Below are 55419 nucleotides of genomic sequence, written 5' to 3'. Positions count from 1 at the left end.
AGGAGTACGGGCTCGACGCCCGCGCCTTCGCCGGGATCAAGGTCGCGGCGGTGGGCGAGCAGACCGCCGCGGCGCTGGTCGACTTCGGTGTGAAGCCCGACCTGGTGCCCAGCGGGGAACAGTCCGCCGCCGGACTCCTGGAGGACTGGCCGCCGTACGACCCGGTCTTCGACCCGATCGACCGCGTCTTCCTGCCGCGGGCCGACATCGCGACGGAGACGCTGGTCGCGGGCCTGATCGAGCTCGGCTGGGAGGTCGACGACGTCACCGCCTACCGGACCGTACGGGCGTCGCCGCCGCCGGCGGACACGCGCGAGGCCATCAAGGGCGGCGGCTTCGACGCCGTGCTCTTCACGTCCTCGTCGACGGTGCGGAACCTGGTCGGCATCGCCGGCAAGCCGCACAACGTGACCGTCATCGCGTGCATCGGTCCCGCCACGGCGAAGACCGCCGAGGAGCACGGGCTGCGGGTGGACGTGCTGTCGCCCGAGCCGTCCGTGCACAAGCTGGCGGAGGCGCTCGCGGACTTCGGCACGCGCCGGCGGGAGGCCGCCCTGGAGGCGGGCGATCCCGTGACGCGGCCGAGCGAGCGGCGGCCGGGCGCGCGCCGGCGCCGCACGACGTAGCGGTTCGGTCTCTTCTCGCGCGGGGCGCGGGCCCGTCTTCGCGGACGGGGCCGCGCCCCGCGCGCGTCGTGGGCGCCTCTGGCGCCGGCGGGGCGCTGGTCCGTTGTGCCCACCCGTTCCGCCCCTTGCGGAACGCCTGCCCACAACGGGCGGGGCCCAGGCCCCCAACGGGGTGGGGCGCGGGCCCACAGCGGGGCGAGGAGCGGGCGCCCGTGTCGGGCCGGGGGTGGGGCGCATGCCCACAACGTGTCTGTAAGGGCATCGCGCACGCGGGCGTAGCCTCACCTTATGAACTCGTACGGATCCTTTCCCGGGGCGCGGCCGCGGCGGCTGCGGACGACGCCCGCCATGCGGCGGATGGTGGCCGAGACGCGGCTTCATCCCGCCGATCTGATCCTCCCCGCGTTCGTGCGCGAGGGGATCACCGAGCCCGTGCCGATCCAGGCCATGCCCGGCGTCGTCCAGCACACGCGGGACACCCTGCGGAAGGCCGCGGTCGAGGCGGTGGAGGCCGGCGTCTCCGGGATCATGCTGTTCGGCGTGCCCGCGGACGAGAAGAAGGACGCGGCGGGAACGGCCGGCACCGACCCGGACGGCATCCTCCAGGTCGCCATCCGTGACGTGCGGGCCGAGGTCGGCGACGAGCTCATCGTCATGTCGGACCTGTGCCTCGACGAGTTCACCGACCACGGCCACTGCGGTGTCCTCGACGCCGACGGCCGCGTCGACAACGACGCCACCCTGGAGCGCTACGCCGAGATGGCCCAGGTCCAGGCCGACGCCGGCGTCCACGTCGTCGGCCCCTCCGGGATGATGGACGGCCAGGTCGGCGTCGTCCGGGACGCCCTGGACACCATCGGCAAGGAGGACGTGTCGATCCTCGCGTACACCGTGAAGTACTCCTCCGCCTTCTACGGGCCCTTCCGCGAGGCCGTCGGATCCTCCCTCAAGGGCGACCGCAAGACCTACCAGCAGGACCCCGCCAACGTCCGCGAGTCGATGCGCGAGCTCGCGCTCGACCTGGAGGAGGGCGCCGACATGGTGATGGTCAAGCCCGCGGGGCCCTACCTCGACGTGCTCGCCAAGGTCGCCGAGGCCGTCGACGTGCCCGTCGCCGCCTACCAGATCAGCGGTGAGTACGCGATGGTCGAGGCCGCCGCCGAGAAGGGCTGGATCGACCGCGACCGGGCGATCATGGAGACCCTCACCGGCATCCGCCGGGCCGGCGCCCACATGATCCTCACCTACTGGGCCACCGAGGTCGCCCAGAACCTGTCCCGCTCGCGCGGCTAGCGCCCGCCGGTGCCCGGTCGGCGGGCCGGGACACCCCACGAGGGACGGCCTAGTCCCACCAGAACGTCCAGACGGGGCTGTCCAGCAGTGCTTCGCGGGCGTAGTCGCGCAGGTTCGTGTGACTGCCCTGCTGGATGGTGTCCGGGCAGAACGCGAAGTGCTCCGCCGCCACCGCCTCGGCGTCCTCCCGCGTCACCGGCGGCGCCGCCACCGAGACCACGAGCTGGTCGAAGGTCAGCGCCACGACCCGGGCCCCGAAGCGGTCCTCCCAGGACCTCAGCACCGCGCACAGCCGGGCCACGTCGTTCTCGTGGTTCAGCGGTCCCGTCCAGCCGATGACCGCCGGGACGTCCGCGCTGCGCCGGGCCGGCACCAGGGCCGGACGGGCGTCCTCCAACCAGAAACCCGGCTCCGTCAGCAGCTCCGCCACGGCGGCGGCCGCCTCGTCGGGGTCCGCCTCGCAGCGCTGCGCCGGCGCGGAGCCGGGCCAGCCCGCGCTCCCCGGTATCTCGTCGGCCGCGTTGGCGTCCCAGAAGCCGGCCAGGACCTCCTCGGCGTCGTGGTCGGCCGGATCGCTCATCCGCTCCGGCATCAGCTCCCACCGGTCCAGCCCCCAGCGGCCGCCCAGCAGCACCGGCAAAAGCCCGGCCGTACGGGCCGCCGGGCGCAGCGCGCTCCAGGCGGCGGGGCCCGCCGGACCGTCTCCCGACCAGAGGTACGGGGCCTCCGCGGGGCCGGTGAGCGCGCCGGGCGGCAGGTCGAGACCGAGGGAACGGCCGGTCGGTTCGGCCGCGAGCCGGGGCAGCTGGTTCGGGATCATCGCCATGCGGAGAACGTACGGGGCACCACTGACATCCCCCGACGGCGGAGCGAGTGGTGAGGCGGCACGCGGCGGCGCACCCTGGAGAGGTAGCCGACAGGTACCTCGCTGGAGGTGGTCCTCATGATGCACACGCTTGTCGGATGGCATGTCGAGATGGAGTTCCAGGAGGAGGGCGACCGGACGCGGGCCGCGGCGATGGTGCGGCTCTCCGACGGAACCGAGTTCCGGGCCCACGGCACGGCGAACCGGCACCCCTCCGACCCGGACCAGCTCCGGGTGGGCGAGGAGATCGCCGGCGCACGCGCGCTGATGGACCTCGCCTCCCAGCTGCTCCAGAAGGCCCACACGGAGATCGACGAGGTCTCGGGCCGCACCTCGCACACGCTCCGCTGACGACGGGGCCCCCGGCACGGTGATCCGTACCGGGGGCCCCGTGACCGGATGCCGTTCCGGGTGCCGTCAGAGGCGCTCGGGCGTCCGGATGCCCAGCAGCGCCATGCCCTGGTGCAGGGTGCGGGCGGTCAGGTCGGAGAGGAAGAGGCGGTTCTCCGCGACGTCCTGCGCCGGCGCCGGCTTGATGACCGGGCACTCCGAGTAGAACGTCGTGAACAGCGAGGCCAGCTGGTACAGGTACGCGGCCAGCTTGTGCGGTGCGTGCTCCTCGGCCGCCTCGGCGATGACCTCGCCGAACTGGTCCAGGTGCAGGCCGAGCGCGCGCTCCGCCGGAGCCAGCTCCAGCTCCGGGTGGGCGAGCGGGGTACGGTCGCCGGCCTTCCCGAAGATCGACCTGACCCGCGCGTACGCGTACTGCAGGTAGACCGACGTGTCGCCGTTCAGCGAGACCATCTGGTCCAGGTCGAACTTGTAGTCGCGCGCGGCCGACGTCGACAGGTCGGCGTACTTCACGGCGCCGATGCCCACGTACCGGCCGTTCTCGACGATCTCCGCGTCGGTGAGGAGCGTCTCGCCGGTCTTCGCGACGTACTCGTCCGCCTTGTCGCGCACGACCGACGTCGCCCGGTCCACCGCCTCGTCCAGCAGGTCCACCAGCCGCACCGTCTCGCCCTCACGGGTCTTGAACGGCTTGCCGTCCTTGCCGAGGACCGTACCGAAGGCCAGCTGGACGGCCTTCACGTCCTCGTTCAGCCAGCCCGCCCGGCGGGCCGTCTCGAAGACCATCTTGAAGTGCAGGGACTGCCGGGCGTCCACCACGTACAGCAGGGTCGTCGCCTTCAGGTTCCGCACACGGTCGCGGATGGCCGACAGGTCGGTCGCCGCGTAGCCGAAGCCGCCGTCGGACTTCTGGACGATCAGCGGGGTCGGGTTGCCGTCCGGGCCCTTCACGTCGTCGAAGAACACGCACAGCGCGCCCTCGGAGCGGACGGCGACGCCCGACTCCTCCAGGATCCGGCAGGTCTCCGCCAGCATGTCGTTGTAGCCGGACTCGCCGATCACGTCGGCGTCCCGGATGTCCATGTCGAGCTTGTCGAAGACCGAGTAGAAGTAGATCTTCGACTCGTCGACGAACCGCTGCCAGAGCGCGAGCGTCTCCTCGTCACCGGCCTGCAGGTCCACCACGCGCGCCCGGGCCCGCGTCTTGAACGCCTCGTCGGTGTCGAAGAGGGCGCGCGAGGCCTTGTACAGCCGGTTCAGGTTCGACATGGCCTCCTCACCGGAGACCTCGGAGCCGCCCTCGGCCTTGTGGTCCAGCTCGTGCGGGTGCTCGATCAGGTACTGGATGAGCATGCCGAACTGGGTGCCCCAGTCCCCGATGTGGTGCCTGCGGACCACCGTCTCGCCGGTGAACTCCAGGATCTCGACCATCGCGGCGCCGATCACGGCCGAGCGCAGGTGCCCGACGTGCATCTCCTTCGCCACGTTCGGCTGCGCGTAGTCGATGACCGTCGTACCGGCCGACTCGTTGAACGGCACGCCGAGCCGGGCGTCGGCGGCGCGGGCCGCGAGGGTCCGCACGATCGCCGCGTCGCTGACCGTGATGTTCAGGAAGCCGGGGCCCGACACCTCGATCTCCCGCAGGACGTCGTTCTCCGGGATCGCGGCGACGACCCTGGTCGCCAGCTCACGCGGGTTGCCCTTGAGCTGCTTGGCGAGCGCCAGGATGCCGTTGGCCTGGAAGTCGGCCCGGTCGCTTCGTCGCAGCAGCGGGTCGGCGGACGCGGCGTCCGGCAGGGCTGCCGAGAGGCCGTCCGCGAGACGCTGCTGCACGGTCGAAGCGAGGGAAGGGACCGAGGCCATGAGCTTCCGTTCCTGTTGAGTCCGGTGAGTTCTCTGCGTCTGAAACGCTTGTCAAGTGTCCCACGGCGGCGCAACGTGATTTCCCCGCCTGTGGACGACCGAGGGGCCCACGCCATGTCGGCCTGTGGACAACCTCGGAGAGCCTTCTTCCGTCTGGGAGAATGGCTCACGCAGGACCCCTCAGGCAGAACCCACCCGGAAGAAGGACGTACCGACCGTGGCTCAGAGCAGCACCGAGACCGACTGGGTCTCCCGTTTCGCGGACGAGGTCATCGCCGAGTCGGAGCGACGTGCGCCTGGCAAACCGGTCGTCGTCGCCTCCGGACTCTCCCCGTCCGGCCCCATCCACCTGGGCAACCTCCGCGAGGTCATGACCCCGCACCTGGTCGCCGACGAGATCCGCCGCCGCGGGCACCAGGTCAGGCACCTGATCTCGTGGGACGACTACGACCGCTACCGCAAGGTGCCGAACGGCATCGAGGGCATCGACGAGTCCTGGGCCGAGCACATCGGCAAGCCGCTGACCTCGGTCCCCGCCCCCGCCGGCTCGCCCCACCCCAACTGGGCCGAGCACTTCAAGGCCGCCATGGTCGAGTCCCTGGCCGAGCTGGGCGTCGAGTACGACCCGATCAGCCAGACCGAGCAGTACACCGCCGGCGCCTACCGCGAACAGATCCTGCACGCCATGAGGCACCGCGGCGACATCGACGCCATCCTCGACCAGTACCGGACGAAGAAGGCGCCGAAGAAGCAGTCGCAGAAGCCGGTCGACGAGGCCGAGCTGGAGGCCGAGGAGGGCTCCGGCGCCGCCGCCGAGGACGACGGCTCCGGCGGCACCTCGGGCTACTTCCCGTACAAGCCGTACTGCGGGCAGTGCGAGAAGGACCTCACCACGGTCACCTCGTACGACGACGACACCACCGAGCTCGCCTACACCTGCGCGAACTGCGGCTTCTCCGAGACCGTGAAGCTCAGCGAGTTCAACCGCGGCAAGCTCGTCTGGAAGGTCGACTGGCCCATGCGCTGGGCCTACGAGGGCGTCGTCTTCGAGCCCTCCGGCGTCGACCACTCCTCGCCCGGCTCGTCCTTCGTCGTCGGCGGCCAGATCGTCCGCGAGATCTTCGACGGCGTCCAGCCCATCGGCCCCATGTACGCCTTCGTCGGCATCAGCGGCATGGCCAAGATGTCCTCCTCGCGCGGGGGCGTCCCGACCGCCGCCGACGCACTGAAGATCATGGAAGCGCCGCTGCTCCGCTGGCTGTACGCGCGCCGCCGCCCCAACCAGTCCTTCAAGATCGCCTTCGACCAGGAGATCCAGCGGCTCTACGACGAGTGGGACAAGCTGGAGGCCAAGGTCGCCGACGGCACCGTGCTCCCCGCCGACGCCGCCGCCCACACCCGCGCCGCCCGCACGGCCGCCGGAGAGCTCCCGCGCACCCCGCGCCCCCTCCCGTACCGCACGCTCGCCTCGGTCATGGACGTCACCGCCGGCCACGACGAGCAGACCCTGCGGATCCTGACCGAACTCGACCCCGAGAACCCGGTCACGTCCCTCGACGAGGTCCGCCCGCGCCTCGACCGCGCCGAGAACTGGATCACCAGCCACGTCCCGGCCGACCAGCGCACCATCGTCCGCGAGACGCCCGACACCGAACTCCTGGGCTCCCTCGACGACGAGGGCCGCGAGTCGCTCCGCCTGCTCCTGGAAGGCCTCGACAGCCACTGGTCGCTCGACGGACTCACCACCCTCGTCTACGGCGTCCCGAAGGTCATGGCCGGTCTCGACCCCGAGGCCAAGCCGACGCCCGAACTGAAGCTCGCCCAGCGCGCCTTCTTCGCCCTGCTCTACAAGCTCCTCGTCAGCCGCGAGACCGGCCCGCGCCTGCCCACGCTGCTGCTCGCCGTGGGCGCGGACCGGGTGAGGACGCTGCTCGGCGCGTGACCGACCGGCCCGGACCGTCCCCCTCAGACCGAGACGGACGGCCCGGACCGTCACCCCCAGACCGAGACGGACGGCCCGGACCGCCCCCCCCTCGACCTGACCGAGCACGAGAAGGGGCCGCCACCCGGACACCGGGCGGCGGCCCTTCCCCGTACCCCCCGACAGATCAGGGAGTGCGGTACTCCTGCATGTCCCGCTGAATCTGCTGCTGGACCTCCGGAATCATCCGGTGCAGCAACTCGGGGTTGCGGAGCTGGTCAAGGCCGTAGTGATCGGCCACCATCCGCTCCAGCTCCCCGGTCTCCGGGAAGGCGTCGTTCTCCACCGCGTACGCCCAGGTCTGCTTGTAGACGACCTCGCGGAACTCCTCGACCTCCTGCGGCTCCGGCTGCTCCTCGACGTACTCGGGGTACTCGACGAACTCCTCCGGCCCCGACGGCGGCACGTCCTCGGGACCCAGCGGAACGGGCACCGGGATCGGCTCCAGACCGTCGACGATCTGCGGATTGTACGAGCCCTGGTAACCGTCCGGCCGCGCCTGCCCGGCGAACCACGGGCTGCCCTCGGCCTCCTCCGGCCCCTCGGGGCGCGGCTGCGGACCCGGCGCCGGCTGCACTCCCTGCGGCTGCGGCGCCACCTGAAGCGGCTGGGGCAGCTGCGGCGGCTGAGGCAACAGCGGCGACACACCCTGCGGCTGCGGGGGCAGCACGGCCGGCTCGATGCCCGCCGCCGCGAGACCCGCCGGCGCCGTCTCCGCCAGCGGCACCCCGTACCGCGCCAGACGCAGCGGCATCAGCGCCTCCACCGGCGCCTTCCGACGCCAGCTCCGGCCGAAACGAGCCTGCAGACGCGCCTGGTAGATCAGCCGCTCCTGCTCCAGCTTGATCACCTGCTCGTAGGAGCGGAGCTCCCACAGCTTCATCCGGCGCCACAGCCGGAACGTCGGCACCGGCGAGAGCAGCCAACGGGTGATCCGGACGCCCTCCATGTGCTTGTCCGCGGTGATGTCGGCGATCCGCCCCACCGCGTGCCGGGCGGCCTCGACGGCCACCACGAACAGGATCGGGATCACCGCGTGCATCCCGACGCCCAGCGGATCCGGCCACGCGGCCGCGCCGTTGAACGCGATCGTCGCCGCGGTCAGCACCCACGCGGTCTGCCGCAGCAACGGGAACGGGATCCGCAGCCACGTCAGCAGCAGATCCAGCGCGAGCAGCACACAGATGCCCGCGTCGATGCCGATCGGGAAGAAGTAGGAGAAGGTGCCGAAGCCCTTCTGCACCGCCAGTTCGCGCACGGCGGCGTACGAACCCGCGAAACCGATCCCCGCGATGATCAGCGCACCGGCGATGACGAGGCCGATGAGTATTCGGTGTGTGCGTGTCAGCTGCATCGCGGCCACCCGCGATCCCCTCCCGTCAATCGACATCTCGCGCGCACAGACTGGCACATGTGCGCGAAGCCCGGCCCCCAGGGGAGGGACGGGCTCCGCATCGACGTGTCGCTCTGCGCCGGTTCGCTACGAGTTGTCGAGATTCACTCGCGTCTACTTGTTGGCGGCGGCGACCGCGGCCACGGCCTCCTTCGCCGCCTTCACCGCACCGCTCATCACCGTCTTGTCCGACGGAGTGGGCGCCCCCGCGTAACCGGCGCCGTTGTACGAGAGCAGCACCAGGACGTTACCGGTGCGCGCCACGATCGAGCCGTAGACGAAGTCCTCGTCGGTCTTGCGCAGCTCGTACGCGACGGACTTCGCCTCGTCGCCGATCCCCGTCGCCACGCTGGTGCGCAGCTTCTTCGCACCCGGGGTCTGCTCGATCTTGGCGAGCTCCTTCGCCAGGTTCTCCCGCGCACGCTCCTCGCCGCTGCCCAGCGCCGCGTCCGACTCGTACCGGTAGAAGGAGACGTCCAGCCAGCGGTACTGCGAACCCTTCACGCCCTTGTCGTCCAGGCCGTTCCACGAGCAGCCGCTGCGGCTGCCGAGGTCGCTGGAGACGGCCGGCGTGCCGTTCTTGGTCTTCGCCTTCGGCACGAGCGAGGCCGTCGTCTTGGCGACGACCGCCTTGCAGGCCTCCGGCAGCTTCGCGAACCTCGCCGGCTCGACCGTCTTCGTCGTCTGCGAGGGCGACGGGGTCGCGGAGGCCGACGAGGACCCCTTGTCCTTCGATCCCGCCGCGCCGGAACCGCCGTCGGAGTCCGAGGAGCAGCCGGCGACGACGAGCATCACCGGGACGGCGGCGCAGGCGAGTATGCGGGTGAGTCGCGGAGCTGTTCGCTGCATGGTTCCTTCAGTCGCTTGTCGTACGGTCCGGCCGGTACGCCGACACGTTACGTGGTGTCCGTCCGCTCACGGAGCGGAGCCGAGCGGCTACTCCTCCAGGCGTTCGGCGAGCAGCCGGGCCAGGTTCCGGGCCTTTTCCTGCAGCTCCATGCTGTCCGGGGCCTCGGCGGAACCGGTCGTCTGCTCCCGGTAGGAGACGGTCACGATGACGTTGGATGTGCGGAACACCACGCTCACGGCGCGCTGGTGGCCGTTCGCGCCGACCGTCGTCAGGGCGTCGTCGAGGAAGGCGACGTTCCCGAGGCCTTCGAGGACGCGGGGTTCGAGGCCGGTGGGCGACGGGTCGGACGGGGTGGCGCCGGAGGGGGCCGCGGTGGTCCCGGCCGGCGGCTTGCCCGAGGGAGTGCCGGCGGCCCCGGCCGTGGCCTTCGCCGCGTCCGCGCCCCGGGCCCCGTCCGCGGGGCGGCCGCTCGCCGAGGGGGTGGCCGGGGGCGTCGCCGTGCCCGAGGGCGGGGTGGTCGACGGCGGTGCGGTGCTCGGCGGCGCCGTCGGGGGCAGCGGGATGCCCGCCGCGAGCTGCTTGCGGGCGTACACCTCCTGCGCCCGGTCGTCGTCGCTGACGGCCGAGTCGTACGAGACCACCCGCTCGACGTCGAGCGCGAGCCGGTGCGACACGTCCGGGGTGTCGGCCCGCCAGGTGCAGCCGACCCGGCGGTCGGTGTCGTAGGTCACGGCGGTGGTGCCGCGGTACGCCTTGTCGCGTTCGGCGTCGGCGAGGGCGGCGGCGCCGGGGAGCAGGTCCTTGAGGGTGGCCTGGGGGACGGCGCCGCAGGGCTCGAAGAGCGTGCGGTAACGGCCCGGAGGCGCCACGGGCACGGCGGGGCCGGCCTTGGCGTCCACCGTGACGTCGTCGGCGGGGGTGCCGCCCGAGCAGCCGGTGAGGCCGATTCCGAGGCCGAGGCCGAGTGCGAGGACGACGGCGCCGCGAGCCGTGGACCCGGTGCGGCCGGGGCTGTACCTCTTACGGTGCACGCTCCCAGGCTCCCTTCTCCCGAGGTCATTCCCGAAAAACTGTTTGCCGCGCGAACCCGGCCGATGGACACAATGTCTATCGCACACGCAGCTGTTGATGCCGGTCCGCTGTCACCTGTACGGGCTTTGGCGCCGGTTTTTGCGTTATCAGACTTTTCGGGGGAATCGAGGGAGTATGTCGTACGTAGAGGTACCGGGGGCGAACGTACCCATTCGCATGTGGGCCGACCCCGCCGCGGTGGAGGGCGGTGCCATGCAGCAGCTGCGGAACGTGGCGACGCTGCCGTGGATCAAGGGCCTCGCCGTGATGCCCGACGTGCACTACGGCAAGGGTGCGACGGTCGGTTCGGTGATCGCGATGCAGGGCGCGGTCTGTCCCGCGGCGGTCGGAGTGGACATCGGCTGCGGGATGTCGGCGGTCAAGTCCTCGCTGACGGCGAACGACCTGCCGGGCGACCTGTCGAGGCTCCGGTCGAAGATCGAGCAGGCGATCCCGGTGGGCCGGGGCCTGCACCGGTCGGAGGTGGACCCGGGGCGGCTCTACCAGTTCCCGACCTCGGGCTGGGACGACTTCTGGTCGCGGTTCGACGGGGTGGCGGATGCGGTGAAGTTCCGCCGAGAACGTGCCGCTTTGCAGATGGGAACACTTGGAGCCGGGAATCATTTTGTAGAGCTCTGTGTCGATATGTCCGGTTCGGTGTGGCTCATGCTGCACTCCGGCTCCCGCAATATCGGCAAGGAGCTCGCAGAGTTTCACATAGGCGAAGCCCGGAAGTTGCCCCACAATCAGGGTCTCGTCGATCGTGACCTGGCGGTGTTCGTCGCGGACACGCCGCAGATGGCGGCCTACCGGCACGACCTCTTCTGGGCGCAGGAGTACGCGAAGTACAACCGCGCGATCATGATGGCGCTGTTCCAGGAGGTCGTCCGCAAGGAGTTCCGCAAGGCCCGGGTGAGCTTCGACCAGGTCATCTCCTGCCACCACAACTACGTGGCGGAGGAGCGGTACGAGGGCATGGACCTGCTGGTCACGCGGAAGGGCGCGATCCGGGCCGGGTCCGGGGAGTTCGGGATCATCCCGGGCTCGATGGGCACGGGTTCGTACATCGTGAAGGGCCTGGGGAACGCGTCGTCGTTCAACTCCGCCTCGCACGGGGCGGGCCGGAAGATGAGCCGGAGCGCGGCGAAGCGGCGCTTCTCGACGCAGGACCTGGAAGAGCAGACGCGAGGGGTGGAGTGCCGTAAGGACTCCGGCGTCGTGGACGAGATCCCGGGTGCGTACAAGCCGATCGAGAAGGTCATCGAGCAGCAGCGTGACCTGGTGGAGGTCGTCGCCAAGCTGAAGCAGGTCATCTGTGTGAAGGGCTGAAGGCTTCGGATGGACGGGGAGGGGCGGCGCGTGAGCGCCGCCCCTCCCCGCGTCCGGCTAGCGAATGGGCGACGCCGTCTGGCCGGTACGGATCCGCCACAGGCGCATCGAGCAGCTCTGTTCGGTTCGGTCGAGTGCGATGGCTGCGGCGGCGGGGTCGTTGAGCCGTAGCAGTTCTCGATCGTCGGCCTCTGTCCAGCGCCGGCGAGGCGGTGCGCACCTCATGTCTGCCGGGCGCACCCAGGTCTGGATCGATGCCGCGTTGGCCTTCTTGTGGTCAAGGGCGAGACAGCCGGGGTAGTAGAGGTGCTCGGCGAGCTGTTGGGCGTGTTCCTTGTAGTACGTGATGACGTAGACCTGGTCACGGACGTTGCGGCGGGCGATCCGCTCGGCGCCCGTGAGCTTCTTCGCGTAGTGGCACAGGTACGCGGCCAGGGCTGTGCTGGCCGATGTGAAGGAGAGGAATGGAAGACCCTCGGCGGTCCAGCCGAGCGATCCGTCAGCATCGATGACGCCGCGGAGATAGTCCGGGCGGGAGAACTCGAAGCGGGGAGGCCGGATGATCCGTGACTTCTTGCCGTAGGGGATTCCGAGCCTGTTGATGACGGTCCTGGCCTCCAGTGCGCACAGAGTCCACATGGCCGAGTGGTGCTGCTTGGCGAAGTTGGTGGCGCGGACCCGTTCCGTGACGGAGCTGTAGTACGGGGTCAAGCGCTTGAACTCGTGGAGGATGTGGATGTCCCGCGCGTTGATCTCGACCCGGAGACGGCCTTTCTGGCCGGCTCCATGAGCCAGGTGCCCGTCGGCTTGCAGGAAGCCGAACATGTAGGCGTACTCGGGGGTGCGGAGGTCCATGAACGTCGGTGCGAGGGCGCCGATGTCGAAGAGGGCGGGCGCGCTAGGGTCCTGTTCAGCCATGGGAAGGTGCTTCTTCCTTCTGGTGAGGCCCTCGGCCGGGAGTGCAATCCCCGCCGAGGGCCGTTCTGTATGGAGTTGTCCTTGACGCTAGGGCGCGCGTGCGGCTGTCGTTCGGGAGATCCAGGTTGTTCACCCGAACGTGGCGGGTGGTGTCAGAGCTCGCGGTGGACCTTGGTGTTGGAGGCCTGGGCTCGGGGGCGGACGACCAGGAGGTCGATGTTGACGTGCGGGGGGCGGGTGCAGGCCCAGGTGATGGTGTCGGCCACGTCGTCCGCGGTGAGGGGCTCGGCCACGCCGGCGTAGACCTTGGCGGCCTTCTCGGTGTCGCCGCGGAAGCGGGTGGTGGCGAACTCGTCGGTCCTGACCATGCCGGGAGCGACCTCGATGACGCGGACCGGGGTGCCGACGATCTCCAGGCGGAGGGTCTCGGCGAGCACGCGGGCGCCGTTCTTCGCGGCGACGTAGCCCGCGCCGCCCTCGTAGGTGGAGTGGCCGGCGGTGGAGGAGAGGACGACGACCGTGCCGTCGCCGCTCTCGGTGAGGGCCGGGAGCAGGGCCTGGGTCATGTTCAGCGTGCCGATGACGTTGACCTCGTACATCTGGCGCCAGTCGGCGGGGTCGCCGGTGGCGACGGGGTCGGCGCCGAGGGCGCCGCCGGCGTTGTTGACGAGGACGGCGAGGGTCTTGAAGGCGGTGGCGAACTCGTCGACGGCGGTGCGGTCGGTGACGTCGAGGGCGTAGGCGGTGGCCTGGTGGCCGGCCTCGTTGATCTCGGCGGCGAGGTCCTCGATGCGGTCCTTGCGGCGGGCGGTGAGGACCACGCGGTAGCCGGCGGCGGCGAGCTGCCTGGCCGTGGCGGCGCCGATTCCGCTGCTCGCTCCGGTGACGACGGCGATGGGGGTACCGGGGGCAGTCATGACGTCGTGCTCCTCGCGCAGGTGGTCGATTATGTCGATCGCCCGGCCAGGATAGGCGGCGCGGATCCCGGAGGGCGCGGTGAGCGGGTGGGGTGTGGGGTGGGGTGGGGACACGCAGGCTGATGAATGGTCAGTAGATCAGATGATCTGTGATTTCTTGGGGTCTATGCGTGGATTGCGGAATGGTGTGCTCGGGGTCGCCCTCGCGGCCGCGGTGGTGACGGGTGCCGGCGCGCGGGCCGGTGCGGTGGAGCCGGTGGCCGGGCCCGAGGCGGATCTGGCCCATCACGGCCATGTCTCCCTCTGGGACGGGCGGGTCGGGGTCTGGCTGGTCAGTGAGAACTTCGGCCCCACGGATCTCGCCCAGGCGACGGTCCGGCTCGCGTTCTCCGTGCCGATGGCCGGTGGACGGGAGCTGCCGGACGCCTGTCTGTGGAGCAGCGACCGGGTGGTCTCCTGCCGGACGGGGGAGCTGCCGGCCGCGGGGGGCGTCGGCGAGCTGATGCTGGACCTGCGGACCGCCGGGGCGCCGGACGAGCTGACCGTGGACATCACCACCGCCTGGCGGGACGGCGTGGCCGACCGGAATCCGCGGAACGACCGGCACCGGGTCCTGGTGCTCGCCACCGGCGACCCCTACGTCTTCTGACGGCACCTCCGGTGCCGGTCAGCGGCTCGTCCAGTGGACGTACCCGTCGGGGCGGACCAGGACCGCGGTCCTGCGCGCCGGGTCCGTCCAGGTGGCGCGTATGAGGCGCTCGGGGGAGACGGGGGCGCTCCCGGGCAGCGCGGGGGCGCCGCCCTCCGGGGCGATCAGGACGAACTCGCCCGCCCGCAGCAGCTCGTAGAGGCGGCCTTCGCGCAGCCGCGCGTCGGGCGCGCGGCGGCCCGCGGGGCGGCGGGAGCCCGCGGGGGGCGCGTACGCGATGCCGAGTCCGCTGATCATGCCCATGGCGCGGGCGGAGGCGGGCCGCAGGGTGCCCACCACTCGGGCGACCAGGGAGCGGGCGGCGCGGGTGAGCGGGGTGTGGGCCATCGCGAGGCGCACGAGCGTGCCGCTGCTGCGGAGCACGGCGGCGCCGACCGGGTGGCGCTCGGACTGGTAGCTGTCGAGGAGGGCCTCGGGGTCGGGTGCGTCGCCGCGCAGGACCGCCGCAAGCTTCCAGGAGAGGTTGGCGGCGTCCTGGAGGCCGGTGTTCATGCCCTGGCCGCCGGCGGGGGAGTGGACGTGGGCGGCGTCGCCGGCGAGGAAGACCCGGCCGACGCGGTACGACGGGGCCTGGCGCTCGTCGCTGTGGAAGCGGGAGATCCAGCGAGGGTCGTGCATGCCGAGGTCGGTGCCGAGGGCGCGCCGGGTGATCTCGCGGAGCTCGTCCAGGTCGACGGGCTCGCTGTCGGGGACCTGGCGGGTGCGGTTCCATCCCATCACCCGGTACCAGCCGTCGCCGAAGGGGGCGATGAAGGCGAAGGTGTCCCCCGAGCCGCTGACGCTGAAGGAGTCGGCGGGCTCCTCGGTGAGGCGGACGTCGGCGAGGACGAGGGACCGGATCACGGAACCGCCGGGGAAGGGCAGGCCCAGGGTGGTGCGGACGGCGCTGCGGACCCCGTCCGTGCCGACCAGGTGGCGGGCGGTGAGGGTGAGCGGGGCCCCGTCGGGGTCGGTGAACTCCGCCGTCACGGTGTCGGCGTCCTGGTGGAGTCCGCGCAGCTCAGTGCCGTGGCGGAAGGTGACGCCGGCGGCCCTGGCGCGGCGCTCCAGGAGGCGCTCCATCTCGTACTGCGGGGTGACGAGGAGGTGGTTGAAGCGGCTGGGCAGCCGGGTCAGGTCGAGGTCGAGGCGGCCGAAGAGCCTGGCGCTGCCGAGGGTCGTGCCGGTGGCGACGAGCTCGTCCGCGAGGCCGCGGGCGTCGAGCTGCTCCAGGGTGCGGGCGTGGACGCCGAAGGCGCGGGTCATGTTGGCGAAGCCGGGGCGGCGGCGCTCGACGAGGGTCACGTCGAGGCCGGCGGCTGCGAGGTCGCCGGCGAGGAGCAGGCCCGTGGGGCCGGCGCCGATGACGAGGACCTGGGTGTCCGTGGGTCCGCTGTGTGTGGTGCGTGTGCCGTTCGTGGCGGTCGTCGTGCGCTGCGTGCTCTCAGGTGTCTCCGTGGTGCTCATGGCTGCCTCCGGGGGTGCCCACGACCGTTGGCCAACGGCTGTTGGTCAACGCTTGTTGGCAACTGTAGAGGTGCCTTCGATGGAGTGTCAACGCCTGTTGGCCTACAGTTGTTGGTATGACGACCGCCCGCCGCTCCGACACCACCAGAGCCGCCATCCTGGAGGCCGCCCGCGAGCGCTTCGCCTCCGACGGGTACGAGCGCGCCACGATCCGGGCCATCGCCCGGGACGCCGGGATCGATCCGTCGATGGTCATGCGCTACTACGGCAACAAGGAGGGGCTGTTCGCCGCCGCCTCGGAGATCGAGCTGCACCTTCCCGAGCTGGGCGGCCTGCCGGCGCGGCACGTCGGGGCCGTCCTCGTCACCCACTTCCTGGAGCGCTGGGAGCGGGACGACGTGCTCACCGGCCTCCTGCGGGTGGGGGTCACCAACGCGGCCGGGGCGGAGCGGATGCGGGCGATCTTCGCCGAGCAGCTCGGCCCCGTCGCCCGGGGCGTCTGTCCCGACCCGGCGGAGGCGCCGCGGCGGGCTGCGCTCGTCGCCTCCCAGATCCTCGGCATGGCGCTCACCCGCTACGTGCTGCGGCTGCCGCCGCTCGTCGACATGCCGCCCGAGGAGGTCGTCGCCTGGCTGGCGCCGACCGTGCAGCGCTATCTGACCGCGGACGCGCCCTGACGGCGGCCCCGGAGCCGGCGGCCGCGACCGCCCGCGGGTGTCTGGTTCGTACAATCTCTGCATGACGCAGAAGAGTTCAGGCCGGCGCGAGGCGCTGATGACCGAGCTGTACGGGGAGGCCCGCCGCTACATGGCGGCGTACGCCCTGTTCAACCAGGCCGTCGCCGACCATCTGGGGCTCCACCCGACCGACGTCCAGTGCCTGAACCTGCTCAGCCTGGAGGAGGGCCCGGTGACCACCGGGCGGGTCGCCGAGCTGACCGGGCTCACCACGGGATCCGCGACCAGGCTCGTCGACCGTCTGGAGCGCTCCGGATACGTCACGCGCGAACGGGACACCGAGGACCGGCGCCGCGTGCTGGTGGCCCTCGTGCCCGAGCGGATCGCCGAGCTCGGCGCCCTGTGGCGCAAGCTCAACAGCACCTGGGGCACGATGTTCGACGTCTACAGCGACGCCGAGGTCGCCCTGCTCATCGCCCACATGCGGCGCACCGTGGAGGTCAGCGCCGCCCAGATCGAGCGGCTGCGCGGCGGCGGTCTGGACTGATCCGGGAGGGGGCGCCCCTCGCCGGAAGGCCGCCCGAGCGCCCGTCGGGAAGCCCGCCCGAGCGGTTGCCCGCGGTGTCAGCCCGCCGTCGCGCCGCCGAACTCGCGCACCGCGTCGGAGACGATCGCCTCCAGCCGCGCGTGGTGGGCGCCGCGCCAGTAGACCCGGCCGCACTCCACGCACTCGGCGAACACGTCGTACGACTTCTCGGTGCCCTGCTCCAGGCGCTCGCGGACCGTGTCCTTGTCCGCCTCGCTCAGTCCTCCGTTGCACGCGGTGCACCGCGTCCAGGGGGCGAGCCGCGGCGCGAAGCGCTCCAGGACGTCCCGGAGCTGGTCGTCGGGGCGGTCGCTGTAGACGTACGCCCCCGCCCACAGCTCGCGGCGGCGCAGCAGACCGCGGTCGCGCGAGAGCATGACGCGCCGCTCGCGCGCGGACAGCGCGGCCAGGGCGGGGTCGCCGATGTCCTCGCTCTCGTACGCCGCGTCCACCCCGAGCAGCCGCAGGCGCCGGGCCAGCGTGCCGAGGTGCACGTCGAGCAGGAACCGGAGGGGGGCGCCCGGCCGGACCGGCTGGGGGCGGACGACCGCCTCGACCTCGACGCTCTCTCCCGCCGCCGGGACGTACGAGGTGTCGACGGGGCGTCCGTCGACCAGCAGCCGGCCGGCCTCGGTGAGCGGCACGCCGAGCGACTCGACGACGTGGCCGAGCGAGGAGGCGCCGTCGGTGGTCACGGTCGTCCGGCCCGCGCGGCGGTCGGCCGGGACGAAGAGCCCCAGGTCGGGGGCGAAGCTGATGTGGATCTCCGGTCCGTTCACGGGGACAGGATCGCACCGGGGCGGGACGGGCTGCCAGGGAATTCGCGGCCGTCAGGGGCGGAAGGCCCGCTCGTGGTCGGCGGCCCAGGCGGCGAAGGCGCGGGCCGGGTGGCCGGTCAGCTCCTCCACCGTGCGGGTCAGCGGTGCCGGCCGCCCGTCGTGCGCGGTCCAGTGGGCGAGCAGGGCGTCGGCGAAGGGCTCCGGCAGGAAGTCGGCGACCGACTCCCTCCACTCCGCGGGGGTGACGACGGTGTGCGGGGCGGGCCGGCCCGTCACCTCGGCGAGCACCGCGAGCTGCTCGACGAAGGTCAGCGACTCGGGACCCGTCAGGTGGTGCGAGGTGCCGCGCAGCCGGGGCTCGGTGAGGACGGCGAAGGCCGCCTCGGCGACGTCGCGCTCATGGATCGGATCGGCGTACGCGTGGGGCACGGGCAGGGCGGGCCCCCGGCCGTCCCGGAGCCCCCGCGCCCACTGCAGGGCGTTGGTGGCGAAGGCGCCCGGCCGGAGGTGTGTGGCCTCGAAGGCCCCGGCGTCCGCGGCGGCGGAGAGGGCGCGCTCGGCCGCGAGGTGGGAGGCGGCGATCGGGTTCGCGGCGGCGTCCGGGGCCAGGACCGCGCTGGAGGAGAGCAGCACGACGTGCTCGACGCCCGCGGCGCGGGCCCGGTCGGCGAAGGCCCCGGCATGGGTCGCCTCGGCGTACAGGAAGACGGCGTCGACGCCGGTCAGGGCCGTGTCGAAGGTCGCCGGGTCGGCGAGATCGCAGCGCACGGTGGCGATGCCGGCCGGTGGGGAGAGGTCCGCGGGGTTCCTGGAGGCGGCTTTCGCCTTGATGCCGGCGGCGTCGAGGAGCCCGAGCAGCGTGGAGGCGACCCGGCCGCGGCTGCCGGTGACGAGAACGGTCATGAGGAGTCCTTCCGGAAACGGGCATCATTGTCCTGCGTGGCGCATCATCTGCGTCACGCAGATAAATATCCAGGGGTGGCCGCCGCTCGTCAACCCCGCCCGGACGCCGGTGTACCGTCCCGCCATGAAGATCATCGACCTCGAGCCCGGCGACCCCCGGCTGGAGAACGACCTCCTGCCCGTCCTCGCCGAGCTCCGGCCCCACCTCACCGCGGAGCTCTTCCGCGAGGTCTACGGCACCGGGTACGCCCAGGGCCTCCGCTTCAGCGCCGCCTACGCCGGGGACGGCCGCTGCGTCGGCGCGGCCGGCTGGCGGATCGTCGTCAACACCAGCACCCTGCGACAGCTCTACGTCGACGACCTCGTGACCGCCTCGGCCAGCCGCTCCACCGGCGTCGGCCACGCGCTCCTGGCCCACCTGGACGCCCGCGCCCGCGCGGAGGGCTGCCACACGCTCGACCTGGACTCCGGCACCCACCGCACCGGAGCCCACCGCTTCTACCTGCGCGAGCGCCTGGACATCGTGGCCTTCCACTTCAGCCGGTCGCTCACCGCGCCCGAGGACGCCTCCTAGGAGGCCAGGTCGAGCCGCCAGTCGTTGCAGACCATCGGGCGGCCCGGCGGGTACTCGAAGTCCCGCTCGCCGAGCAGCTCGAACCCCGCCTTGCGGCACACCGCGTTCGACGCGGCGTTCTCCGTCGACGGGTACGCGTGCAGGAAGCGGTGCAGGCCCGCGGCCCGGGCCTCCGCCGCCACCGCGCGCGTGGCGGCCGTCGCCACGCCCCGGCCCTGGAAGCCCGGCAGCACGGCCCACCCGGTCTCGTACACCGGCGCGCCGTCACCCGTCCGCACCCAGAAGCCGATGCTGCCGACCACGGCCTCCTCCGGCAGCAGCACGATCCGGTACATGCGCCCCGGGGCCGGGGCGGCGGCGCTCAGGGCCACGTAGCGCGCGTGGCGGCGGACGAGTCGCTCCTCCGTCTCGGGGCCGCCGAGGTGACCCGTCAGCTCCGGTGCGTTCAGGGCGCGCAGCAGGCCGGCGTCGGCCTCGGACCAGGGTTCGAGCCGTACGGGCGAGGAAGCGGGGAAGTCCATCCCCGTACGGTAGGTCAGGGCGCCGACAGTCCCCGGGCGTAGGCCGTCGGCGACGCCCCGATCGTCGCGGTGAAGTCCCGTACGAGATGGGCCTGGTCGCTGTAGCCCAGCTCCGCCGCCAGGGCCGCCCAGTCCGGGCCGCCCGCTTCGCCCGCCGCCTCGGCCCGCTCCAGGGCCTCGTGGATGCGGTAGCGCAGGATCACCCACTTGGGGGCCACGCCGACGTGGGTCCCGAAGAGACGCTGGAGCGAGCGCGCCGACAGGCCCGCGGCCGCGACCAGGTGGGACACCTTGGACAGGCCGCGGTCCCCGCGGATCAGGTCCACCAGCTCCATGGCCCGGTCCGCGGCCGGATCGGGGGCGGGGCCGTGGGCGAGCAGGAAGGCGTCGAGCGCCGCCACGCGCGCGTGGTCGGCCTCGGGGGAGAGGACGGCGTCGAGGAGAGCGGCGTCCGTGTCCGGGCCCGGCTCGGTCCCCGCGTCCCCGTCCGCCCCGATGTCCGGGGCCGTGCCCGAGGACGGCTCCGTGGCCGGGCCCCGCGCCGGGGCCGTGTCCGGGAAGACCTCCGCCAGGGGAACCCGGCGGCCCGTCCAGGCCGACACCGGCCACGCGGGCGCGAAGGGGCGGAAGCCGCCCGGGCGGAACTGGATCCCGCAGACCCGGCCCCGCTCCGTCAGCTTCCGGGTGAACAGGCCGAGCCCGATCCCGGCGACCTCGGCGGACGCGCGCGCGTGCGCCGCCGGGGCGTCGAGCGCCCCGTACCGCTGGAAGACGATGTTCACCGACGGGTGCGGGACGACGTGGGTCGCGTACGGCTCCGGCAGGTCCCAGTCGATCAGCCAGTAGTGCTCCAGATAGGGCCGCAGCTCCGGCGCCGGGGTGTGCCGGCGGAAGCGGACCCGGGAGAGCAGCTCGGCCGGGTCGACGATGCCCCGGGTGTCCCTGCGGGGAGCGGAGTCGGACATGCCCCGATGCTAGGTGCGTCCCGTCCTGAACGCGCCGCCTGGCGTGTTTCTTCAAGACGGGGCGCGCCGCGGCTCCTAGCGTCGGTTCCATGACGAACGAGGAACCGCTCAGCCCCGGTGCGCCGACCCGCATCGGTGACCTGCTCCGCAGCGCCGCCGCACGTGCCGTGCCCGTGGTCGCCGGCATCGGCGACGCCTCGCTCGGCGCGCCCACGCCCTGCGCCGCGTACGACGTCCGCGCCCTGCTGAACCACCTCTACGGCGTCGTCGTGCACTTCCAGGCGCTCGCCGCCAAGCAGCCCGCCGAGCTGTCCACCACCACCGACTGGCTCGCCGCCCCCGAGTGGCGGGACGGCTTCGGGACCGAGACGGACAAGCTCGTCGCGGCCTGGTCGGCGCCCGGCGCCGAGGAGGGCACCACCGGGGGCATGGGGCTGCCGGCGAGGACCGTCGGGTCCATGGTGCTGCTCGACCTCACTGTGCACGCCTGGGACCTGGCCCGGGCCACCGGGCGGGACTTCACGCCGGACCCGGCCGTGGTCGACGGGCTCGTCGGGGAGGTGGAGGCGATGGCGCCCATGGCCCGCAAGGCGGGCGTCTTCGAGGAGGCCGTCGCCCTGCCCGGCGACGCGACGCCCTTCGAGCGGCTGCTCGCGACGACGGGCCGCGACCCGTACGCGCCCCTGGTCTGAGCTCCGGTGCGCCGGTCCGGGCCGACGGAACCGGCGGTTCAGCGCAGGCGGCCCGGTGAGCCCTGGGAGAGGCGGGAGACGACCTGGCCGAAGGCGTGCTCCTCGGCGGGCGTCAGGACGATCGACTCCTGCGGGTGCCAGACCCGCTCCAGGGGCCTGCGCGCCCGGTCGCGGGCGCGGGCGCGCAGGCCGAGCGACAGCCACACCACCGTCGAGACGGCGAGCAGGCCGAAGAGCGTGATCACACGGGGGTCGGAGAACTGGCCGGGCAAGGACATGACTCACTCCAGGGCGTGAGGGCCGCCGAGCGCCGCACGCCCCGGCAGGTGGCGCGCGGGCACGAAGGCCCGACGATTCCTACTGCTTCCTCCCGACCTGTTCAGTTAACACCAACCCGGGGGACTTTCGGCAGGGGGTCCGGGACCTTGGTCCCGGACCCGGCGCGGCCCCGCGCAGGTCACCGGGGCCCCGGCCGCCCCAGCGTCGCGTCCTGACCGCAGGCCCTCTTGTGCGGGCCGGGGAAGCGCTCCAAGGTGCTCGGGGAGAGGCGCATTTCAGGCCGGGAGGGAGCAGCCGCATGTCCGGGACGCAGGCGTGGGGATTCACGGACGACAGAGGGGCGGAGCCGGGTGCGGCCCGGGTACCGCGGCGGGTGGTCGCGTACGTGCGGGCCGGGGCCGCGCTGTGCGACCTGGGCGTGACGCCGGTCGCCGTGTACGGGTCGGGGCACGACGGGGACACCTTGGATCCGGCGAAGGAGGGCGGGCTGGGCGCGGCCGCGGTGACGTACCTCGGGCCGGGCCGGGTCCTCGACGAGGAGCGGCTGCGGGAGCTGCGGCCGGACGTGCTGGTCGACGTGACGTATGACGGGAAGAGCCCCTACGCGCTGGACGAGGCCGTCGCCGAACGGCTCGGGGTGCCGCTGGTCGCGCTCTCCGTCGGCAACGAGCTCAGCCTGCCGGCCATCCTCGACCGGTTCGGCGCGCTGGCGGTGAGCCTGGGGGCGCCGGCGGACGGGGGCGCGGCCGGCGAGGGCTCCGCGGCCGATCTCCAGGCCGCCGAGGACGAGCTGCGGGAGGCGGCCGCGCGGACCGGGCTCGGGGTGCTCGCGCTCTCCGGTGCCGGGCCCGAGCAGGTGCACCTGGCCCGGCCGCTCGCCTGGCCGGAGCTCGCGAGGCTCGCCGAGCTGGGCGTCCGGCTCGTCGACCCGGGCCCGGGTCCCGGCGCGAACTGGCTCACCGGCGACTGGGGCCGGGCCGTCGAGCTCCGGCCCGACCTGGTCCTCTTCGACAGCCGGGCGCACGCCACCGCGCCGGACGCGGCCCTGCCCGCCGTCCGCCGCACGCCGTGGAACCCGGAGACACCGCCGAGCCCGGCCGCGTACGCGCGCTTCTTCCGCACCGTGGCCGGGGCGCTCGCGGGCTGAGCGCCCGCGCGTGCCGCAACGGACCCGCGGTGTGCCGACCGAGCCTCGGGCTCCGAGCCCCCGAGCCCCGAGCCCCAGGGCCCCCGGGCTCCGAGCCCCGGGCCCCGGAGCAGGCGGGGCGGGGCACGGCCGACCAGGGCCCCGCACCGCGGTCCCGGCCCGGACCACCGCAGTCCCGGCTGGACCACCTGGTCCCGGCCGGGCCCCGCCCCCGCGCCCCCTCAGGCGGGGGTCGCCGTGAGCCGGGTCCGGCGCAGGGAGTCGGCGAACTCCTCGGCTCGGGCGAGCTGGGCCCGCAGTTCGGCGACCCGTTCCGCGGCGGCCTGTTCGTAGCCGCGGACGCGGGCCACGAGCGCGGCCCGCTCGTCCGGGTCGAGCTCGGTCTCCGTGCCCTCGCGCTCGCCGGCCAGCAGGTCCACGGCCGTGAGGAGTTCGCGGGTCTCGTCCAGGGTGAAGCCGAGCGGCTTCATCCGGCGGACGACCATCAGCCGCGCCACGTCCGCGTCCGTGTAGAGCGGGAACCCGCCCGGTGAGGCCGCGGACGGGACCACCAGGCCGTTGTCCTCGTACTGCCGGATCGTGCGCAGGGACAGCTCGGTCCGTGCGGCGACCTCGCCGATCTGCAGGGGCTCGCCGGCCATGCGCACTCCTCGTGCTCCGCTCACGCGTCAGGTCCTTCCTCGTGCGGGGTTCCCGCCAGGCGTACGGGGTCCCCCAGGGCGCGGCTTCCGCGCATTACATACCATTCGTCCTAACTTCAGCACTTATGAGAGCTGGAAGTGCGGCGAAACGCCTGCTCGTAGGTCGTCCGTTGGACAGCGGCCGGCTCGGCGAGACCCTGCTGCCCAAGCGGGTCGCCCTGCCGATCTTCTGCAGCGACCCCCTCTCCTCGGTCGCGTACGCCACCGAGGAGATCCTGCTGATCCTCGCCCTCGGCGGCCTCGCCGTGCTCCATCTGGCCTGGTACGCGGCGGTCGGCATCGTGATCCTGCTCCTGGTCGTCGTGGCCTCCTACCGGCAGACCTGCTACGCCTATCCGGGCGGCGGCGGGGCCTACGTCGTCTCCGCCGAGAACCTCGGACAGACCGCCGCGCTCACCGCGGCCTCCGCGCTGCTGATCGACTACGTGATGACCGTCGCCGTCTCGGTGGTGTCGGGGGTCGCCGCGATCACCTCGGCCGTCCCCTCGCTCGACGGGCACGCCGTGCTCCTGTCGGTGGTCTTCGTGGCGGTGCTCGCCTGGATGAACCTGCGCGGGGTGCGGGAGTCGGGCCGCTGGTTCGCCGTCCCCACGTACGCCTTCATCGCGGTCGTCTATCTGATGTTCGCGGTGGCCGCGGTGCGGATGGCGACCGGTGCGACGATCCGCGCCGAGTCCGCCGACCTGCCCGTCGAGGCGGTGTCCACCTACTCGGGGATCGCGCTCGTGCTGCTCGCGCTGCGGGCCTTCGCCTCCGGCTGCACCGCGCTGACCGGCGTCGAGGCCGTCAGCAACGGCGTGCCCGCGTTCGCCAAGCCCAAGAGCCGCAACGCGGCGACGACCCTGGCGGTGATGGGCGGGCTGTCGGTGACCATGTTCTTCGGGATCACGGTGCTCGCCATGGTCTACGAGGTGCACGTCGCCGAGGACCCCACGGAACTCGGGCTCGCCCCCGGCACCCCGATGTCCACCGCGCTCGCGCAGATCGGCCGGGCCACCTTCGGCGACTGGCACATCCTCTTCTACGTGCTCCAGGCGGTGACCGCGGGCGTGCTGATCCTGGCGGCCAACACGGCCTTCAACGGCTTCCCGATGCTGGCCTCCGTCCTGGGCCGGGACCGGTACGCGCCCCGGCAGCTCTTCCACCGCGGCGACCGGCTCGTCTACTCGAACGGCATCGTGCTGCTCGCGCTCGCCGCGATCGTCCTCATCGTGGCCTTCGACGCCGAGCTGACCCGGCTGATCCAGCTGTACATCATCGGCGTCTTCGTCTCCTTCACCCTCTCCCAGGCGGGCATGGTCAAGCACTGGCGGCGGGAGCTTGCCACCCCAGCGGGGGCGGCCGACCGGCACAACATCCACCGGCGCCTGGCGATCAACGCCTTCGGCGCCTGTCTGACCGCGGTCGTGCTCGTCATCGTCCTCATCACCAAGTTCACCCACGGAGCCTGGCTCGTCGTCATCGCGATGCCGGTGCTGTTCGCCGGGATGAAGGGGGTGCGGCGGCACTACGACGCCGTCGCGGCCGAGGTGGCGGTCGGTCCCGGCGAGCGGCCCCGCGTCCTCGCCGGCAACCACGTCCTCGTCCTGGTGGCCTCGGTCAACGCGCCCAGCCTCCGGGCCCTGTCGTACGCGAAGACCCTGCGCGGCACCTCGCTCACGGCGGTGACCGTCGCCGAGGACCCGGCCGAGGTGGAAGTGCTCCGGGCGACCTGGGAGGCGCACGGCATCGACGTACCACTCCGGGTGCTGAGCTCCCCCTACCGCTCGATCGTCCAGCCGGTGCTGCGGCACGTCCGGGAGGCGCCGGAACGGACGGGCGACTCGGTGGTCTCGGTGGTCATCCCCGAGTACGTGGTGGGCCACTGGTGGGAGCAGCCGCTGCACAACCAGAGCGCGCTGCGCCTCAAGACCCGGTTGCTGTTCATGAAGAACGTCGTCGTGATCGACGTGCCGTACCGGCTCGCCTCGGCCCGTGAGCTGGCCGCGGAGCGCGCGCGGGCGGCGGAGGCCGCGAAGGCGGCCGAGGACCGGACCTGAGGGAGGGCCGGTCCTCCCGGCCGCACGGGGCGCGACCGGTCCTCCCGGCCGCACGGGGCGGCTAGGGCCACACCAGGCAGTAGGGCTGGTGACCCGCCTCGTGGAGGCGGACCGAGAAGTCCTGCCACTCGTGGAGCAGCTGGTAGACGTCGAAGGCGTCGCGGGGGCCGCCGCGGTCGGGGACCGTGGACCAGATGAAGGCGGCGGCGCCGACGGACTCCTCGCCGATCGCGCGCAGCGGGTCGACGACCGTCATCGGCAGCTTCACCACCGCGTAGTCCGGGTGCAGGACCACGAGCTCCAGCGGCGGCACCTTGTTCAGGGGCATGCCCTGGATGCCGGTCAGGACCATGGCCGCTATGGTCTCCGGCTTGATCTTGGTGAACATGCCGCCCATGCCGAGCTCGTCGCCGCCGAGCTCCTCCGGGCGCATCGAGATCGGTACGCGGGCCGCCGTGGCCCCGTCGGGCGCACCGAAGTACTTGTACGTCACCCCCAACCGGCCACTCCCGCTCGCGCTTCCGGTGACCGGGTCCCCCGGAGGGCCCGAGGTGCCCGGAACGCCCGGGCTGCCGGAGCCTCCCGAAGCGGGGTCCTCGCTCCGCCGGCGCCGGTGCCTCCCCCGGCGGGCAGACTCCGGACCCAGATCGTCCGTCCCCTCGCCCGGTCCGCCACCGCGATGCATATCTCCACCCGACTGCTTTTTCTCGGCAACACGACCCCGCCGCGCGACCCGATCATCGTGTCAGTGACCTCCCCCGCGTTCGTACGGTGAAACACCTGTCCGCAAGAACGCCGTGGCCTCTGACACCATGGATTCCGTGAGCCATCCCTATGACGCCCCAGTTTCGCAGACGCGGAGGGCGAACGCCCCGGCGTAATACTCGGGATGTTCACACCCCTCCTCCGTTCCCGATGTCGTGCCCTCAGTCGTTCTCGCAGGTCAGGATCACAGTGCCGTATTCATACGAAGCCCCAGTCTCACAGACGCTTTTCGACCGCGCTTCCCTCGTGACGCCCGGCGGCGTGAACTCACCGGTGCGCGCCTTCCGGGCCGTGGGCGGTACGCCCCGGTTCATGGTGTCCGGTTCCGGCCCGTACCTCACCGACGCGGACGGTCGCGAGTACGTCGACCTGGTGTGCTCGTGGGGGCCGATGATCCTCGGCCACGCGCACCCCGAGGTCACCGCCGCGGTGCAGCAGGCCGTCGCCCGCGGCACCTCCTTCGGCACGCCGGGCGAGGGCGAGGTCGCGCTCGCCGAGGAGATCGTGGCGCGCGTCGAGCCCGTCGAGCAGGTCCGGCTCGTCTCCTCGGGCACCGAGGCCACCATGTCCGCGATCCGGCTGGCCCGCGGCTTCACCGGGCGGGCCAAGGTCGTCAAGTTCGCCGGCTGCTACCACGGCCACGTGGACGCGCTGCTGGCCGCGGCCGGATCCGGTGTCGCGACCCTGGGCCTTCCCGACACGCCCGGTGTGACCGGCGCGCAGGCCGGGGACACGATCGTGCTGCCCTACAACGACCTGGAGGCCGTCCGGGCCGCGTTCGCCGCGCACCCGGGCGAGATCGCCTGTGTGATCACCGAGGCCTCGCCCGGCAACATGGGCGTGGTCCCGCCGGTCGCGGGCTTCAACCAGGGCCTGGCGGACCTGTGCCGGGAGAGCGGCGCGCTGTACATCTCCGACGAGGTGATGACCGGTTTCCGTACGTCGAAGGCCGGCTGGTACGGCGTCGACGGCGTCAAGGCGGACCTGCTGACCTTCGGCAAGGTCATGGGCGGCGGCTTCCCGGCCGCCGCGTTCGGCGGCCGCGCCGACGTCATGGGGCACCTCGCCCCGGCCGGCCCGGTCTACCAGGCGGGCACCCTCTCCGGTAACCCGATCGCGACGGCCGCCGGGCTCGCGCAGCTGCGGCTGCTCGACGACGCCGCGTACGCCACGGTGAACGCGGTGTCGGAGACGATCCGGGGCCTGGTCACCGAGGCGCTCGCCAAGGAGGGCGTGGCGCACCGGCTGCAGACCGCGTCCAACATGTTCTCGGTCTTCTTCACCGCCGACGAGGTGCGGAACTACGACGAGGCGAAGCGCCAGGAGGCCTTCCGCTTCAACGCCTTCTTCCACTCGATGCTGGCCGACGGCGTGTACCTGCCGCCGTCCGCCTTCGAGTCCTGGTTCGTGTCGGCCTCGCACGACGAGCGGGCGGTCGAGCGGATCGCCGCTGCCCTGCCGGCCGCCGCCCGCGCCGCCGCGGAGGCGACGGCATGAGCGACGCCACCGCTCGCGCGGAGAACGACCAGGACATCACCGTCGTCCATCTGATGCGGCACGGCGAGGTGCACAACCCCGACGGCGTCCTCTACGGCCGCCGGGCCGGGTACCACCTCTCCGAACTGGGCCGGCAGATGGCGGACCGGGTCGCGGAGAGCCTGGCCGGCCGGGACGTCACGTACGTGGTCGCGTCCCCGCTGGAGCGGGCGCAGGAGACGGCGACGCCGGTGGCCAAGGCGCACGGACTGGACCTGGCGACGGACGCGCGGCTCATCGAGGCGGCGAACGTCTTCGAGGGCAAGACGTTCGGCGTCGGCGACGGGGCGCTGCGCAAGCCGGGGAACTGGAAGCACCTCACCAACCCGTTCCAGCCGTCCTGGGGCGAGCCGTACATCGAGCAGGTCGTCCGGATGATGGGCGCGCTCGACGCGGCGAAGGACGCGGCCCGGGGGCACGAGGCCGTTCTGGTCAGCCACCAGCTGCCGATCTGGATCGTGCGCAGCTTCGTGGAGAAGCGGCGGCTCTGGCACGACCCGCGGCGGCGCCAGTGCACGCTCGCCTCGCTGACCTCGTTCACGTACCGCGGTGACACGATCGTCTCGGTCGGGTACAGCGAGCCCGCCCGCGACCTCGTTCCGGCGCACCTGCTGGCCGGCGCGAAGCCGGTGAAGGGGAAGTCGAAGGCTTTCGGGGCGTAGGTCCCGGAGGGTCCCCAGGTGCTTTTCCCCGTCGCGCCGATGACCGGAGCGTGAGCGTTCCGGTACGCGGAGGGTTGTTCGGCAGTCGTCTGTAGTCCTTCGGTGAAGGATTGCGGCCCCGCTGGACAGCGCGGGAGTGGGCGGTCCACAGTTCAGGGCGGTCGAGTGGTGTTCATGCCAATCGATCGCCCTGAAATTTTTGTGCGATTTCCCGGAACCTCCGTGTTCCTCCCGGCATCTCACTCATTGTCGGTTTGGATGACGTTTCGTTAATACGTCAGCGCGAATGGGGATGTCATGCGCGGGATCAGTGGAATCAGTCGAAGGGGGCTGCTCGGGGCGGGCGTCGGGGCCGCGGCGGCGATGGGTGTCGCGGCGTGCAGCAACGGCGGCCAGGACAAGCCGGGACGCTCCGGGCCCGGCAAGGGGGGCGACGTCTCGGCCGAACCGGGCACGGGCACCCCGACCAAGGACCCGGTCAAGCTCATCGGCGACGGCTCCACCGCCGACACCGGCAAGCAGCCGCACCAGCCCGACACCCCGGTCCCGCTCGAACCCGGCCAGACCCCGCCCCAGTTCGTGATCTTCTCCTGGGACGGCGCCGGCGAGGTCGGCAACGGCCTCTTCCCGCGCTTCCTGGAACTGGCCAGGAACCACGACGCGGCGATGACCTTCTTCCTCTCCGGGATCTACCTCCTCCCCGAGGCGAAGAAGAACCTCTACCGCCCGCCGAACAACCGCGTCGGCGCCTCGGACATCGGCTACCTCACCGACGACCACATCAAGGACACCCTGAAGTACGTCCGGCAGGCCTGGCTCGACGGCCACGAGATCGGCACCCACTTCAACGGGCACTTCTGCGGAGGCTCCGGCTCCGTCGGCAACTGGACCCCGGCCCAGTGGCAGAGCGAGATCGACCAGGCCGTGACGTTCGTCACCGAGTGGAAGACGAACAGCGGCTGGACCGAGCTCGACCCGCTGCCCTTCGACTACTCCAAGGAACTGGTCGGCGGCCGCACGCCCTGCCTCCTCGGCCAGGACAACCTGCTGCCCACCGCCAAGCGGCTCAACTGGCGCTACGACGCCAGCTCGCCCGGCGGCCGCCAGATGTGGCCCGAGAAGCGCCAGGGCGTCTGGGACCTCCCGCTGCAGGCCGTGCCCTTCCCCGGGCACTCCTTCGAAGTCCTGTCGATGGACTACAACATGCTCGCCAACCAGTCGAAGAACACGACCAAGGGCATGCCCTCGCGCTACCCGGGCTGGCGCAAGCAGGCCACCGAGGCGCTCCTCGGCGGCTTCACGCGCGCGTACGAGTCCAACCGCGCCCCCTTCTTCATCGGCAACCACTTCGAGCAGTGGAACGGCGGCATCTACATGGACGCCGTCGAGGCCGCCCTCAAGGGCATGGCCGGCAAGAAGGACGTCCGGCTCGTCTCCTTCCGCCAGTTCGTCGACTGGCTCGACGTCCAGGACCCCAAGATCCTCCAGAAGCTGCGCTCGCTCGAAGTGGGACAGAAGCCGGCCGGCGGCTGGAACGCCTTCCTCCGGCCCGCGGCGACGGCCTCGTCGACCCCGTCCGCATAGTCGTCCGCCGTGTCCGCTTAGACGATCTTGACAAGGGGCTTTACGGGCACGTAGGGGGGTGCCCAAGATCCCCCAAACGCCCATGCGAAACTTTTCACATGAGCCTTAGCCGTGCCCCTCGACGCACCCTGCTCGCCGTCGGAGTGCTGTCCGCCGCCCTCGCGCTCTCGGCCTGCAGCGGTGACAGCAACGGCAAGTCCGGCGGCGGTGGCAACACCAACTTCGTGACCAACACGGGTGGCATCTCCACCGCCGCCAAGGGCGAGCGCGCGGCCACCGGGGAACTCGCGGGCGAGACCCTCGACGGCAAGCAGCTCGACGTCGCCGACCTCAAGGGCAAGGTCGTCGTCCTCAACGTCTGGGGCTCCTGGTGCGCTCCGTGCCGCGCCGAGGCCCCGCACTTCGCCAAGGTCGCCAAGGACCTCAAGGGCCAGGGCGTCGAGTTCGTCGGGCTCAACACCCGCGACCCCAACAAGCAGCCCGCCCTCGCCTTCGAGGAGGACTACGGGGTCTCCTACCCCAGCCTCTACGACCCGCAGGGCAGGCTGATCCTGTTCGGCTTCCCCAAGGGCACGCTCTCCCCGCAGTCCATCCCCTCCACCGTCGTCCTCGACAAGGAGGGCAAGATCGCGGCCCGCTCGCTCATGGCGCTCAACGAGGAGAAGCTGCGGTCGATGATCGACCCCCTCCTCAAGGAGAAGTGAGCCGGTGAACGAGACCGTCACCAGCGGAGCCCTGCTCCTCGCGCTCCCCGTCGCCCTCCTCGCCGGCCTGGTCTCCTTCTTCTCGCCCTGCGTCCTCCCGCTCGTCCCCGGCTACCTGTCGTACGTGACCGGCGTCTCCGGCACCGACCTCGCCGAGAGCCGGCGGGGCCGGATGACCGCGGGCGCGGCGCTCTTCGTCCTCGGCTTCACCGCCGTGTTCGTCTCCGGCGGGGCGCTCTTCGGCTACTTCGGGTCGACCCTCCAGGAGTACCGCGAGACGCTCACCACGGTCCTCGGCGTGCTCATGATCCTCATGGGCGTGTTCTTCCTCGGCCTGATGCCCTGGTTCACCCAGCGCGAGTTCCGCTTCCACAAGAAGCCCGTCGCCGGGCTCGTCGGCGCGCCGCTGCTCGGCGCGCTCTTCGGCATCGGCTGGACCCCGTGCATCGGCCCGACGCTCGCCTCGGTCAACGCGCTCGCCCTGGAGCAGGCCAGCGCGGGCCGCGGCGCGCTGCTGGCCTTCGCGTACTGCCTCGGCCTCGGCGTGCCGTTCGTGCTCGCCGCCATCGCCTTCCGCAAGGCGCTCGGGGCGTTCGGGTGGGTCAAGAAGCACTACGTGTGGGTGATGCGGGTGGGCGGCGGCATGATGCTCCTCACCGGTGTCCTGCTCCTCACAGGCGCGTGGGACAGCATGGTCGCCACGATGCAGGGCTGGTCCAGCGGTTTCACGGTGGGGATCTGATCCATGAGTACGACCGACACGTCCGGTACGACGGACACCTCCGGAGCGGAGCAGCAGGAGGGCCTCGGCGAGGCCGGCGCCCAGCTGTCCACCGCCCCCGTCGAGGAGCGCGCCGAGACGGCCGTCACCGGCGGTCCCACCCTCGGCGTCATCGGCTGGATCCGCTGGTTCTGGCGTCAGCTGACCTCGATGCGGGTCGCGCTGATCCTGCTCTTCATGCTCTCCCTCGGCGCCGTCCCCGGCTCCCTCATCCCGCAGACCAGCGTGGACGAGATCAAGGCGCAGGCCTTCAAGGACGCCCACAAGACGCTGACGCCGCTGTACGAGAAGCTCCAGTTCTTCGACGTGTACAGCTCCGTGTGGTTCTCCGCGATCTACATTCTGCTGTTCGTCTCCCTCATCGGCTGCATCGTGCCCCGCAGCTGGCAGTTCGTCGGCCAGCTCCGCAGCCGCCCGCCGGGCGCCCCCAAGCGCCTCGACCGGCTCCCCGCGTACACCACCTGGCGCACCGCGGCCGAGCCCGAGGAGGTCCGCGGGGCCGCGCTCGCCCTGCTCAAGGGCCGCCGCTTCCGCGCCCACCCGGCGGGCGACGCGATCGCCGCCGAGAAGGGCTATCTGCGCGAGGCCGGGAACCTGGCCTTCCACGTCGCCCTGATCGTCATGCTCGTCGCCTTCGCCTGGGGCCAGCTCTTCAAGTCCGAGGGCGGCAAGCTGATCGTCGAGGGCGACGGCTTCTCGAACACCCTCACCCAGTACGACGACTTCAAGTCGGGCTCCCAGTTCGGCATCGGCGAGCTGGAACCCTTCAGCTTCAAGCTCGACGCCTTCGACGGCACGTACGAGAAGAACGGCCCCCAGCGCGGCACGCCCCGCACCTTCGAGGCCAAGGTCTCGTACTCGCAGGGCGGCCAGGACAAGAAGGCGGTCATCCGGGTCAACGAGCCGCTGAAGGTCGGCGACTCCAAGGTCTATCTGATCGCCCACGGCTACGCGCCCGTCGTGACCGTCCGGGACGGCCGCGGCAAGACCGTCTTCCACGGCGCCGTGCCGCTGCTGCCCATCGACAACAACATCACGTCCACCGGCGCCATCAAGGTCATGGACGGCTACCGCGACAAGAACGGCAAGAAGGACCAGCTGGGCTTCCAGGCCTTCTTCGTGCCGACGTTCGCCGGTGCCGGCCAGGGCTCGATGTTCTCGCAGTTCCCGGCCCTCGACTTCCCCGTCATGGCGCTCACCGGCTACCACGGCGACCTGCGGGTCGACTCCGGTCTGCCGCAGAACGTGTACCAGCTCGACAAGTCCAAGATGAAGCAGTTCACGGACGAGAAGGGCAACAAGCTCGCGAAGCGGCTGCTGCCCGGCGAAGCCATGAAGCTCCCCGACGGCGCCGGCTCGATCACCTTCGAGAAGGACGTCAAGGAGTGGGCGAGCTTCCAGATCTCGCAGCAGCCCGGCAACGGGCTCGCCCTCGCGGGAGCCATCGCCGCCATCGCCGGCCTGACCGGCTCGCTCTTCATCCAGCGGCGCCGGGTCTGGGTCCGCGCCGTGCGCGGTGCGGACGGCGTCACCGTCGTCGAGATGGCCGGCCTCGGCCGGAGCGAGTCCGCCAAGCTGCCCGAGGAACTGGGCGACCTCGCGGTCGCGCTCACGGCGGACGCGCCGCCGGCGCCCGACACCGATCCGGACGACGTACCGGAAACCGCGGAAGAACCCGCAGAAGACCCCGCCCCGTCTGGAGAGGCCGACAAGTGATCCTCGCCGCCACGACCAACGAGAGCCTGGCGCGGATGAGCGACCTGCTCATCTACTCCTCGATGGCCGTCTACACCCTGGCCTTCTTCGCCCACATCGCCGAGTGGGTGCTGGGCAGCCGCAGCAAGGTCGGCCGGACCGCCGCCGCGCTCACCCCCCGCACCGCGGGCGCCGCCTCCGCCGTGACCGTCCAGGTCAAGGCGGCCGGCGGGACGACCGTCCTGGAGAAGCCGAAGGTCGTCACCCGTTCCGCGGCCGGCACCCGCGACGTACCGGACGGCCCCGGCGCCGCCGGCGGCTCGGTCAAGGGCGACCTGTACGGCCGCATCGCCGTCTCCCTCACCGCCCTCGCCTTCCTGGTGGAGGCGTCGGGCGTGGTCACCCGGGCGCTCTCCGTGCAGCGGGCCCCCTGGGGCAACATGTACGAGTTCTCCACCACCTTCTCCACGGTGGCGGTCGGCGCGTACCTCGGCTTCCTGGTCGCCAGGAAGAACGTGCGCTGGATCGGCCTGCCGCTGGTCACCACGGTCCTGCTCGACCTGGGCATGGCGACCACCTGGCTCAAGACCCCCAGCGACCAGCTGGTCCCCGCGCTCGACTCGTACTGGCTGTGGATCCACGTCTCCACCGCGATCTTCTGCGGCGCGGTCTTCTACCTGGGCGCCGTCGCCACCCTGCTGTACCTCTTCCGCGACTCGTACGAGAACAAGCTGGCGACCGGCGGGAACCCGGGCGCCTTCGCCCGCTCCGTCATGGAGCGGCTGCCCTCGGCCGCCTCGCTCGACAAGTTCTCCTACCGGGTCAACGCGGCCGTCTTCCCGCTCTGGACCTTCACGATCATCGCGGGCGCGATCTGGGCCGGCGACGCGTGGGGCCGCTACTGGGGCTGGGACGCCAAGGAGGTCTGGTCCTTCATCACCTGGGTCGGTTACGCCGCGTACCTGCACGCGCGCGCGACGGCCGGCTGGAAGGGCCGGAAGGCCGCGTACATCGCGCTCATCGCCTTCGGCTGCTTCCTGTTCAACTACTACGGCGTGAACATCTTCGTGAACAGCAAGCACTCCTACGCGGGCGTGGAGTAGCGAGCGAGAGACCCCGGGGCCACCCTGGTGGCATGAGCGAGATACCCCGGGGCAGGTGCGAGAACCACGACGGGGACGCGCAGCTCCTGCGGTTCGCCGTGGAGCTGCCCCATCCGCCGTCCGAGGTCTGGGAGGCCGTCGCCACCCCCGAGGGCCTGGCGGGCTGGCTCTGCGCGGCGGACCCGCTGGAGCCCCGCCTCGACGGCCGGGTCACCCTCCGCTGGCTGAACGGCGACACCGTGGTGTCGGGGCGGGTGACCGCCTGGGACCCCGGGTACGTGGCCGAGTACACGGTCGATCCGACGCACGGACGCATCCGCTTCCACCTGGAACCGGGGGCGCCCGGGGGCGACGGGTCGACCGTGCTGCGTTTCACCAACGAACTGCGGGCCGACCGCGCGTACCGGCTGGACTGCCTCGCGGGCTGGCACGACCACTTCGAGCGGCTCGCCGCCGCCCTCGACGGCCACCCGTCGGACTGGGCGGCCTGGTCGCCCGAGCGGTGGCGGCACCTGCGCGACCTGTACGAGCGGGACGAGGCGCGCTGGCCGAAGTGGGTGCCGTAGGGCCTGGCCTGATCGACAAGACACCCCCTAGCCCCGCTTCGGCGGCAGGCAGGACGCCGTCGGCGGCCTGCCCTCCGGCCAGGCGATCTGGACGAAGCGCTGGCTGCCGTCGGGGGCCAGCTCCACGATCGGGACCGCCTTGTTGTACGGGTTGCCGTAGTTGTCCAGGCAGATCCAGCCGCTCGCGCCCTGCACCCGCAGCGAGCCCTTGACCTGCGGCCACTGGGTGACCACGTCCGCGAGCTCCGGGTACCGGGCGCTCTGCGGGGTCGCCTGGCGGATCGCGTGCACGGCCGTCGCCATCGCGTCGTACGCGACGATGGCCTGACCGTCCGCGAGCGCCACCGGATCCTTCGAGGCGCGGGCGATGTCCGTGACGAAGGTCGAGTACGCCACGACCGAGCCGCCGGTCGCCGGGACCCTGCGCCCCGCCGCCGGCCGCCAGGCGTCGGGGTGGGCGAGCGCCGCGTAGCGCACGGTCAGCCTCGCCTTCAGCGCGCTCCGGTCCAGCCGCTCGTCCGCGCCCAGGTAGGAGCCCTCGTCGCCGGTCAGGACCGTGAAGGCCCGGTCGAGGCAGCCGCGCGAGCCGAGCGCGTTGATGAACTGGCGCAGCTGGGTGTGGCGGCCCGCGAAGAAGACCGTCTCGGCGCGGGTGTCGCAGATCAGATGGGTGATCTGGCGGAAGGTGTTGGCGGTGGTGCCCTCGTCGGTGGGGTCGGGCGGCGAGGTGAAGAGCTGCGGCTCGTACGGGGCGCCCTTCAGGGAGGCGGCGAAGGCGGACTTGAGGGTGTCCGTGTAGTGGTCGCCGCTGCGGGTGTCCTGCACCAGGAGGGCCTTCGCCGCGTCGACCCGGCCGAAGTGCGCGAGGGCCTTGGCCTCGTCGTTGTTGGTGGGGGAGACGCGGGCGAGACCGGGGTAGCGGTTGTGCCCGGGGCCCGGGCCGTTGGCGATGTCGTCGGCGGTGATGGTGGTGCCGACGACGGCGATCCCGGCGCCGGTGAGCGCGGCCACCGACTCGCGCACCTCGGTGGAGGAGGTGGCGACGCCGGAGACGGCGCGCAGCCGGTCGGGGGCTCCGGTCATGGCGATCAGCCGGTCGACGGTGCCGCGCCAGTGGGCGTTGCCCTTGCCGGTGTTGGCCAGCACGAGCCGGATCTTCGGAGTCTCGCTGTTCGACTCGTGGTTGGCCCGGAACTGGTAGGCGTACGCGCCCTGGACCTCGTGCAGCACCTTGGTCCGCATGCCGCTGTCCGTGGAGGTCAGCGGCAGCAGGACGGCGACGGTGGCGTACTCGCCGGGCGTGAGCGCGGCGTTCTCGGCGCCGATGGCCCGGGCCACCTCGGCGAGTTCGGGCACGCCGAACGCGTGGCCGTCGCCGTTGACGCCGACGCACTCGTCGCTGCCCTCCGGCCGCGCCACGCCCGCGGCGCAGGAACGGTCCTCCGGAGTGGTGAGCCGGACGACGCCGTACCCGCCCAGGCCCAGGACCACGGCGGCGGTGACGACGGAGGCGACGAGCCTCTGGCGGGGGGTGCGGAGACGGCGGCGCAGCCGGTCGAGCGGTCGTCCGATGCGGGGGTCGGTCGGGCGGTCGGGCATGGCGTCAGACTCCGTCCTCGCGGCCCGGCGGCAGCGACGGCTCCCGCCAGGCACGGATGTCGCGCGGCCAGTGGGTGGCCGCGTCCCAGAGCGCGCCGCTGCCCGTCAGATGGCGGCCGGAGAGCCGGCGCAGTTCGTGCGCCAGGCGGTCGGCCACCTCGTCGTCGGGCAGCGCGAGCGGATCGGTCAGCAGCCATACGGCGTGCAGCAGGCGCCGTACGGACAGGTGGAGTTCGGTGGTGTCGTGGTCGAGGCCGGGGGGCAGGTCGGCGGACTCGCCGCCCGGCACGGCCGCCGGACGGCCACCGAGGGCGATCACCCGGCGCGGGTCGGGTCCGGTCCGGTCGCGCTCCCGGGGGTACGGCGCGGAGCCGATGAACCGCAGCCGCTCCAGCCAGCCGAGGACGTCCGGCTCGGGAAAGGTGGTCCGCAGCCGGGTGACGGCCTCCTCGGTGCGGCCGAGCGCCAGGTCGTGGTGGAGGCGGTACGGGCCGGGCTCGGGGCCGTAGTGCCGGCGCAGGGTCTCGTGGACGGCGTGCCAGGCGGCGTACCGGGGATGGTCCCCGTCCTCGAAGCGGAGCCGGTGCAGGAGCAGGGCGCGCAGCAGCGGGTCCGCCACGAAGTGGCCGGAGCCCGGCTCGGCGGCCGTCCAGTCCTCGGCGCGCAGCCGGTCGCGGACGCGCAGCGCCACGTCGCCGTCGAGGGACTCGCCCTGGAGCCGGGCGTGGGCGAGCATCCGGGCGGACTCCTCGTCGTGGGCGGCGGCGAGCACCGCGTACGGGCCGGGCCGCCGCACCGGGAGGAGCTCGGCGAGCAGGGTGGCGGCGACGGGCACCGGCGGGGCGTCCTCGCGCAGTTCCACCGTCAGGTCGAGCAGCGCGCCCGGGGTGAGGGCGGCCCGCAGGTGGGCCGGGGCCTCTCCGGCGGCCCGGCCGAGCAGGGCGACGCCGAGCGGGCGGCCGCCGGTCAACCGGTGCACGGCGCGCGAGAGTTCGGCCGGGGTCCGGCCGGCCGGGTCGTGGTGGTCGAAGGCGGACCGGGTCTGCGAGGGGGACAGCGGCGTCAGCTCCACGGCGAGGATGCCGGAGCCGACGCGGGCGTCGCGCGGGCTGGGCGCCCGGTGCGCGGTCTCCGGCAGCCGGGTCCTGGTGGCGTTCCGCAGCCCCTCGTGGTCGCGGACCCGGGAGGCGGCGAGGACGACGACCCGGTCGCGGCGGCCCTCGGCGCGGGCTCGCAGAATCGGTTCGACGAGCTGCCGGCCGAGCGGTTCGTGGGCGTTGTCGAGGAGGATCAGCGGACGGCCGATCCGGCCGCCGCGCCGGAGCCCCACATAGGGGTGGAGGAGGTCCTCGGTCAGCGCGCCGACGAGGAAGCCCTCGGCCTCGGCGCGGCGGCGGCCGCCCTGCTCGAAGTCGATCGCGAGCTGCTGGAGCCCGGCCTTGCCGCGTCCGCCGGCGTTCCGGTAGGCGCCGTACCAGCTCTCCGAGGTGCGCTGGAGGCGGCCGAACACCTCCTCCAGGACGGTCTCCACGGTCGCCTCGGCCAGCAGCCCGGCGAGCGGCGCGGCGGCCTCGGCGAAGGTGGCGGCCAGCTTGGCGAGGACCTTGCCGACCCAGTGGGTGGCGGCGCCCCGCGTCGGGTCGACGGTCGCGAGCAGCGGCCCGAGCCGCTGGAGGTCGCGCCGGGCCCGCTCGTCGTCCTCCTGCGACCAGCCGATCGAGGCGACGGCGACCAGCCCGAGCGACACCCGGGGGAACCGCACCGGCCGCGCGCCGAGCACCTTCGGCGACATCTGCACGGCGAGCTCGGCGAGGGCCCCAGTGAGCGGGGTCCAGCCGGGGCCGTGGTCGGCGGGCGGCTCGACGTGCGCGCAGTCGAGGAGCGCCAGCGGCGTGTACCCCTTGTAGCGGTTGCGGACCTCCTTGAGCAGGGCGGTCTTGCCCGTACCGCGTCCGCCGGTGAAGACGGTGACCGGCGGATCGTCACCGTGCTCGAACGGCACCCGGGAGGTGCCGTCCCTCGTGAGGCCGCTGAGGCGCGCGACCAGCCCGGCGTCGTGCAAGGCCGCCTCGCGGCCGTACAGCTCCCTGTCCACGACCTGCTCCCCCGTTGCCCGCGTTCCCCCGGACTACCCCCGTCACAGTCAACTCAAGGATATCGACGCTCTGTTGGGAAGACGTTCGGCTTTTCGACTCTGTTCTGGAGGTGTTGCCTCTCCGTGTCCGGACGGGGACATGCCGCTGCTTCCGGGGCCGGGGGCCGGGTCTCAGTCGTCGCCGATGTCCTCGTGCCAGAGGGCGGGCCGCTCGGCGATGAACTTCCGCATCATCGCGGCGCACGCCGGGTCGTCGAGGACGAGCACCTCGACGCCGTGGTCCGCCAGCCAGTCGTGCCCGCCGTGGAAGGTCTCGGCCTCCCCGACCACCACCCGCGAGATGCCGAACTGCCGTACCAGGCCGGAGCAGTACCAGCAGGGGGAGAGGGTCGTCACCATCGTCGTCCCCCGGTACGAGCGCTGCCGGCCGGCGGCGCGGAAGGCGTCGGTCTCGGCGTGCACGGACGGGTCCCCGTCCTGCACGCGCCGGTTGTGCCCGCGCCCGAGCAGCGTCCCGTCGGCCCCGTAGAGCGCGGCGCCGATCGGGATCCCGCCCTCGGCGAGCCCGGCGCGGGCCTCGGTGACGGCGACCGCGAGCCACTCCCGGGCCAGGTCCTTGCTGAGACGCTCGTCCATGGGGGATGCCTTCCCCGGCGGGGGCGCGGCCTCACCTCCGGCCGCCCGCGACACCGGGTCCGGGCCGCTCCTCGTCGCCGGGCGGCACGTGGCGGAGCCTGCCGTTCCCGTCCGGCACCCGGGTGAAGCCGGCCGCTTCGAGGAGGGCCGCGCTCTTCCGTGCCGTCCGTCGGCCCCACACGTGGAAGGGCAGCAGGAGGACGACGGCCCCCGCCCAGGCGACAGCGGCGATGGTGAGGACGGAGTGCCAGCCGTCACCGAAATCGCCCCCGAAGTCGAGGGCGACGAGGACGAGGGGCACGCTGATGAGCCAGAGGACCTCCTTGCGGTACCGCCGCTCCAGGTCGGACAGCATCCTGGCCCTGAGGAGCGCGTACGTGTCGAGGTCGGTCGCAGGCAGGGGTCCTCCCTCGGCGGCCCGCGGGTATCTGCTCCAGTTCTCCGCGGCGAGTTCCCGCGCCCGCGGACGGAGGTCCGGCACGAGGTACAGGGTGAAGCTGGTTCCTCCCTGTCGTAGGTCCGCGTACGCGTAGCCGAACTGCTCGGCCAGCAGGGTCAACCGGGCGAGTCTCCTGAAGGAGGCCGAGCCCGCGCCGAGCGCGACCGGCCCCCCGCCCGCCAGCAGCCGCAGCATCTTCCGTTCGAGCTTCCTGCTCACCGTTCCCCCTCGCGATCGGATCTCCTGATCGCTCTCACACAAGAACACACGTGCGAGGTTCCGTTGGGGGCGATGTACCGGGCGCTTCGCCGGCGGTCGGCCCCCGGCGCCGGCCTCCGCCGATCGGCTGACGGTCGCGGTCCCACCGGCCCGGCGTCGAGGGGCGGGACGGCTCGTGGCCTTGGCTTACGGGGTGCTCCGCCCGTCCGCGGGGCGTTCCGCCGCACTACCGAGAGGTGTCCTCCATGCGTTCCCTGCTGACCGCCCTCGCCACCGGTGTCCTCGTCCTCGGCGCCGCCGGCGTCGCGAGCGCCGACGTCACCGTCGAACTGGAGCCGGAGGCCTCGCACACCGTCGTCTTCGGGGACTGGCTCCAGTTCGCGCACGATGACGTGTTCAACGCGGGCCACGACAACACCGTCGGCTCCGACAACTGAGCCTCCTCCCGGACCGCCGCGCCCGCGGCGGTCCGGGAGCCTCAGGGCTTCTCGGGGGCTTCGCCGCCGTCCTGCTCGCGCTTCCTCAGCTCCTCCTCGCGGCGGCGGAGGTCCGCCTCCCAGTCCTTGAGCGCGGTCTCGTCGTCGGGGCCGTCGGCCGGGGTGTCGGTCCGCTTCTCGTCCCTGAGGGACTTGAGGAACTCGGGGTTGTCGTCGGGGGCCACCCAGCCGCCCGCGCCGCCCCGGGTCCGCGGCCGCCGCTCCTTGCCCGCGACGATCCAGCCGATCGCGCCGACCACGGAGAACAGCAGCACGACGATGGCCCAGACCGGCTTCGGGAGGTGCTTGACCTCCTCTTCCGGGGTGTTCAGGCAGTCGATGAAGGCGTAGATCATCAGCGCCAGAGGCAGGATGAACAACAGCGCCCTGAGCATGTGGGACAGCCCCCTGGAAGCAGTGATGGGGCTCGTTTCGACCGCCCCGGTGACACGTCCAGCGTAGCCCGTGGCGGATACTGGCCCCTATGGCTTACGACGATCTCCGCTCGCTGCTCAGGGCCCTCGAGCGCGAAGGCGACCTCAAGCGCATCAAGGCCGAAGTCGACCCGTACCTGGAGGTCGGGGAGATCGTCGACCGGGTGAACAAGGCAGGGGGTCCGGCGCTTCTCTTCGAGAACGTCAAGGGCTCCTCGATGCCGCTCGCGATGAACGTCTTCGGTACCGACCGCCGGCTGCTCAAGGCCCTCGGCCTGAAGTCGTACGCCGAGATCAGCGAGAAGATCGGCGGGCTGCTCAAGCCCGAGCTCCCGCAGGGTTTCATCGGTGTCCGCGAGGCCTTCGGCAAGCTCGGCGCCATGGTCCACGTGCCGCCGAAGAAGGTGAAGTCGGACGACGCCCCCGTGCAGGAGGTCGTCCTGACCGGCGACGACGTCGACCTCGACCTCCTCCCCGCGCTCTTCACCTGGCCCAAGGACGGCGGCTCCTTCTTCAATCTGGGGCTCACCCACACCAAGCACCCCGAGACCGGGGTGCGGAACCTCGGGCTCTACCGGCTCCAGCGCCACGACAAGCGCACCATCGGCATGCACTGGCAGATCCACAAGGACAGCCGGAACCACTACGCCGTCGCCGCGGCGAAGGGCGAGCGGCTGCCCGTCGCGATCGCCTTCGGCTGCCCGCCGGCCGTGACGTACGCCTCCACCGCCCCGCTTCCGGGCGACATCGACGAGTACCTCTTCGCCGGCTTCGTGCAGGGCAAGCGGATCGAGATGGTCGACTGCAAGACCGTGCCGCTCCAGGTCCCGGCGAACGCCGAGGTCGTCGTCGAGGGCTGGCTGGAGCCGGGCGAGATGCTGCCCGAGGGTCCGTTCGGCGACCACACCGGCTTCTACACGCCGCAGGAGCCGTTCCCCGCGCTGACGATCGACTGCATCACCATGCGGAAGCGTCCGCTGCTCCAGTCGATCGTCGTCGGCCGGCCGCCCACCGAGGACGGCCCGCTCGGCCGCGCCACGGAGCGCTTCTTCCTGCCGCTCCTCAAGATCATCGTGCCGGACATCGTCGACTACCACCTGCCGGAGTCGGGCGGCTTCCACAACTGCGCGATCGTCTCGATCGACAAGAAGTACCCGAAGCACGCGCAGAAGGTCATGCACGCCATCTGGGGCGCGCACATGATGTCGCTGACCAAGCTGATCATCGTGGTCGACAAGGACTGCGACGTCCACGACCTGCACGAGGTGTCCTGGCGGGCCCTCGGCAACACCGACTACTCCCGCGACCTCACGGTCGTCGAGGGGCCGGTCGACCACCTCGACCACGCCTCCTACCAGCAGTTCTGGGGCGGCAAGGCCGGCATCGACGCCACGAAGAAGCTGCCCGAGGAGGGCTACACCCGGGACGGCGGCTGGCCGGACATGGTCGAGTCGGACCCGGCGACGGCCGCGCTCGTGGACCGCCGCTGGAAGGAGTACGGGCTGTGACCGAGGCGGTGGCGCTCCGCATAGGGGACGACCAGGCCTGGGTCGAGCTGGCCCCCGAGGAGGACGCCCCCGGCCAGTGGCGGGTGACGGCCGACTGGGTGGGCGCCTTCACCGCCGACTTCGAGTGCGACCTGGGGGCCGAGGAGGCCGCGGCCTTCGCCGACGCGTTCCTGGCCGGGGTCGACGGCGGCGGCTCGTTCCGCCTGGAGGCCAAGGAGAGCAGGGACAACCCCCTCATGCTCCAGTCGGTCCGGGCGGGCGACGACCTCGCCTTCGTGGTCCGGCTCACCCCCAACGGGCACGACACCACCGTGCACCTCGACCTGGAGATCGACCCGATGGACCGGGCCGAGCTGCGCGGTCGCCTCGACGACTTCCGGAGGTCCCTCGTATGACATCGGCCGCCGAAGGCGTCCTCGGACAGGGTCCCGCGCCCGACTCCGACGGGAAGGTGAAGTCCTTCCTGCGCCTCGTGATGATCGAGCACTCGGTCTTCGCGCTGCCCTTCGCGTACACCGCCTCGCTCACCGCGATGTACCAGCTGGACCGGAACATCCACTGGTGGACGCTGTTCCTGGTCACCGTCTGCATGGTGGGCCTGCGGACCTTCGCCATGGCCTGCAACCGGATCATCGACCGCGAGATCGACGCGCGCAATCCGCGGACCGCCCAGCGCGAGCTGGTGACCGGGGCCGTCTCCGTGCGGTCGGCGTGGACCGGCGCCGGGATCGCCGTCGTCGTCTTCCTCGGCGCCGCCGCCCTGCTCAACCCGCTCTGTCTGGCCCTCGCGCCGCTCGCCGTCATCCCGATGGTCGTCTATCCGTACGGCAAGCGGTTCACCAACTTCCCGCACGCCATCCTGGGCCTCGCCCAGGCCATCGGGCCCATCGGCGCCTGGCTCGCGGTGACCGGCACCTGGTCCTGGGACGCGGTCGTCCTGGGCCTCGCGGTCGGCGTCTGGATCGGCGGCTTCGACCTGATCTTCGCCTGCCAGGACGTCCAGGCGGACCGGGCGCACGGCGTCCTGTCCGTACCGGCGCGCTTCGGCATCCCGGCCGCGCTGTGGGGCGCCCGCGCCTCCGCGGTCGTCACCACGGGCCTGCTCGTCTGGTACGCCCTCCTCACCAACGCCGGCGCCTTCTTCTGGGCCGGTCTCGTGATCGTCGCGGTCGCCTTCTGCTACGAGCACTCGATCGTGAAGCCGCACGACCTGTCCCGTCTGAACAGGGCGTTCTTCACGGTGAACGGGTTCATCGGCATGGCGCTGTTCGTGTGCGCCCTCCTCGACCTGCTGGTCCGCGGCCTCACCCCGTAGGCGTCGCCCCGGGGGCGAAGCGGTCGAGGAGCGCGTCGAGCCCGGCGGCCATGGCCTCGGCGCCGCCCCGCCGGGCGAGCGCCGGGGCGGCGGCGCGCAGGCGGGGGAACTCGTGCGCCGGCAGCCGGTGCAGTCCGAGGCGGAACGCGGGGTCGGGCTCGTCGGGATTGTCGACCATGGCCCGCAGGTCCCCGAGACAGCAGCCGAGGATCCAGCCGCTGACGGCCCGGAAGGCCTCGGCCAGGGCCTCCTCGTCGAGCCCCGCCCGGCCCAGGAGCACCAGGATGCGCTCGTGGTCCCTGAGGACGGCGGGCGGGCGGCGGGCGAGCGGGACCGCCAGCATGCGGGTGGCCAGGAGCGGGGCCACCTGGGGGTGGCCGAGGACGACCCGGTGGGTGGCCGCGGCGATCCGGTGGAGCTCCTCCCGCCACCCTGGGGCCTCGGCGAAGCGGGCCAGTTCCTCCTCTAGCTCCGCGTAGACGGCCTCGACCAGGCCGTCGAGCAGCGCGTCCTTCCCGGCGGCGTACCGGTACAGCGCCATGGCCTCGACGCCGAGCTCCGCGCCGGTCCGGCGCATGCTCAGGGCGGAGAGCCCCTCGCGGTCGACCAGCCCCAGCGCGGCGGTGAGCACCAGCTCGCGGTTCAGCCGGCCGTAGCGGCCGTGGTCGCCCGCGCGCCTGCCCGGCTCCCGGTGCCCCGCGGCGGGGCCCTTCTCGATCGCCATCTGCCCGCCTTCACCGTGCGGTCCGTCGTGCGCGGCCCCGGAGGGGAGCCGCCCTCACGCTACGCCTTGACCGGAAGACATCTACGGATAAAGTGTACATATACGTCGTAAACGTATGGTGCATCGTCAGGGTGTACCCCTCGCGCACCACACCCCGGCGGACGGCCTCCGCAGCACGACGCGACCGTGCGCCGCTTCCCTCCCGGAGCGATCATGACCACGCACCCGACCCTGTCGCCCAGCACCGGGTCCCAGGTCCCCGAGCACCCCCTGCGCCGCTCGACCGACCCGCCCCCGCACCCGATGCGACGCGCCACGGACCGTGCGCCGACCCGACCCGCGGTGAGCCTGGTGATCCCCGCCCTCAACGAGGCGCGCAACATCCCCTGGGTCTTCGAGCAGATACCGGACTGCGTCGGCGAGGTCCTGCTGATCGACGGCGCCTCCCACGACGCCACGGTCCCCGTCGCGACCCGGATCCTGCCCACCGTCCGCAGCATCCCGCAGACCGGCAGGGGCAAGGGCGACGCCCTGCGCACCGGCTTCCTCGCGGCGCGCGGCGACCACGTGGTGATGATGGACGCCGACGGCAGCATGTCCCCGGCCGAGATCCCGCACTTCGTGCACTTCCTGGAGAACGGCTACGACTTCGTCAAGGGCTCCCGGTTCGTCGAGGGCGGCGGCTCCCTCGACATCACCCGCATCCGCAAGCTCGGCAACCACGCCCTGCTCGCCCTCGTGAACCGGCTCTACGACGCCACGCTGACCGACCTCTGCTACGGCTTCTGCGCCTTCCGGCGCAGCTTCCTCGACCAGCTCGACCTGCACGCCACCGGCTTCGAGATCGAGGCCGAGATGATCGTCCACGCGCTGCGCTCCGGACTGCGGATCGCCGAGGTCCCCAGCCTCGAACTGCCCCGCCGCAACGGGCAGTCCAACCTGCACGCGATCTCCGACGGGCGCCGGGTGCTGCGTACGCTGCTCTCCGAGCGCCCCGGCGGCCGCCCGGCGCCCGCCCCGCAGGAGCGGAGCACGCCGTGACCGGCGGCGGCCCGCCCGCCGCCGCGCCGTCACCACCCGCGCCGCACGCGCCGCTGCCGGTCGTGGACATCGACCTCGCGGAGCCCGGGACGTTCCGGCGCCCCGGCGGCGGCGCGCGGCCCGGACCGTCCGGCCGGGCCCTCGGCCTCGTACGCCTCCACGGCCGTCCGCTGGGCATGGCCGAGGCCTGCGGCGGGGGCCCCGAGGAGCTGTGGCAGGCGCTCGCCGACACGGCGCGCCGGGACTTCCCGGCCGCCGAGGGGGAGCACGGAGCCGCGGGGCGTGCCGGCCCCGCCGGGAGCCCCCGACCCGCTCGGGGGCCCGGCTCCGGTGCGAGCCTCCGGCCCGCGCGGAGCGCGGGACCCGCCACCGCCTCCGGCCCGGGGGAGAGCCGCGGGCCCGGTCGCGGGCCCGGCTCCGGCCACCGGCCGGCCCGGGGGCCGGACTCCGGCGGAGGCCCGCGCGCCGCCCGGGACGCCGGCTTCGGCGGGCGGCGGCGGACCGGCCGCGGCGCCCGCCCCGACGAGGACCCCGGCGCGGCCCACCGGGGCGGGACCGCCGGAACGCCCCCGATCAGCGTGATCGTGGCCACCAGGAACCGCGCCGGCATGCTCCGCGACTGCCTGGACTCGCTGCTCGCCCTCGACTACCCCCGGTACGAGGTGATCGTCGTTGACAACGCCCCGGCGGACACGTCCACCGAGCACCTGGTCCGGCGGGAGTACGCCGGCCGCCGCGACGGCCCCACGGTCCGCTACCTGCGGGAGCCGGTCCCCGGACTCGCCCGCGCCCACAACCGGGGACTCGCCGTGGCCGACGGCGACATCGCCGCCTTCACCGACGACGACACGCTGGTCGACCCGCACTGGCTCACCGCCCTCGCCGAGCCCTTCCTCGCCGACCCCCGGACCGGCTGCGTCACCGGCCTCATCGTCCCCGCCGAACTGGACACCGACGCGCAGCTCGCGCTGGAACGCCACGGCGCCTTCGGCAAGGGCTACGCCCCGCTCACCTGGTCGCTGCGGGAACCGCCCGCGGACCCCCTCTTCCCCTTCACCGCCGGCCGGTTCGGCTCCGGCGCGAACATGGCCTTCCGTACGGAACTGCTGCACGGACTCGGCGGCTTCGACCCCGCCACCGGCACCGGCACCCCGGCGCGCGGCGGCGACGACCTGCTCGCCTTCTTCCGGGTGCTGGCCCACGGCCGCTCCCTCGCCTACGAGCCCACCGCGATCGTCTGGCACCGGCACCGGCGCACCCACGAGGCCCTCGCCGCCCAGGCGTACGGCTACGGAGCCGGTTTCGGCGCCTTCCTGGCCGCGGCCCTCGCCCACGAACCGCGCATGCTGCCCGCACTGCTCCGGCGGCTGTCCGGCGGCGTCCGGTACGCGATCGCCAGGAACCGGGAACGCGCCGGCCCGGCCGCGGGCCCGGGCGGCACGTCCTCCTCGCTCGCCCGCCTGGAACTGCGCGGCCTGCTCTACGGACCGTTCGGCTACCTGCGCAGCCGCCTGACCGAGCGGCGGACCCGACGATGACCGCGCCGCCGGCCGTACGCCGCACCCGGACGTCCACGGCGGCCGGGCGGCCCGGCGCGGGGGACGGGCCGCACCCCGGCGCCCGGCCCTCCCTCGGCACGGTGGTCCGGTCCGGCGTCGCCACGGTCTTCCCCCGCGACCCGCTGCTGCGCAACGGACACCTCCTGGCGATCAGCTCGCTCGTCAGCGCCGGACTCGGATCGATCTTCTGGCTCCTGGCCACGCACTGGTACGAGGACGACGTGGTGGGCCTCAGCTACTCCGCGCTCTCCATGACCCTGCTGCTCGCCAGCATGGGACAGCTCAACCTGTCCGACTTCCTCGTCCGGTTCGTGCCCTCCGCCGGCCACCACACCCGCCGGCTGATCCTCCTCTGCTACGCCGTCAGCGCCGTCGCCAGCGCGCTGGTGGCCATGGGCTTCCTGCTGCTCGTCCCCGTCGTCGCCCCCGGCCTCGGCTTCCTGCTGACCCCGGTGACCGCCACCTGCTTCGTCGCCGCCACCGCCGGATACTCCGTCTTCGTGATGCAGGACGGGGCGCTGACCGCCGTGCGGCGGCCCGGCTGGGTGGTCGGCGAGAACGTGATCTTCGCCTGCGTGAAGATCGGACTGCTCGGCATGGGCGCGGCCCTGGCCCTGTTCTCCGGCATCCTGCTCTCCTGGGTCGGGGCGCTCGCGGTCTCCCTCGTCGTCGCCAACTTCGTCCTCCTGCGGCGGGCCGTGCCCGCGCACGTGCGGGAGTCGACGGCGGGGGAGCGGCCGGAGCGGGCCCTGCGGTACGCGGCGGCCGACTACTTCGGCTCGATGTTCCGGATGGCCGCGTACACCGTGGTCCCGCTGATGGTCCTGAACAACCTCGGCGCCGACCAGAGCGCCTACTTCTCGCTGGCCTGGATCGTCGGCTACACGCTCTTCCTGGTGGCCCGCAACCTCGGCAACTCCCTCGTCGTGGAGGCCGTCCGGAGCCCGGAGCGCCTGGTCGAGCACACGGTGCGGATGATGCGCCACACGGGCCTGCTGCTGGGCTCCGGCATCGTCTTCGTCGCCGTGCTCGCGCCGCAGATCCTCTCCCTGTTCGGCGCCGAGTACGCCGAGCACGGCAGCACCCTGCTCCGGCTCCTCGCCCTGGCCGCCCTGCCGAACATCGTGGTCAGCCTGGCCATCGACGTGTGGCGGGCGCGCCGGCTGCTGCGCTGGGCGGTCGGGGTGCAGATCGTGATGTGCGTCCTGGTCCTGGGACTCACCAAGATCCTGCTGCCGACGCTGGGGATCACCGGGGCGGGCGTCGCCTGGCTGGTGACCATGTGCCTGCTCGCCGCGCCGCTGCTGATCTGGCGGGGGCGCTGGCTCACGACCGGATCCCGGGAGGCCCCCGTGAACACCGAGACCGAGACGACCGCCGACACCGCGACGGGCTCCGCGACCGCGCCGGGGCCGGCCTCCGGACCCCCGCCGACCCTGAGCGTCGTCGTCTGCGCCTACACCCTCGACCGCTGGGACGACCTGCGGGCCGCGATCGGCTCGCTGCGGGCCCAGCGGCACCCGGTGACGGAGACCGTCCTCGTCGTCGACCACTGCCCCGGGCTGTACGCGCGGGCGTCCGCGGCGTTCCCCGGCGTCCGCGTGCGGGAGAACACCGGACGCCGGGGCCTCTCCGGCGCCCGCAACACCGGGGTCGCCGCCGCCCGTTGCGAGGTCGTCGCCTTCCTCGACGACGACGCCGCGGCCGAGCCGGACTGGTCCGCCCGGCTCCTCGCCCGCTACGCCGACCCGGCCGTGGCCGGCGTGGGAGGCCTGGTCCGCCCGTGGTGGGTCACCCGGCGGCCGGCGTGGTTCCCCCGGGAGTTCGACTGGGTGGTCGGCTGCTCGTACCGCGGGCTGCCCGAACAGGCCTCCCCCGTACGCAACTTCATCGGGGCCAACATGTCCTTCCGGCTGGGGGAGGTGACCGCCGCCGGCGGCTTCCGCACCGACCTGGGACGGGTGGGCAAGCGGCCGCTGGGCTGCGAGGAGACCGAGCTGTGCCTGCGCATCGCGGCCCGCAGCCCGGACGCCGTCCTCCTGCACGAACCCGCCGCCGCGGTCCGTCACCGGGTGCCCGCGGCCCGCGCCACCTGGGCGTACTTCCGCGCGCGCTGCTACGCCGAGGGCCTGTCCAAGGCGCACGTGGCCCGGCTCGGCGGCAGCCGCGCCGCCCTGTCCAGCGAGCGTGCCTATCTGACGTCGACCGTGCCGCGCGCGGTCGCCCGTGCGCTGACGCCCGGCCGCGAGGGCGGGCCGCGCACGGCCGCGGCGCTGCTGGGAGGGGTCGGGGCGACCGTCGCCGGCTATGCCGTGGGCCGGCTCCGGCCTCCCGCCCGGGCCTCGTCCGGGGAGCCGTCCGCCGTCGGGGCCGCGGTGGCCGCCGAGGGCCGGACCGGGGGAGGGGCGGGAGTCTGACATGACCGCCGTGCCCGTCTTCCTCTACCACTCGGTGTCGTCCGACCCGCCGTCCTGGATCGCGCCGTTCACGGTCGCCCCGCGGGTCTTCGCCGAGCAGCTGGCGACGATCGCCGACAGCGGTCTGCGTCCGGTGCCGCTGAGCACGCTGGTGGCCGCCCTGCGCGGCGGCCCGCCGCTCCCCGACCGGGCCGCCGTCCTCACCTTCGACGACGGCTTCGCGGACTTCCACTCCACGGTGCTGCCCCTGCTCACGGGCCGCGGCCTGCCCGCCACCCTGTACGTCACCACGGGCGCGCTGCGCGGCCGGGCCGGCGCTCCGGTGGACGGCGTCTTCCCGCCGGAGTCGCGGATGCTGAGCTGGCGCCAGCTCGCCGCGCTGGACGCGGCGGGTGTCGAGATCGGCGGACACACGAGGACCCACCCGCAGCTCGACACGCTGCCCGCCCGCCGGGTGCGGGACGAGGTCGCGGGGTGCGGTCGCGAACTGGAGGACTTCCTCGGCCACCGGGTCGTCTCGTTCGCCTATCCGCACGGCTACTCCAGTCCCGCGGTGCGCGAGCAGGTGGCCGAGGCCGGCTGGACGTCGGCGGCGGCGGTGCGCGAGGCGTTCAGCTCGGCGGCGGACGATCCGCTGCGGATCGCCCGGCTGATGGTGCGCGCCGACACGGACCGGGACCGGTTCCGCCGCTGGACCGAGGGGGCGGCGGCGCCGGTCGCACCGTTCCCCGAGGGGGCCCGCACCAGGGGCTGGCGCGCCTACCGCCGGATGAGGGCCCGGCTGAACGTGCCGTACCGGGCCGTCTCCTGAGGCGGGGCCGGGCGGGCGCGTCAGGGCCGCTGCCACACCCGTACCCAGTCCACCCGCATCCGGGCGCTGTCGACCGTGTCCGGGGGCGCCTTCGGCACGCCGACGGCCAGGTTGATCAGGACCTCCATGGGCACGTGCGGGATACGTTCCGGGGACGTGACCCGGAGGCGTTCGACGTCGTCCACGTACCAGACGAGCCGGTCGCGCTCCCACAGCAGGCCGAACACGTGGAAGCCGGCCGGGAAGTCGACCGGGCCGTAGGTGCCGCTCTGCCGCTCCTCGTCGCCGTCGGGCTCGCGCCAGTGCACGTACATGCTGACCTCCTGGGTGGTGGCCAGGAATTCCATGATGTCGAGCTCCGGCGGGGTGAAGCGCGAGGCTGGCATCATCCAGAAGGCGGGGAACATGCCGGCCTCGGCGGGGATCCTGATGGCTGCCTCGAAGTAGCCGTAGGTGAAGGTGCGCCGCGGTTCCGCGTACCAGTCGTCCCGTCCCGTGGAGATCATTCCGGAGGTCCACGGATAGGTGTGGTCGTCGCTGCCGCGGGTCTCGCGCCGCTCGGCGGTGAGGGTCAGTTCGCCGTCCCCCACCGAGACCTGCTCCGGCAGGTACCACTGCAGTTCGTCGTTGCCGCTGTTGGTGCAGCCCTCCTTGTTCCAGTCGTAGCAGGTGGTCCACGTCCGGTCGTCGAGCTCGTCGCCGTCGAAGTCGTCGCTCATGACGAGCCGCCAGGGGCCGGCCGGCGTCGGCGTGACGGCGGACGGCGGTGTCGTCCCGTCCGCCGGCGGGCCGCCGGCGGGCGCGGTGCAGGCGGTGGCCGCCAGCAGCAGGGCCGTCAGCGCCAGCGCCGTCCGCCGGAGGGGCCGGCGGGCGCCCCGCGCGTTCACCGGTCCCGGCCCGCGGCCGGGGCCGCGAGCCGGTGGGGCAGCAGGGCGAGGACCGAGGTCAGCGCGGCGAGCACGAGCAGGGACCGGGTGGCGGTGAAGACGCCGCCGAGGAAGAGCACGACGGCCACGAGGGTCGTCAGGGCCAGCCCGAGGACGAGGGTGAGGAGGGCGAGTTCCAGGACCGCGGTGGGGTGCCCGGGCCGCCGCCACGCCACGGCGGGCCGCAGGGCGAGCTGGGCCGCGAGTCCGGGGCAGACCAGCAGGAACAGGGTGACGGCGGCGACCCGGACCGGGTGGGCGTCGGGCAGCGCGGTGGCGAGGAGCGCGAGCCAGCCGGAGGCGGCGAGTGCCAGGCGCGGACGTGTCATGCGGTGCCCTCCTCAGTCCGGTGGGGGCGTCACGTAGCGGTAGACGATCGCGTCGCCGTTGTCGTAGACGCGGGTGAAGCCGGGGGCGTCCGACAGCGCGGCCTCCAGCCGCTCGGGGACGTCGGCGGGCAGGGCCCCGGTGACGTAGAGGTTCATGTCCTGGGCCCGGGTGAGCACGACGTACGCGGGCCGTTCCTCGGTGGCGCCGTAGACGAAGCCCTCCACCCCCTCCAGCGGGTCGCGCACCAGCAGCCGCTGATCGTCCGTCTCCTGGTAGGCCAGCTGGACCCTGCGGTGTTTCTCGTAGTCGAGGTCGAGGTCGGGTACGTCGGCGGTGAGCGTGACGATCGTCGAGCCCGGCGGGGCGTGCTCGATCACGTAGCGGGCGGCGGCGACCTCCTTGAGGGTGTACTGGTTGAGGGCCTCCTTGCCGTAGTAGCCGAAGACCAGCGCCCCGAACATGGCGAGGAGGACGGGGTAGACGGCCAGCGTGCGGCCGACGCGCCGGTCGCCCGAGGGCAGGAGGAGGGCCGCCGCCAGGAACGCGGCGGCGGGCAGGGCGAAGAGGTAGGCCCGGAACAGCATCTCGCCGCCGTAGGCGTTGACGGCGAGCAGCGGCAGCGGGGCCGCGGCCAGCAGGGGGAGGCCGGTGCGCCGGGTCCAGCGGCGGACCAGAAGGCCGGCGACGGCCAGCAGGGCGACGGCCGCCGACAGACCGCGGTCCACCCAGGACAGCAGGATCTGGCCCGGAGCGGCGTCGCCCAGGGCGGCCAGTCCGGAGGAGACGTTCTTGTCGGGCTGGGTGAGGGATTCGACGAGGTTCTCGATGTTGACGGAGATGTACGACCGGGCCACCGTGGCGTCCCAGACGGCGGTGAGGACGACCGCGGCGATCAGCACCGGCAGGGCCAGGCGCCGGCTGCGCCGGGGCAGGGACAGCAGGGCCATGGCGCTGATCAGCATGAGCGGTGTGAGCGGGTGGGAGACCACGATCGCGGCCACGATCACCACGACCGCGACGAGGAGCCCGGGTGGCCAGCCCTCCCGCCGGCGCGGATCGGGGCGGGGGAGCGCCGGGGACCGCAGCTGCCGGAAGAGCAGGGCCGCGATGGTCATGAAGAGCAGGAAGGCGAAGGACTGCGGGGCGAAGTAGTCCTGGCCCACCCAGGAGCAGCTGTAGAAGATCCAGACCGCGCCCCAGACCAGCCGCCGGTCGCGGGTGACGCTGCGGTAGAGCAGGAGCAGCGGGGCGAGCAGCAGGGCGTTGGCGAAGGGCGGCGTCCAGGCGGCGTACCCGACGGACGAGTCGAGGCCGGTGGTCCGCAGGAACAGGGCGTGGAGCTGGAAGAAGCCGGGCCAGTCGTTGTAGACGGAGAACTTGTCGGCGTTCGGCACCTCGCCGCCGTGCCGGATCATCGCGTCGATGACCGCCAGGTGCTTCCACGCCCAGGAGTAGCGCAGGGTCGGGTAGAGCAGGGTGGGCGTGGCGTGGACGAGGGCGATCAGGGCGAGGACGTAGCCGGTCAGCCAGGCGCCGTGGGTGCGGCGGTCGCTCAGGGCCAGGCAGAAGCCCAGGGTGAGCAGGGCCGCGGCCACCCAGAAGAGCGGGGGCAGCACCTGGAGCAGTCCGAGGTCGCGCATCCGGTCGAGGGGGACGGAGCGCAGCGACAGCAGCCAGAGGACGACCGAGAGGGGCAGGACCAGGCGGGCCGCCCAGACGCGGACCGCCTCGGGCCGGGTGCGGTGCGGGGCGTCGGCGGGCGGTGCGGGGGCGGGGGTCCCCGCGGGGTCGTCGGCGGCCGTCGTGCGGGCCCGGCGTTCGGGCCCGCTCACCGGAACACGTCCAGGACCTGTTCGGCGGGACCCCACCTACCGCGAAGCCTCGAAAGGGACATTATGGTGCGATTCTAGAACGTCCCCTGGGGGGAGGCCCGTTGGGACGCCGGGCCCGGAAGGGCCGCCGGAGGGGCGCGCGGTGGGACGACGCGCGGGGATCACATGCCCTTGTTAGGGTGATATGAGCGCATGCGCCCCGTGGCGCGACGGCCCGTCGGCGCGACCGCGCGACGACTCGCAGGCTCGCCGGGAGGATCCGTGGACACCGCGTTCCCCCGGGCCGTACCGGGGGAACGGACCGGGACCGGACGGCCGGGATGGAGCGGCCTCCTCCCCCTCGATCCGAACCCCCTGCTGACCAGGCCCTCGGACCTGGTCCGGGCCCGACGGCTGGCCGGCCTGCTGCGCGGCGGCCCCGTCCGCTACCGCGACCTGCACCGGCTGGAGCGGACCGTCTCCGACCTGCTCGTCTTCCGCCTGGACGACCACGCGTCCGCACCCCTTGTCGTCAAGCACCCGCGCAGCCCCCGCGCGGCCGGATCCCTGACCCACGGCTGCGCGGCCCTCCGCGCACTGGCGGAGGACGACCGCGTCGGCGCGTGGCGGCGGCTGCTCCCGTCGGCCGAGGAGCTCCGGTACGACGGCCGGCTGCTGCTCGTGGCCGAGCGCCGCCTGCCGGGCGTCGAGGCCGACGCCCTGCTGCGCCGCGCCCCAAGCCGCACCTGGGCCGTGGCCGTCGCCGCGCTCGCCACCGTCGCCGGCCTGCACCGCGCGACCGGCCGCCCGGAACGCGCCGACCTGCGGACCGCCGACTGGGTGGACGCCCGCCTCGCCGTGCTGACCGACCAGATCCCCTGGTGCGGCGGGCCCCGCGGCGCGCCCGCCGTCCGCGCCCTGGGCGAGCGCCTCCACACCGGTCTGGCCGGCCGCACCCTGACCGCGGGCCGGACCCACGGCGACTACCACCCCGGGAACATCCTGGTGGACGAGGCGGACGGAACCCCGTCCGGGGTGATCGACTGGGCGGACTCCGTGCCCGACGGCCCGTGCGCCGTCGACTCCTACCTGTTCGTCCTCACCCTGCGGCAGCAGCGCGAGCGGCGGGAACTCGGGCAGATCGTCGCCGAGGCGGTGCGCCGCGGCGGCCTCCTCCCCGAGGACCGCGCCCTGCTCGGCCACGCGGACGTGCCCTCCCCGCGGCAGGAGCGCGACGAGGCGCTGCTGCCGCTGCTCACCTGGCTCTGGCACGTGGCGGGGAACGCCGCCAAGTCCGCCCGCTACGGACGCAGCCGGCGCTGGGTCGCCGGCAACGTGGTCCCGGTCCTCACGGAGGTGACCCGGCGATGACCGCGGCCGAGGTCCTCGGCCAGACCACCGCGGCGGGCCCCGTGCGGGTCGCGTCCCCCGCCCCCCGCGAGGTCTGGCGGCGGCTCGCCCGGGAGGACCCCGCGACCCTGGTCACCCAGACCCCGGCCTGGCTCGACGCGATCTGCGCGGCCGCGCCCTACGAGGACGCGAGCAGGCTGTACTCCTTCGCCGGCGGCCGCCGGCTCCTCGTCCCCCTCGTGCGGGGGCGCGGCCTGCCCGGGCGGCTGCTCGCCGAGGAGTCCTGGCCGTCCCGCTGGGGGATCGGCGGCCCGCTGGCGCCCGCGGGCACCCCCGACGCGGAGGAGGCCCTGGTCGTCTGGCGCGACCTGGCCCGGCGCCCGGCCCTGCGGACCGGCCTGCGGCTGGGACCGGAGGCCGACCCGGTGTGGGCGTCCACCGCGCCGCCGGACTTCGCGGCGGAGACCCTGACGACGTACGTCCTGGACCTGGGCGGCGGCTTCGACACGGTCTGGGAGCGGCGCTTCCACGGCCGCGCGCGGCGCGACGTGCGCCGCGGCGAGCGGTCGTCCGTCGAGGTGGAGGTCGACCGGGAGGGCCGGCTGGTGTCCGAGTTCTACGGGCTGTACGAGAAGTCCATGCTGCGCTGGGCCGAGCAGCAGCACGAGCCGAGGGCGCTCGCCCGGCTGCGCCGGTCCCGGGCGTTCCCCCGCCGGTACCTGGAGGCGGTGGCCGACCGGTTCGGCACCTCCTGCGCCGTCTACCTGGCCCGGGTGGGCGGGGAGCCGGCCGCCGGAGCGGTGGTGGTGTCGTACGGGCGGCAGGCCAAGTACTGGCGCGGCGCGATGGACCGGGAGC

General features: G+C 72.9%; 53 protein-coding genes and 1 pseudogene (2 of these 54 running past the window's edge). 30 read left to right on the top strand and 24 right to left on the bottom strand.

Annotated elements, in window-relative coordinates; all coding sequences use genetic code 11:
* On the top strand, positions 1-626 hold the final stretch of the coding sequence (locus ACF09E_RS34065; RefSeq protein WP_388806765.1) for a uroporphyrinogen-III synthase. The gene continues 1045 nt to the left of window position 1, outside the view; only the last 626 of its 1671 coding nucleotides appear in the window; its start codon lies off the left edge, out of view; its stop codon occupies positions 624-626.
* A gap of 288 nt (positions 627-914) precedes the next feature.
* Entirely contained in the window at positions 915-1919 is a 1005-nt protein-coding gene (hemB, locus tag ACF09E_RS34060) for a porphobilinogen synthase (RefSeq protein ID WP_361853913.1), read from the top strand.
* Between the two features lie 49 nt (positions 1920-1968).
* On the opposite strand, the gene ACF09E_RS34055 is transcribed toward hemB, so the two are convergent.
* Positions 1969-2745, bottom strand: coding sequence for a DUF4253 domain-containing protein (locus tag ACF09E_RS34055; RefSeq protein WP_392209946.1), 777 nt, complete (start codon positions 2743-2745; stop codon positions 1969-1971).
* 120 nt (positions 2746-2865) lie between these two features.
* On the opposite strand from ACF09E_RS34055, the gene ACF09E_RS34050 reads away from it, so the two are divergent.
* Entirely contained in the window at positions 2866-3135 is a 270-nt protein-coding gene (locus ACF09E_RS34050) for a DUF1876 domain-containing protein (RefSeq protein ID WP_073916640.1), read from the top strand.
* A gap of 66 nt (positions 3136-3201) precedes the next feature.
* On the opposite strand, the gene argS is transcribed toward ACF09E_RS34050, so the two are convergent.
* The gene (gene argS, locus ACF09E_RS34045) at positions 3202-4998 is read right to left on the bottom strand and encodes an arginine--tRNA ligase (RefSeq protein ID WP_392209944.1); all 1797 of its coding nucleotides are present in this window, start codon (positions 4996-4998) and stop codon (positions 3202-3204) included.
* Positions 4999-5215: 217 nt separating this feature from the next.
* On the opposite strand from argS, the gene lysS reads away from it, so the two are divergent.
* Positions 5216-6940 (top strand): lysine--tRNA ligase, encoded by a 1725-nt coding sequence (gene lysS / locus ACF09E_RS34040; protein ID WP_392209942.1) that lies wholly within the window; start codon positions 5216-5218, stop codon positions 6938-6940.
* A 166-nt stretch (positions 6941-7106) separates the two neighbouring features.
* Here lysS and ACF09E_RS34035 read toward each other — a convergent pair whose 3' ends face one another.
* The 3 genes from ACF09E_RS34035 to ACF09E_RS34025 all read right to left on the bottom strand — a co-directional run bounded on the left by ACF09E_RS34035 (position 7107) and on the right by ACF09E_RS34025 (position 10253).
* Entirely contained in the window at positions 7107-8342 is a 1236-nt protein-coding gene (locus ACF09E_RS34035; RefSeq protein ID WP_392209940.1) for a DUF2637 domain-containing protein, read from the bottom strand.
* Positions 8343-8486: 144 nt separating this feature from the next.
* Positions 8487-9221: a DUF3558 domain-containing protein gene (locus ACF09E_RS34030; protein ID WP_392209938.1), complete on the bottom strand. Its 735-nt coding sequence runs from the start codon at positions 9219-9221 to the stop codon at positions 8487-8489.
* Between the two features lie 87 nt (positions 9222-9308).
* Positions 9309-10253 (bottom strand): DUF3558 domain-containing protein, encoded by a 945-nt coding sequence (locus ACF09E_RS34025; RefSeq protein WP_392209936.1) that lies wholly within the window; start codon positions 10251-10253, stop codon positions 9309-9311.
* A 175-nt stretch (positions 10254-10428) separates the two neighbouring features.
* On the opposite strand from ACF09E_RS34025, the gene ACF09E_RS34020 reads away from it, so the two are divergent.
* Complete coding sequence (locus ACF09E_RS34020; RefSeq protein WP_392209934.1) at positions 10429-11622, top strand: RtcB family protein; 1194 nt, start codon at positions 10429-10431, stop codon at positions 11620-11622.
* 57 nt (positions 11623-11679) lie between these two features.
* Here ACF09E_RS34020 and ACF09E_RS34015 read toward each other — a convergent pair whose 3' ends face one another.
* Entirely contained in the window at positions 11680-12540 is an 861-nt protein-coding gene (locus tag ACF09E_RS34015) for an LAGLIDADG family homing endonuclease (protein ID WP_392209933.1), read from the bottom strand.
* 152 nt (positions 12541-12692) lie between these two features.
* Positions 12693-13457, bottom strand: a complete 765-nt coding sequence (locus ACF09E_RS34010) for an SDR family NAD(P)-dependent oxidoreductase (RefSeq protein WP_392209931.1) — start codon at positions 13455-13457, stop codon at positions 12693-12695.
* A 166-nt stretch (positions 13458-13623) separates the two neighbouring features.
* Here ACF09E_RS34010 and ACF09E_RS34005 point away from each other — a divergent pair, with 166 nt between their 5' ends.
* Complete coding sequence (locus ACF09E_RS34005; protein WP_392209929.1) at positions 13624-14106, top strand: hypothetical protein; 483 nt, start codon at positions 13624-13626, stop codon at positions 14104-14106.
* An 18-nt stretch (positions 14107-14124) separates the two neighbouring features.
* Here the strand turns inward: ACF09E_RS34005 and ACF09E_RS34000 are convergent, their stop codons facing one another.
* Entirely contained in the window at positions 14125-15612 is a 1488-nt protein-coding gene (locus tag ACF09E_RS34000) for an FAD-dependent oxidoreductase (protein WP_392209928.1), read from the bottom strand.
* Between the two features lie 116 nt (positions 15613-15728).
* Here ACF09E_RS34000 and ACF09E_RS33995 point away from each other — a divergent pair, with 116 nt between their 5' ends.
* Positions 15729-16289, top strand: a complete 561-nt coding sequence (locus ACF09E_RS33995; RefSeq protein WP_392209926.1) for a TetR family transcriptional regulator — start codon at positions 15729-15731, stop codon at positions 16287-16289.
* 61 nt (positions 16290-16350) lie between these two features.
* Positions 16351-16836 carry a MarR family winged helix-turn-helix transcriptional regulator gene (locus tag ACF09E_RS33990; RefSeq protein WP_148006987.1) on the top strand — a complete coding sequence of 162 codons (486 nt, stop codon included), beginning with the start codon at positions 16351-16353 and terminating at the stop codon, positions 16834-16836.
* 77 nt (positions 16837-16913) lie between these two features.
* Here ACF09E_RS33990 and ACF09E_RS33985 read toward each other — a convergent pair whose 3' ends face one another.
* Both ACF09E_RS33985 and ACF09E_RS33980 read right to left on the bottom strand, forming a co-directional pair.
* Positions 16914-17654, bottom strand: coding sequence for a Mut7-C RNAse domain-containing protein (locus ACF09E_RS33985; protein ID WP_392209924.1), 741 nt, complete (start codon positions 17652-17654; stop codon positions 16914-16916).
* 51 nt (positions 17655-17705) lie between these two features.
* Complete coding sequence (locus ACF09E_RS33980; protein WP_392209922.1) at positions 17706-18557, bottom strand: NAD(P)H-binding protein; 852 nt, start codon at positions 18555-18557, stop codon at positions 17706-17708.
* 124 nt (positions 18558-18681) lie between these two features.
* On the opposite strand from ACF09E_RS33980, the gene ACF09E_RS33975 reads away from it, so the two are divergent.
* On the top strand, positions 18682-19131 hold the full coding sequence (locus tag ACF09E_RS33975; protein WP_392209920.1) for a GNAT family N-acetyltransferase: 450 nt from the start codon (positions 18682-18684) through the stop codon (positions 19129-19131).
* On the opposite strand, the gene ACF09E_RS33970 is transcribed toward ACF09E_RS33975, so the two are convergent.
* Together ACF09E_RS33970 and ACF09E_RS33965 are read right to left on the bottom strand one after the other, a co-directional pair.
* Positions 19128-19652: a GNAT family N-acetyltransferase gene (locus ACF09E_RS33970; protein WP_392209918.1), complete on the bottom strand. Its 525-nt coding sequence runs from the start codon at positions 19650-19652 to the stop codon at positions 19128-19130. The genes ACF09E_RS33975 and ACF09E_RS33970 overlap by 4 nt on opposite strands.
* 14 nt (positions 19653-19666) lie before the next feature.
* Positions 19667-20617 (bottom strand): DUF6597 domain-containing transcriptional factor, encoded by a 951-nt coding sequence (locus tag ACF09E_RS33965; protein ID WP_392209916.1) that lies wholly within the window; start codon positions 20615-20617, stop codon positions 19667-19669.
* An 89-nt stretch (positions 20618-20706) separates the two neighbouring features.
* Here ACF09E_RS33965 and ACF09E_RS33960 point away from each other — a divergent pair, with 89 nt between their 5' ends.
* Positions 20707-21309, top strand: a complete 603-nt coding sequence (locus ACF09E_RS33960; protein ID WP_392209914.1) for a TIGR03086 family metal-binding protein — start codon at positions 20707-20709, stop codon at positions 21307-21309.
* Positions 21310-21347: 38 nt separating this feature from the next.
* On the opposite strand, the gene ACF09E_RS33955 is transcribed toward ACF09E_RS33960, so the two are convergent.
* Positions 21348-21587, bottom strand: coding sequence for a hypothetical protein (locus tag ACF09E_RS33955; RefSeq protein ID WP_361853858.1), 240 nt, complete (start codon positions 21585-21587; stop codon positions 21348-21350).
* Positions 21588-21886: 299 nt separating this feature from the next.
* Between ACF09E_RS33955 and ACF09E_RS33950 the strand changes: the two genes are divergently transcribed.
* Positions 21887-22735: an ABC transporter substrate-binding protein gene (locus ACF09E_RS33950; protein ID WP_392209912.1), complete on the top strand. Its 849-nt coding sequence runs from the start codon at positions 21887-21889 to the stop codon at positions 22733-22735.
* A gap of 221 nt (positions 22736-22956) precedes the next feature.
* On the opposite strand, the gene ACF09E_RS33945 is transcribed toward ACF09E_RS33950, so the two are convergent.
* Positions 22957-23376 carry a MerR family transcriptional regulator gene (locus ACF09E_RS33945; protein ID WP_361852129.1) on the bottom strand — a complete coding sequence of 140 codons (420 nt, stop codon included), beginning with the start codon at positions 23374-23376 and terminating at the stop codon, positions 22957-22959.
* Positions 23377-23501: 125 nt separating this feature from the next.
* Between ACF09E_RS33945 and ACF09E_RS33940 the strand changes: the two genes are divergently transcribed.
* Positions 23502-25475 (top strand): APC family permease, encoded by a 1974-nt coding sequence (locus ACF09E_RS33940; RefSeq protein WP_392209910.1) that lies wholly within the window; start codon positions 23502-23504, stop codon positions 25473-25475.
* 61 nt (positions 25476-25536) lie between these two features.
* Here ACF09E_RS33940 and ACF09E_RS33935 read toward each other — a convergent pair.
* Positions 25537-25980: pseudogene (locus ACF09E_RS33935) on the bottom strand (hypothetical protein); the annotation flags it as partial.
* Positions 25981-26390: 410 nt separating this feature from the next.
* On the opposite strand from ACF09E_RS33935, the gene hemL reads away from it, so the two are divergent.
* From hemL to ACF09E_RS33895, 8 genes are all read left to right on the top strand, one after another.
* Complete coding sequence (gene hemL / locus ACF09E_RS33930; protein WP_392209908.1) at positions 26391-27737, top strand: glutamate-1-semialdehyde 2,1-aminomutase; 1347 nt, start codon at positions 26391-26393, stop codon at positions 27735-27737.
* Positions 27734-28438 (top strand): histidine phosphatase family protein, encoded by a 705-nt coding sequence (locus ACF09E_RS33925; RefSeq protein ID WP_392209906.1) that lies wholly within the window; start codon positions 27734-27736, stop codon positions 28436-28438. Before hemL ends, ACF09E_RS33925 begins: the two co-directional genes overlap by 4 nt.
* Positions 28439-28744: 306 nt before the next feature.
* On the top strand, positions 28745-30022 hold the full coding sequence (locus tag ACF09E_RS33920; protein WP_392209970.1) for a hypothetical protein: 1278 nt from the start codon (positions 28745-28747) through the stop codon (positions 30020-30022).
* Positions 30023-30120: 98 nt separating this feature from the next.
* On the top strand, positions 30121-30726 hold the full coding sequence (locus ACF09E_RS33915; protein WP_361852143.1) for a TlpA disulfide reductase family protein: 606 nt from the start codon (positions 30121-30123) through the stop codon (positions 30724-30726).
* A 4-nt stretch (positions 30727-30730) separates the two neighbouring features.
* Positions 30731-31468 (top strand): cytochrome c biogenesis CcdA family protein, encoded by a 738-nt coding sequence (locus tag ACF09E_RS33910; RefSeq protein WP_392209904.1) that lies wholly within the window; start codon positions 30731-30733, stop codon positions 31466-31468.
* A gap of 3 nt (positions 31469-31471) precedes the next feature.
* Positions 31472-33223, top strand: a complete 1752-nt coding sequence (locus ACF09E_RS33905; RefSeq protein ID WP_392209902.1) for a cytochrome c biogenesis protein ResB — start codon at positions 31472-31474, stop codon at positions 33221-33223.
* Entirely contained in the window at positions 33220-34305 is a 1086-nt protein-coding gene (ccsB, locus tag ACF09E_RS33900; protein WP_392209900.1) for a c-type cytochrome biogenesis protein CcsB, read from the top strand. Before ACF09E_RS33905 ends, ccsB begins: the two co-directional genes overlap by 4 nt.
* Positions 34306-34337: 32 nt before the next feature.
* Positions 34338-34871: an SRPBCC domain-containing protein gene (locus ACF09E_RS33895; RefSeq protein WP_392209898.1), complete on the top strand. Its 534-nt coding sequence runs from the start codon at positions 34338-34340 to the stop codon at positions 34869-34871.
* A 27-nt stretch (positions 34872-34898) separates the two neighbouring features.
* Here ACF09E_RS33895 and ACF09E_RS33890 read toward each other — a convergent pair whose 3' ends face one another.
* The 4 genes from ACF09E_RS33890 to ACF09E_RS33875 form a co-directional block, all read right to left on the bottom strand.
* Positions 34899-36470, bottom strand: coding sequence for a hypothetical protein (locus ACF09E_RS33890; protein WP_392209896.1), 1572 nt, complete (start codon positions 36468-36470; stop codon positions 34899-34901).
* Between the two features lie 4 nt (positions 36471-36474).
* The gene (locus ACF09E_RS33885) at positions 36475-38565 is read right to left on the bottom strand and encodes a hypothetical protein (RefSeq protein ID WP_392209894.1); all 2091 of its coding nucleotides are present in this window, start codon (positions 38563-38565) and stop codon (positions 36475-36477) included.
* Between the two features lie 171 nt (positions 38566-38736).
* Positions 38737-39201, bottom strand: a complete 465-nt coding sequence (locus tag ACF09E_RS33880; RefSeq protein WP_392209892.1) for a nucleoside deaminase — start codon at positions 39199-39201, stop codon at positions 38737-38739.
* Between the two features lie 31 nt (positions 39202-39232).
* Positions 39233-39859 carry a hypothetical protein gene (locus ACF09E_RS33875; RefSeq protein ID WP_392209890.1) on the bottom strand — a complete coding sequence of 209 codons (627 nt, stop codon included), beginning with the start codon at positions 39857-39859 and terminating at the stop codon, positions 39233-39235.
* A 245-nt stretch (positions 39860-40104) separates the two neighbouring features.
* Here ACF09E_RS33875 and ACF09E_RS33870 point away from each other — a divergent pair, with 245 nt between their 5' ends.
* Entirely contained in the window at positions 40105-40296 is a 192-nt protein-coding gene (locus ACF09E_RS33870) for a hypothetical protein (RefSeq protein ID WP_329279876.1), read from the top strand.
* Between the two features lie 41 nt (positions 40297-40337).
* On the opposite strand, the gene ACF09E_RS33865 is transcribed toward ACF09E_RS33870, so the two are convergent.
* Positions 40338-40730, bottom strand: a complete 393-nt coding sequence (locus tag ACF09E_RS33865) for a PLD nuclease N-terminal domain-containing protein (RefSeq protein ID WP_392209888.1) — start codon at positions 40728-40730, stop codon at positions 40338-40340.
* 89 nt (positions 40731-40819) lie between these two features.
* On the opposite strand from ACF09E_RS33865, the gene ACF09E_RS33860 reads away from it, so the two are divergent.
* The 3 genes from ACF09E_RS33860 to mqnP are packed head-to-tail and all read left to right on the top strand — an operon-like array spanning position 40820 to position 43592.
* Entirely contained in the window at positions 40820-42277 is a 1458-nt protein-coding gene (locus tag ACF09E_RS33860) for a menaquinone biosynthesis decarboxylase (RefSeq protein WP_148005684.1), read from the top strand.
* The gene (locus tag ACF09E_RS33855; RefSeq protein WP_392209886.1) at positions 42274-42672 is read left to right on the top strand and encodes a hypothetical protein; all 399 of its coding nucleotides are present in this window, start codon (positions 42274-42276) and stop codon (positions 42670-42672) included. The genes ACF09E_RS33860 and ACF09E_RS33855 overlap by 4 nt, the downstream gene beginning before the upstream one ends.
* Positions 42669-43592, top strand: coding sequence for a menaquinone biosynthesis prenyltransferase MqnP (mqnP, locus tag ACF09E_RS33850; protein WP_392209884.1), 924 nt, complete (start codon positions 42669-42671; stop codon positions 43590-43592). Before ACF09E_RS33855 ends, mqnP begins: the two co-directional genes overlap by 4 nt.
* On the opposite strand, the gene ACF09E_RS33845 is transcribed toward mqnP, so the two are convergent.
* On the bottom strand, positions 43582-44316 hold the full coding sequence (locus ACF09E_RS33845) for a TetR/AcrR family transcriptional regulator (protein ID WP_392209882.1): 735 nt from the start codon (positions 44314-44316) through the stop codon (positions 43582-43584). The two genes, mqnP and ACF09E_RS33845, sit on opposite strands and share 11 nt — an antisense overlap.
* 213 nt (positions 44317-44529) lie before the next feature.
* On the opposite strand from ACF09E_RS33845, the gene ACF09E_RS33840 reads away from it, so the two are divergent.
* The 4 genes from ACF09E_RS33840 to ACF09E_RS33825 are packed head-to-tail and all read left to right on the top strand — an operon-like array spanning position 44530 to position 50144.
* Positions 44530-45357: a glycosyltransferase family 2 protein gene (locus ACF09E_RS33840; RefSeq protein ID WP_392209880.1), complete on the top strand. Its 828-nt coding sequence runs from the start codon at positions 44530-44532 to the stop codon at positions 45355-45357.
* A complete protein-coding gene (locus tag ACF09E_RS33835; protein ID WP_392209878.1) occupies positions 45354-46895 on the top strand; it encodes a glycosyltransferase in 1542 nt (513 codons plus the stop codon). The genes ACF09E_RS33840 and ACF09E_RS33835 overlap by 4 nt, the downstream gene beginning before the upstream one ends.
* Entirely contained in the window at positions 46892-49333 is a 2442-nt protein-coding gene (locus ACF09E_RS33830) for a glycosyltransferase (RefSeq protein WP_392209876.1), read from the top strand. Before ACF09E_RS33835 ends, ACF09E_RS33830 begins: the two co-directional genes overlap by 4 nt.
* A 1-nt stretch (position 49334) precedes the next feature.
* Positions 49335-50144, top strand: coding sequence for a polysaccharide deacetylase family protein (locus tag ACF09E_RS33825; protein ID WP_392209874.1), 810 nt, complete (start codon positions 49335-49337; stop codon positions 50142-50144).
* 20 nt (positions 50145-50164) lie between these two features.
* On the opposite strand, the gene ACF09E_RS33820 is transcribed toward ACF09E_RS33825, so the two are convergent.
* The 3 genes from ACF09E_RS33820 to ACF09E_RS33810 are packed head-to-tail and all read right to left on the bottom strand — an operon-like array spanning position 50165 to position 53232.
* Positions 50165-51031 (bottom strand): family 16 glycosylhydrolase, encoded by an 867-nt coding sequence (locus ACF09E_RS33820; RefSeq protein WP_392209872.1) that lies wholly within the window; start codon positions 51029-51031, stop codon positions 50165-50167.
* The gene (locus ACF09E_RS33815) at positions 51028-51399 is read right to left on the bottom strand and encodes a hypothetical protein (RefSeq protein ID WP_392209870.1); all 372 of its coding nucleotides are present in this window, start codon (positions 51397-51399) and stop codon (positions 51028-51030) included. The genes ACF09E_RS33820 and ACF09E_RS33815 overlap by 4 nt, the downstream gene beginning before the upstream one ends.
* A 12-nt stretch (positions 51400-51411) precedes the next feature.
* Positions 51412-53232, bottom strand: coding sequence for a glycosyltransferase (locus ACF09E_RS33810; RefSeq protein WP_392209868.1), 1821 nt, complete (start codon positions 53230-53232; stop codon positions 51412-51414).
* 261 nt (positions 53233-53493) lie between these two features.
* On the opposite strand from ACF09E_RS33810, the gene ACF09E_RS33805 reads away from it, so the two are divergent.
* Positions 53494-54582 (top strand): phosphotransferase, encoded by a 1089-nt coding sequence (locus tag ACF09E_RS33805; RefSeq protein ID WP_392209866.1) that lies wholly within the window; start codon positions 53494-53496, stop codon positions 54580-54582.
* A protein-coding gene (locus ACF09E_RS33800; RefSeq protein ID WP_392209864.1) for a GNAT family N-acetyltransferase crosses the window boundary here: on the top strand, positions 54579-55419 show its 5' portion. 248 nt of this gene lie beyond the right edge of the window; 841 of the gene's 1089 nt are visible here — the first part of the coding sequence; it begins with the start codon at positions 54579-54581; its stop codon lies beyond the right edge, outside the window. The genes ACF09E_RS33805 and ACF09E_RS33800 overlap by 4 nt, the downstream gene beginning before the upstream one ends.

This window comes from Streptomyces sp. NPDC014891, assembly GCF_043081085.1.
Taxonomy (GTDB): Bacteria; Actinomycetota; Actinomycetes; order Streptomycetales; family Streptomycetaceae; genus Streptomyces.
This window is presented reverse-complemented; position numbering and strand designations above follow the sequence as displayed.

Coding starts and splice junctions, on each gene's coding strand:
- hemB (WP_361853913.1), top strand. CDS start 915: ATGAACTCGTACGGATCCTTTCCCGGGGCGCGGCCGCGGCGGCTGCGG.
- ACF09E_RS33815 (WP_392209870.1), bottom strand. CDS start 51,399: ATGACACGTCCGCGCCTGGCACTCGCCGCCTCCGGCTGGCTCGCGCTC.
- ACF09E_RS33995 (WP_392209926.1), top strand. CDS start 15,729: ATGACGACCGCCCGCCGCTCCGACACCACCAGAGCCGCCATCCTGGAG.
- ACF09E_RS33975 (WP_392209920.1), top strand. CDS start 18,682: ATGAAGATCATCGACCTCGAGCCCGGCGACCCCCGGCTGGAGAACGAC.
- mqnP (WP_392209884.1), top strand. CDS start 42,669: ATGACATCGGCCGCCGAAGGCGTCCTCGGACAGGGTCCCGCGCCCGAC.
- ACF09E_RS34000 (WP_392209928.1), bottom strand. CDS start 15,612: ATGAGCACCACGGAGACACCTGAGAGCACGCAGCGCACGACGACCGCC.
- ACF09E_RS33830 (WP_392209876.1), top strand. CDS start 46,892: ATGACCGCGCCGCCGGCCGTACGCCGCACCCGGACGTCCACGGCGGCC.
- ACF09E_RS33860 (WP_148005684.1), top strand. CDS start 40,820: ATGGCTTACGACGATCTCCGCTCGCTGCTCAGGGCCCTCGAGCGCGAA.
- ACF09E_RS33970 (WP_392209918.1), bottom strand. CDS start 19,652: ATGGACTTCCCCGCTTCCTCGCCCGTACGGCTCGAACCCTGGTCCGAG.
- ACF09E_RS33925 (WP_392209906.1), top strand. CDS start 27,734: ATGAGCGACGCCACCGCTCGCGCGGAGAACGACCAGGACATCACCGTC.
- ACF09E_RS33955 (WP_361853858.1), bottom strand. CDS start 21,587: ATGTCCTTGCCCGGCCAGTTCTCCGACCCCCGTGTGATCACGCTCTTC.
- ACF09E_RS33915 (WP_361852143.1), top strand. CDS start 30,121: ATGAGCCTTAGCCGTGCCCCTCGACGCACCCTGCTCGCCGTCGGAGTG.
- ACF09E_RS33840 (WP_392209880.1), top strand. CDS start 44,530: ATGACCACGCACCCGACCCTGTCGCCCAGCACCGGGTCCCAGGTCCCC.
- ACF09E_RS33870 (WP_329279876.1), top strand. CDS start 40,105: ATGCGTTCCCTGCTGACCGCCCTCGCCACCGGTGTCCTCGTCCTCGGC.
- ACF09E_RS33895 (WP_392209898.1), top strand. CDS start 34,338: ATGAGCGAGATACCCCGGGGCAGGTGCGAGAACCACGACGGGGACGCG.
- ACF09E_RS33845 (WP_392209882.1), bottom strand. CDS start 44,316: ATGGCGATCGAGAAGGGCCCCGCCGCGGGGCACCGGGAGCCGGGCAGG.
- ACF09E_RS34010 (WP_392209931.1), bottom strand. CDS start 13,457: ATGACTGCCCCCGGTACCCCCATCGCCGTCGTCACCGGAGCGAGCAGC.
- ACF09E_RS33980 (WP_392209922.1), bottom strand. CDS start 18,557: ATGACCGTTCTCGTCACCGGCAGCCGCGGCCGGGTCGCCTCCACGCTG.
- ACF09E_RS34015 (WP_392209933.1), bottom strand. CDS start 12,540: ATGGCTGAACAGGACCCTAGCGCGCCCGCCCTCTTCGACATCGGCGCC.
- ACF09E_RS33965 (WP_392209916.1), bottom strand. CDS start 20,617: ATGTCCGACTCCGCTCCCCGCAGGGACACCCGGGGCATCGTCGACCCG.
- ACF09E_RS33865 (WP_392209888.1), bottom strand. CDS start 40,730: ATGCTCAGGGCGCTGTTGTTCATCCTGCCTCTGGCGCTGATGATCTAC.
- ACF09E_RS34050 (WP_073916640.1), top strand. CDS start 2,866: ATGCACACGCTTGTCGGATGGCATGTCGAGATGGAGTTCCAGGAGGAG.
- ACF09E_RS33950 (WP_392209912.1), top strand. CDS start 21,887: ATGTCCGGGACGCAGGCGTGGGGATTCACGGACGACAGAGGGGCGGAG.
- ACF09E_RS34020 (WP_392209934.1), top strand. CDS start 10,429: ATGTCGTACGTAGAGGTACCGGGGGCGAACGTACCCATTCGCATGTGG.
- ACF09E_RS33880 (WP_392209892.1), bottom strand. CDS start 39,201: ATGGACGAGCGTCTCAGCAAGGACCTGGCCCGGGAGTGGCTCGCGGTC.
- ACF09E_RS33940 (WP_392209910.1), top strand. CDS start 23,502: ATGAGAGCTGGAAGTGCGGCGAAACGCCTGCTCGTAGGTCGTCCGTTG.
- ACF09E_RS34005 (WP_392209929.1), top strand. CDS start 13,624: ATGCGTGGATTGCGGAATGGTGTGCTCGGGGTCGCCCTCGCGGCCGCG.
- ACF09E_RS33990 (WP_148006987.1), top strand. CDS start 16,351: ATGACGCAGAAGAGTTCAGGCCGGCGCGAGGCGCTGATGACCGAGCTG.
- hemL (WP_392209908.1), top strand. CDS start 26,391: ATGTCGTGCCCTCAGTCGTTCTCGCAGGTCAGGATCACAGTGCCGTAT.
- ACF09E_RS33825 (WP_392209874.1), top strand. CDS start 49,335: ATGACCGCCGTGCCCGTCTTCCTCTACCACTCGGTGTCGTCCGACCCG.
- argS (WP_392209944.1), bottom strand. CDS start 4,998: ATGGCCTCGGTCCCTTCCCTCGCTTCGACCGTGCAGCAGCGTCTCGCG.
- ACF09E_RS34030 (WP_392209938.1), bottom strand. CDS start 9,221: ATGCAGCGAACAGCTCCGCGACTCACCCGCATACTCGCCTGCGCCGCC.
- ACF09E_RS33905 (WP_392209902.1), top strand. CDS start 31,472: ATGAGTACGACCGACACGTCCGGTACGACGGACACCTCCGGAGCGGAG.
- ACF09E_RS33960 (WP_392209914.1), top strand. CDS start 20,707: ATGACGAACGAGGAACCGCTCAGCCCCGGTGCGCCGACCCGCATCGGT.
- ACF09E_RS34055 (WP_392209946.1), bottom strand. CDS start 2,745: ATGGCGATGATCCCGAACCAGCTGCCCCGGCTCGCGGCCGAACCGACC.
- ACF09E_RS33945 (WP_361852129.1), bottom strand. CDS start 23,376: ATGGCCGGCGAGCCCCTGCAGATCGGCGAGGTCGCCGCACGGACCGAG.
- ACF09E_RS33890 (WP_392209896.1), bottom strand. CDS start 36,470: ATGCCCGACCGCCCGACCGACCCCCGCATCGGACGACCGCTCGACCGG.